The 56,551-nt window shown below is 62.7% G+C and carries 53 protein-coding genes, 1 pseudogene and 1 riboswitch (1 of these 55 cut by a window edge); of the genes and pseudogenes, 14 read left to right on the forward strand and 40 right to left on the reverse strand.

Features of this window, described 5'->3' with window-relative positions:
• Positions 1 to 229 precede the first annotated feature (229 nt).
• On the reverse strand, positions 230 to 385 hold the full coding sequence (locus VNC39_RS12160; RefSeq protein ID WP_325399558.1) for a hypothetical protein: 156 nt from the start codon (positions 383 to 385) through the stop codon (positions 230 to 232).
• A gap of 101 nt (positions 386 to 486) precedes the next feature.
• Positions 487 to 1,794, reverse strand: coding sequence for an NRAMP family divalent metal transporter (locus VNC39_RS12165; RefSeq protein WP_325399560.1), 1,308 nt, complete (start codon positions 1,792 to 1,794; stop codon positions 487 to 489).
• A 249-nt stretch (positions 1,795 to 2,043) separates the two neighbouring features.
• Here VNC39_RS12165 and VNC39_RS12170 point away from each other — a divergent pair, with 249 nt between their 5' ends.
• The gene (locus tag VNC39_RS12170; RefSeq protein WP_325399562.1) at positions 2,044 to 2,922 is read left to right on the forward strand and encodes an ATP-grasp domain-containing protein; all 879 of its coding nucleotides are present in this window, start codon (positions 2,044 to 2,046) and stop codon (positions 2,920 to 2,922) included.
• Positions 2,923 to 2,950: 28 nt separating this feature from the next.
• Here the strand turns inward: VNC39_RS12170 and VNC39_RS12175 are convergent, their stop codons facing one another.
• Both VNC39_RS12175 and VNC39_RS12180 read right to left on the reverse strand, forming a co-directional pair.
• The gene (locus VNC39_RS12175; RefSeq protein ID WP_325399564.1) at positions 2,951 to 3,766 is read right to left on the reverse strand and encodes a universal stress protein; all 816 of its coding nucleotides are present in this window, start codon (positions 3,764 to 3,766) and stop codon (positions 2,951 to 2,953) included.
• Between the two features lie 188 nt (positions 3,767 to 3,954).
• The gene (locus tag VNC39_RS12180; RefSeq protein ID WP_325399566.1) at positions 3,955 to 5,337 is read right to left on the reverse strand and encodes a carbohydrate porin; all 1,383 of its coding nucleotides are present in this window, start codon (positions 5,335 to 5,337) and stop codon (positions 3,955 to 3,957) included.
• A 64-nt stretch (positions 5,338 to 5,401) separates the two neighbouring features.
• Between VNC39_RS12180 and VNC39_RS12185 the strand changes: the two genes are divergently transcribed.
• Entirely contained in the window at positions 5,402 to 5,551 is a 150-nt protein-coding gene (locus VNC39_RS12185) for a hypothetical protein (protein WP_325399568.1), read from the forward strand.
• 531 nt (positions 5,552 to 6,082) lie between these two features.
• Here VNC39_RS12185 and VNC39_RS12190 read toward each other — a convergent pair.
• The 5 genes from VNC39_RS12190 to VNC39_RS12210 all read right to left on the reverse strand — a co-directional run bounded on the left by VNC39_RS12190 (position 6,083) and on the right by VNC39_RS12210 (position 10,529).
• On the reverse strand, positions 6,083 to 6,862 hold the full coding sequence (locus VNC39_RS12190; RefSeq protein ID WP_325399570.1) for an MgtC/SapB family protein: 780 nt from the start codon (positions 6,860 to 6,862) through the stop codon (positions 6,083 to 6,085).
• Between the two features lie 148 nt (positions 6,863 to 7,010).
• Entirely contained in the window at positions 7,011 to 7,823 is an 813-nt protein-coding gene (locus VNC39_RS12195; protein ID WP_325399572.1) for a metal ABC transporter permease, read from the reverse strand.
• A 4-nt stretch (positions 7,824 to 7,827) separates the two neighbouring features.
• Positions 7,828 to 8,700: a metal ABC transporter permease gene (locus VNC39_RS12200; RefSeq protein WP_325399574.1), complete on the reverse strand. Its 873-nt coding sequence runs from the start codon at positions 8,698 to 8,700 to the stop codon at positions 7,828 to 7,830.
• Position 8,701: 1 nt separating this feature from the next.
• Positions 8,702 to 9,514, reverse strand: coding sequence for a metal ABC transporter ATP-binding protein (locus VNC39_RS12205; RefSeq protein WP_325399576.1), 813 nt, complete (start codon positions 9,512 to 9,514; stop codon positions 8,702 to 8,704).
• A 34-nt stretch (positions 9,515 to 9,548) separates the two neighbouring features.
• Positions 9,549 to 10,529, reverse strand: a complete 981-nt coding sequence (locus tag VNC39_RS12210) for a metal ABC transporter solute-binding protein, Zn/Mn family (protein ID WP_325399578.1) — start codon at positions 10,527 to 10,529, stop codon at positions 9,549 to 9,551.
• Between the two features lie 244 nt (positions 10,530 to 10,773).
• Between VNC39_RS12210 and VNC39_RS12215 the strand changes: the two genes are divergently transcribed.
• The gene (locus tag VNC39_RS12215) at positions 10,774 to 10,938 is read left to right on the forward strand and encodes a hypothetical protein (protein ID WP_408840668.1); all 165 of its coding nucleotides are present in this window, start codon (positions 10,774 to 10,776) and stop codon (positions 10,936 to 10,938) included.
• A 58-nt stretch (positions 10,939 to 10,996) separates the two neighbouring features.
• Here the strand turns inward: VNC39_RS12215 and VNC39_RS12220 are convergent.
• From VNC39_RS12220 to VNC39_RS12235, 4 genes and pseudogenes are all read right to left on the reverse strand, one after another.
• Positions 10,997 to 12,450, reverse strand: a pseudogene (locus VNC39_RS12220) (TIGR00366 family protein).
• 90 nt (positions 12,451 to 12,540) lie between these two features.
• A complete protein-coding gene (gene pcaF, locus VNC39_RS12225; protein ID WP_325399580.1) occupies positions 12,541 to 13,743 on the reverse strand; it encodes a 3-oxoadipyl-CoA thiolase in 1,203 nt (400 codons plus the stop codon).
• Between the two features lie 11 nt (positions 13,744 to 13,754).
• Entirely contained in the window at positions 13,755 to 14,399 is a 645-nt protein-coding gene (locus tag VNC39_RS12230) for a 3-oxoacid CoA-transferase subunit B (RefSeq protein WP_325399582.1), read from the reverse strand.
• Positions 14,399 to 15,130 carry a CoA transferase subunit A gene (locus VNC39_RS12235; RefSeq protein ID WP_325399584.1) on the reverse strand — a complete coding sequence of 244 codons (732 nt, stop codon included), beginning with the start codon at positions 15,128 to 15,130 and terminating at the stop codon, positions 14,399 to 14,401. The genes VNC39_RS12230 and VNC39_RS12235 overlap by 1 nt, the downstream gene beginning before the upstream one ends.
• Before the next feature lie 119 nt (positions 15,131 to 15,249).
• Here VNC39_RS12235 and VNC39_RS12240 point away from each other — a divergent pair, with 119 nt between their 5' ends.
• The gene (locus VNC39_RS12240) at positions 15,250 to 15,993 is read left to right on the forward strand and encodes an IclR family transcriptional regulator domain-containing protein (protein WP_325399586.1); all 744 of its coding nucleotides are present in this window, start codon (positions 15,250 to 15,252) and stop codon (positions 15,991 to 15,993) included.
• A gap of 148 nt (positions 15,994 to 16,141) precedes the next feature.
• Here VNC39_RS12240 and VNC39_RS12245 read toward each other — a convergent pair whose 3' ends face one another.
• The 9 genes from VNC39_RS12245 to VNC39_RS12285 form a co-directional block, all read right to left on the reverse strand.
• On the reverse strand, positions 16,142 to 16,843 hold the full coding sequence (locus VNC39_RS12245) for an anti-sigma factor (protein ID WP_325399588.1): 702 nt from the start codon (positions 16,841 to 16,843) through the stop codon (positions 16,142 to 16,144).
• Positions 16,840 to 17,328, reverse strand: a complete 489-nt coding sequence (locus VNC39_RS12250; RefSeq protein ID WP_325399590.1) for an RNA polymerase sigma factor — start codon at positions 17,326 to 17,328, stop codon at positions 16,840 to 16,842. The genes VNC39_RS12245 and VNC39_RS12250 overlap by 4 nt, the downstream gene beginning before the upstream one ends.
• A gap of 70 nt (positions 17,329 to 17,398) precedes the next feature.
• Positions 17,399 to 17,719, reverse strand: a complete 321-nt coding sequence (locus VNC39_RS12255) for a cupredoxin domain-containing protein (RefSeq protein ID WP_325399593.1) — start codon at positions 17,717 to 17,719, stop codon at positions 17,399 to 17,401.
• Positions 17,720 to 17,730: 11 nt separating this feature from the next.
• Complete coding sequence (locus tag VNC39_RS12260) at positions 17,731 to 18,678, reverse strand: metallophosphoesterase family protein (RefSeq protein WP_325399594.1); 948 nt, start codon at positions 18,676 to 18,678, stop codon at positions 17,731 to 17,733.
• A 107-nt stretch (positions 18,679 to 18,785) separates the two neighbouring features.
• Complete coding sequence (locus VNC39_RS12265; RefSeq protein WP_325399596.1) at positions 18,786 to 19,046, reverse strand: hypothetical protein; 261 nt, start codon at positions 19,044 to 19,046, stop codon at positions 18,786 to 18,788.
• 74 nt (positions 19,047 to 19,120) lie between these two features.
• Positions 19,121 to 19,321, reverse strand: a complete 201-nt coding sequence (locus tag VNC39_RS12270; protein WP_325399598.1) for a hypothetical protein — start codon at positions 19,319 to 19,321, stop codon at positions 19,121 to 19,123.
• A 32-nt stretch (positions 19,322 to 19,353) separates the two neighbouring features.
• Positions 19,354 to 20,775 carry an MmgE/PrpD family protein gene (locus tag VNC39_RS12275; RefSeq protein WP_325399600.1) on the reverse strand — a complete coding sequence of 474 codons (1,422 nt, stop codon included), beginning with the start codon at positions 20,773 to 20,775 and terminating at the stop codon, positions 19,354 to 19,356.
• Positions 20,772 to 22,136 carry an MFS transporter gene (locus VNC39_RS12280; protein WP_325399602.1) on the reverse strand — a complete coding sequence of 455 codons (1,365 nt, stop codon included), beginning with the start codon at positions 22,134 to 22,136 and terminating at the stop codon, positions 20,772 to 20,774. Before VNC39_RS12280 ends, VNC39_RS12275 begins: the two co-directional genes overlap by 4 nt.
• Positions 22,137 to 22,233: 97 nt before the next feature.
• Positions 22,234 to 22,899 (reverse strand): FCD domain-containing protein, encoded by a 666-nt coding sequence (locus tag VNC39_RS12285; RefSeq protein ID WP_325399604.1) that lies wholly within the window; start codon positions 22,897 to 22,899, stop codon positions 22,234 to 22,236.
• A gap of 101 nt (positions 22,900 to 23,000) precedes the next feature.
• Here VNC39_RS12285 and VNC39_RS12290 point away from each other — a divergent pair, with 101 nt between their 5' ends.
• Entirely contained in the window at positions 23,001 to 24,068 is a 1,068-nt protein-coding gene (locus tag VNC39_RS12290) for a tartrate dehydrogenase (protein WP_325399606.1), read from the forward strand.
• A gap of 145 nt (positions 24,069 to 24,213) precedes the next feature.
• Here VNC39_RS12290 and VNC39_RS12295 read toward each other — a convergent pair whose 3' ends face one another.
• From VNC39_RS12295 to VNC39_RS12310, 4 genes are all read right to left on the reverse strand, one after another.
• Positions 24,214 to 24,600, reverse strand: a complete 387-nt coding sequence (locus tag VNC39_RS12295) for a DUF2784 domain-containing protein (RefSeq protein ID WP_325399608.1) — start codon at positions 24,598 to 24,600, stop codon at positions 24,214 to 24,216.
• 162 nt (positions 24,601 to 24,762) lie between these two features.
• Positions 24,763 to 25,734 carry a GlxA family transcriptional regulator gene (locus tag VNC39_RS12300; RefSeq protein WP_325399610.1) on the reverse strand — a complete coding sequence of 324 codons (972 nt, stop codon included), beginning with the start codon at positions 25,732 to 25,734 and terminating at the stop codon, positions 24,763 to 24,765.
• 36 nt (positions 25,735 to 25,770) lie between these two features.
• Complete coding sequence (locus VNC39_RS12305; protein WP_325399612.1) at positions 25,771 to 26,748, reverse strand: agmatinase; 978 nt, start codon at positions 26,746 to 26,748, stop codon at positions 25,771 to 25,773.
• 50 nt (positions 26,749 to 26,798) lie between these two features.
• The gene (locus VNC39_RS12310; RefSeq protein ID WP_325399614.1) at positions 26,799 to 27,440 is read right to left on the reverse strand and encodes a glutathione S-transferase family protein; all 642 of its coding nucleotides are present in this window, start codon (positions 27,438 to 27,440) and stop codon (positions 26,799 to 26,801) included.
• A 220-nt stretch (positions 27,441 to 27,660) separates the two neighbouring features.
• On the opposite strand from VNC39_RS12310, the gene VNC39_RS12315 reads away from it, so the two are divergent.
• Positions 27,661 to 28,716, forward strand: coding sequence for a malate/lactate/ureidoglycolate dehydrogenase (locus tag VNC39_RS12315; protein WP_325399617.1), 1,056 nt, complete (start codon positions 27,661 to 27,663; stop codon positions 28,714 to 28,716).
• Positions 28,717 to 28,914: 198 nt separating this feature from the next.
• Here VNC39_RS12315 and VNC39_RS12320 read toward each other — a convergent pair whose 3' ends face one another.
• The 4 genes from VNC39_RS12320 to VNC39_RS12335 all read right to left on the reverse strand — a co-directional run bounded on the left by VNC39_RS12320 (position 28,915) and on the right by VNC39_RS12335 (position 34,331).
• The gene (locus tag VNC39_RS12320) at positions 28,915 to 30,075 is read right to left on the reverse strand and encodes a DUF4331 family protein (RefSeq protein WP_325399618.1); all 1,161 of its coding nucleotides are present in this window, start codon (positions 30,073 to 30,075) and stop codon (positions 28,915 to 28,917) included.
• 220 nt (positions 30,076 to 30,295) lie between these two features.
• The gene (locus VNC39_RS12325; protein ID WP_325399620.1) at positions 30,296 to 31,366 is read right to left on the reverse strand and encodes an isocitrate/isopropylmalate dehydrogenase family protein; all 1,071 of its coding nucleotides are present in this window, start codon (positions 31,364 to 31,366) and stop codon (positions 30,296 to 30,298) included.
• Positions 31,367 to 31,377: 11 nt separating this feature from the next.
• A complete protein-coding gene (locus tag VNC39_RS12330) occupies positions 31,378 to 32,787 on the reverse strand; it encodes an MFS transporter (RefSeq protein WP_325399622.1) in 1,410 nt (469 codons plus the stop codon).
• A gap of 194 nt (positions 32,788 to 32,981) precedes the next feature.
• Complete coding sequence (locus VNC39_RS12335) at positions 32,982 to 34,331, reverse strand: MmgE/PrpD family protein (RefSeq protein WP_325399624.1); 1,350 nt, start codon at positions 34,329 to 34,331, stop codon at positions 32,982 to 32,984.
• Positions 34,332 to 34,430: 99 nt separating this feature from the next.
• Between VNC39_RS12335 and VNC39_RS12340 the strand changes: the two genes are divergently transcribed.
• Positions 34,431 to 35,096: an FCD domain-containing protein gene (locus tag VNC39_RS12340; RefSeq protein ID WP_325399626.1), complete on the forward strand. Its 666-nt coding sequence runs from the start codon at positions 34,431 to 34,433 to the stop codon at positions 35,094 to 35,096.
• A gap of 10 nt (positions 35,097 to 35,106) precedes the next feature.
• On the opposite strand, the gene VNC39_RS12345 is transcribed toward VNC39_RS12340, so the two are convergent.
• The 9 genes from VNC39_RS12345 to VNC39_RS12385 form a co-directional block, all read right to left on the reverse strand.
• The gene (locus VNC39_RS12345; RefSeq protein WP_325399628.1) at positions 35,107 to 36,054 is read right to left on the reverse strand and encodes a 3-hydroxyacyl-CoA dehydrogenase; all 948 of its coding nucleotides are present in this window, start codon (positions 36,052 to 36,054) and stop codon (positions 35,107 to 35,109) included.
• 151 nt (positions 36,055 to 36,205) lie between these two features.
• Entirely contained in the window at positions 36,206 to 37,171 is a 966-nt protein-coding gene (locus VNC39_RS12350) for a 3-keto-5-aminohexanoate cleavage protein (protein WP_325399630.1), read from the reverse strand.
• Positions 37,172 to 37,939 (reverse strand): SDR family oxidoreductase, encoded by a 768-nt coding sequence (locus VNC39_RS12355; RefSeq protein WP_325399632.1) that lies wholly within the window; start codon positions 37,937 to 37,939, stop codon positions 37,172 to 37,174.
• A 173-nt stretch (positions 37,940 to 38,112) separates the two neighbouring features.
• On the reverse strand, positions 38,113 to 38,835 hold the full coding sequence (locus tag VNC39_RS12360) for an ABC transporter ATP-binding protein (protein ID WP_325399634.1): 723 nt from the start codon (positions 38,833 to 38,835) through the stop codon (positions 38,113 to 38,115).
• On the reverse strand, positions 38,828 to 40,660 hold the full coding sequence (locus tag VNC39_RS12365) for a branched-chain amino acid ABC transporter ATP-binding protein/permease (RefSeq protein ID WP_325399636.1): 1,833 nt from the start codon (positions 40,658 to 40,660) through the stop codon (positions 38,828 to 38,830). The genes VNC39_RS12360 and VNC39_RS12365 overlap by 8 nt, the downstream gene beginning before the upstream one ends.
• A gap of 44 nt (positions 40,661 to 40,704) precedes the next feature.
• Positions 40,705 to 41,589 (reverse strand): branched-chain amino acid ABC transporter permease, encoded by an 885-nt coding sequence (locus tag VNC39_RS12370; RefSeq protein ID WP_325399638.1) that lies wholly within the window; start codon positions 41,587 to 41,589, stop codon positions 40,705 to 40,707.
• A gap of 80 nt (positions 41,590 to 41,669) precedes the next feature.
• The gene (locus tag VNC39_RS12375; protein ID WP_325399640.1) at positions 41,670 to 42,803 is read right to left on the reverse strand and encodes an ABC transporter substrate-binding protein; all 1,134 of its coding nucleotides are present in this window, start codon (positions 42,801 to 42,803) and stop codon (positions 41,670 to 41,672) included.
• Between the two features lie 179 nt (positions 42,804 to 42,982).
• Positions 42,983 to 43,969, reverse strand: a complete 987-nt coding sequence (locus VNC39_RS12380) for a glycosyltransferase family 2 protein (protein WP_325399642.1) — start codon at positions 43,967 to 43,969, stop codon at positions 42,983 to 42,985.
• Between the two features lie 461 nt (positions 43,970 to 44,430).
• Positions 44,431 to 46,527 (reverse strand): tetratricopeptide repeat protein, encoded by a 2,097-nt coding sequence (locus VNC39_RS12385; RefSeq protein ID WP_325399644.1) that lies wholly within the window; start codon positions 46,525 to 46,527, stop codon positions 44,431 to 44,433.
• Positions 46,528 to 46,737: 210 nt separating this feature from the next.
• On the opposite strand from VNC39_RS12385, the gene VNC39_RS12390 reads away from it, so the two are divergent.
• The gene (locus VNC39_RS12390; RefSeq protein ID WP_325399646.1) at positions 46,738 to 47,022 is read left to right on the forward strand and encodes a hypothetical protein; all 285 of its coding nucleotides are present in this window, start codon (positions 46,738 to 46,740) and stop codon (positions 47,020 to 47,022) included.
• Positions 47,023 to 47,238: 216 nt separating this feature from the next.
• On the opposite strand, the gene VNC39_RS12395 is transcribed toward VNC39_RS12390, so the two are convergent.
• Positions 47,239 to 47,436 (reverse strand): heavy-metal-associated domain-containing protein, encoded by a 198-nt coding sequence (locus tag VNC39_RS12395; RefSeq protein WP_325399648.1) that lies wholly within the window; start codon positions 47,434 to 47,436, stop codon positions 47,239 to 47,241.
• Positions 47,437 to 47,619: 183 nt separating this feature from the next.
• Here VNC39_RS12395 and VNC39_RS12400 point away from each other — a divergent pair, with 183 nt between their 5' ends.
• From VNC39_RS12400 to cobN, 6 genes are all read left to right on the forward strand, one after another.
• On the forward strand, positions 47,620 to 49,866 hold the full coding sequence (locus tag VNC39_RS12400; protein ID WP_413788791.1) for a heavy metal translocating P-type ATPase: 2,247 nt from the start codon (positions 47,620 to 47,622) through the stop codon (positions 49,864 to 49,866).
• Between the two features lie 20 nt (positions 49,867 to 49,886).
• The gene (locus VNC39_RS12405; RefSeq protein WP_325399650.1) at positions 49,887 to 50,039 is read left to right on the forward strand and encodes a hypothetical protein; all 153 of its coding nucleotides are present in this window, start codon (positions 49,887 to 49,889) and stop codon (positions 50,037 to 50,039) included.
• A gap of 80 nt (positions 50,040 to 50,119) precedes the next feature.
• On the forward strand, positions 50,120 to 51,469 hold the full coding sequence (locus VNC39_RS12410; RefSeq protein ID WP_325399652.1) for an alpha/beta hydrolase: 1,350 nt from the start codon (positions 50,120 to 50,122) through the stop codon (positions 51,467 to 51,469).
• 144 nt (positions 51,470 to 51,613) lie between these two features.
• Positions 51,614 to 51,811: riboswitch (cobalamin riboswitch) on the forward strand.
• A 112-nt stretch (positions 51,812 to 51,923) separates the two neighbouring features.
• Positions 51,924 to 52,322: a DUF1636 domain-containing protein gene (locus VNC39_RS12415; RefSeq protein ID WP_325399654.1), complete on the forward strand. Its 399-nt coding sequence runs from the start codon at positions 51,924 to 51,926 to the stop codon at positions 52,320 to 52,322.
• On the forward strand, positions 52,319 to 53,371 hold the full coding sequence (cobW, locus tag VNC39_RS12420) for a cobalamin biosynthesis protein CobW (RefSeq protein ID WP_325399656.1): 1,053 nt from the start codon (positions 52,319 to 52,321) through the stop codon (positions 53,369 to 53,371). The genes VNC39_RS12415 and cobW overlap by 4 nt, the downstream gene beginning before the upstream one ends.
• 175 nt (positions 53,372 to 53,546) lie before the next feature.
• Positions 53,547 to 56,551, forward strand: the 5' portion of a protein-coding gene (gene cobN / locus VNC39_RS12425; RefSeq protein ID WP_325399658.1) for a cobaltochelatase subunit CobN. Its footprint extends 346 nt past the window's final position; only the first 3,005 of its 3,351 coding nucleotides appear in the window; the start codon lies at positions 53,547 to 53,549; its stop codon lies beyond the right edge, outside the window.

Here is a 56,551-nt window from a genome sequence, read left to right on the forward strand (position 1 = left end):
AAAATCCCCAGCGCCCATGGTACTGTGTCTTAAGGCACGGGAGAGTAGGTCGCCGCCAGGTCCTCCAACCTATCAAAACAACAAACCACACAACGCGGGGTGGAGCAGCCCGGTAGCTCGTCAGGCTCATAACCTGAAGGCGGAACGACGGCGCCCCGCGCCAATATCCACACAGAATCGAAGATTACGAGGCTATACGGCCTGTTGAGGCCGCCGCCTGTCGCGGGCCTTATTCCGGCGCATGTGGAGCGTGGGGCGTGTAATGCAGCCCCTCGCGCTGAGCCTTGTCCTTGGCTTCCTCACGTGCCCGAAACCAGGCAAGTTCCTTATGGATTTCCTTGAGGGCGGCGAGAATCTGGATCTGGTAATAAACCTGGTCGGCCATTTTTTATCTCACGTTGAAAATTATCTCCAGAACACTAGGAGAGGTTGAGAAGGCTGTCACGGCCGAAAAGGATTCGCCGGTCCCGTTATTTTCCTGGCTTCTTATGTCGTGAACATCAAAGCGGCGGCCACGCCCATGATGGCGGTCGCGATCCAGCCAAGGATGAGGATGGGCCGCCGTACCTGATAGGCGCCCATGATCGACTTTTTGGAAACGAGGATGATGATCACGATCATCAGCGGCACGGCCACGATTCCGTTGATGACCGCGCTCCAGAACAAAGCTTTCATCGGGCTGAGCGGGGAATATTGGATGACGAACCCGGCCAGCACACTGATCGCGATGACGCCATAGAAGCCGCGCGCGTCCGTCGCCCGCCGCTCCAGCCCCCAGCGCCACCCCATGGCTTCGCACAACGCATAGGCGGCGGAGCCCGCCAGCACCGGCACGCCGATCAGGCCGACGCCGAGAATGCCCAGCGCAAAGATCGTGAAGGCGAACGCGCCGGCCAAAGGGCGCAGCGCGCTGGCTGCCTGGGCCGCCGTCGTAATATTTGTCACGCCCGTGGCGTTCAGCGTGACGGCGGTCGCGAGAATGATGAAATAAGCGGTGATGTTCGAATAGAACATGCCGCTCCACGTGTCCCATTGGATGCGGCGCAGTTCGGACGGTGCGGCACTTGGATCGGTCGCCAGCGCCCGGGCGCCGTGCCGTTGCATATCCTCGACCTCTTCAGAGGCCTGCCAGAAGAAGAGATAGGGACTGATGGTGGTGCCGAACACACCGACCACCATCGTCGCAGCGCCTCGCGAGAGGGCGAGATGGGGCCAGAATGTGCGCAGCGCCACCTGCCCCCAGGGGACATGGACCGTGAACAATACCGCCGCATAGGCCAGCAGCGAGAGGGTCAGCCATTTCAGGACCACGACATAGCGGTGATAAGGCACGAAGACCTGGAGCATCAGGATGATCACGACGAAGACCAGCGTCATCAAATGGCGGTCCAGGCCGCTGACGAGCTCCGCGACTTCCCCCATGGCGGCAATGTCCGCTGCGATGTTGAAGATATTGGCGATGAGCAGGAGCAGCACCACGCCGCGCAGCACGGCGGGGGGGAAGGCGAGCTTGATGTTGGCGGCGAGTCCTTTGCCGGTGACCCGGCCGAGATCCGCGCACATGGACTGGATCGCGGCCATCAGGGGGAAGGCCACGGGCATTGTCCACAACATCTGCAGGCCGAATTGCGCGCCAGCCTGGGAGTAGGTAGCGATTCCGCTCGGGTCATCGTCGGCCACGCCGGTGATGAGACCCGGGCCGAGCCGAGCCAGCGGGTGTTCCTTCAGGCGGCGCAAAACCCTCACGAAGCGGGCCGGTTTCGGCTCATTCAAAGGCCGCTCGGAGGCGCTCACGGGCAAAGCTCCTGTATGGATCTCAGCAACATATGACGCTCCCCCTCTGTCGTAGCCAGCCGGCGATTTGGGAGTCCTATCTACCAGATTTTGCAGGCCGGGAGTGTTGCGCTGGATCAATTACGGAGAGGAAGCAGCCGCCACCGGCCGTCTGGCGCCACGCGGCGGGTTATAGTCTGGCGTACAAATAATCGTTTGAATTTCGCGTCCCCGGGGTTTAGCGGCCGGGATATTCTGGTATTGATTCTATTGCGCAACAAAAATGCTCGGATTCGTTCGCCTGATAACGCGGTGCGGAGAGAAAATCTGATGGAAACGACGCCCAAGAAAATCGCGTTCGGGAGGAATGGCGCCTGGGAAAGCCTGGTGGCCGGCAGCATCGATGCCGCGTCATATTCTTTCAGCTGCGTCGATTTCGACCGGTTCGATCTTGAGACGGTGGACTACGCCATTCCTTTGCAGGTCCACGACGCCATGGCGCTCCGCCGCCGATATGGCGAGGCGCACGGGAAATACATCATTGCGGATCCCGATATAACGGCGCTTTGCGCCGACAAATTGGATTTCAACAAGGCGATTCTCGCGAGCGATTTCGCGTACATGATCCCGGAAATTTACGAGACAACGAAACGGGATTTTCCCTATGTCCTGAAAAGGCGTGACGGTGGTTCAGGGGAGGAAATCTTCGTCGTCCGCACTGAGGAGGATGAGAGACGCCATGAGACTCATTTAAGCCGGGACAGTTTTTTCTGTCAGGTCTATGTGCCTGGGCAGGTCGAGTACGCGACGCATATGCTGTTAGTAAACGGCGAAGTCCTCTATCATTCTACCAACAAATACGTGATGTCCGATGAGTTTCTGGTCAAGGGCACCGCACGTCAGCCGGAGCGGGAGATGCTCGGCGCGGCGATGGACGGGCATGTCATTTTGGCGTTGACCGAGCTGCTGCGATCGGTCGGCTTCAACGGAACATGCTGTCTTGACTACAAGATCCTGGACGGGCGGATCCAATTGATGGAAGTCAATCCACGCGTTGGATTCAGCCTGTTTCGTGACATCAACCGGTACCTCGAAGCCTATATCGGGGCGCTCGAGGCCAAAGGCGGCGGTGGCCGGAGACCGGCGTGAGCGAAGCCCGCGCCCGATCGGCCGCAGGCTAATGCCGCATCAGCACCGGTATGTCCGCGTGCTCCAGCACATATTTCGTGACGCCGCCAAACAGAAGATGGTGCCAGGCGCTGTGCACGAACGCCCCCATCACCAGGAGATCGGCATGCAAATCGTGCGCCGTGGCGAGAAGCTGCGCCCCGAAAATCTCCTTGCCGATGAGCAGCTCATGGCCGGTGGCGTCGATATCGTGTTCGGTGAGCACATCGGGAATTTTCGGCGGCGCATCGCCGGGCCGGTATCCCATCAGAACATGGACTTGTTTGGCCTGGGACAGACAGCGCAGCGCCGCGAGCAAGGCATGCAGGCTGAATTTGTCATGACGCCAGGCGATGGCGACCGTCTTGCCGAATTCGACCGCGGGCGAAGGCGGCATGATCAAGACGGGCCGCTCGGTGACAAACACCGCGGCGTGCAACGCATCGTACTCGGTGGGGTGGGCATGCGCATTTGGCCGCCCGACCACAATGTAATCGGCACGCTGTCCCCAGCTTTTGACCAGCGTTTCGGTAACGCCCTCTTCATCGATCCAGCGCGGCTGTTTGGCGCCGCCCCGTTTTGCGGCCCAGGATTCGAAAACGCCGCGCAAGGCGGCCGCCCGCTCAGTTTCCTGATCACGGATCCGTTTTTCCTGGTCTTTCGTGAGAACCTCCTCCGTGGCCAGGATCGTCGCCATTGGCGGCATTCTCATGACCAAGGCCTCGATTCGCGCCTCCCCGAGGAGTGCGGCAAGCCGTTCGGCACCCGCGAGCGTGGCAGGCGCCGTTTCAGGTCTGGTGAGCAATGTGAGGATGACATGCGACATGATAATATCCTCCGATTATGGTCATGCCGGCTAGGATGACATCGGTTCTCCCAATGCGACTGCCGGGCGATGTTGGCAAGAGGGGGGCGATGGGCCCGCCATAGGCGCGTGCGCGAACCGGCGATTGGGATCGGAACAATGGCTGCCCGTATGCTTACCTATGGCAGCCTCTGGGCCATTGACGTTCGTCAGAAATTGACGTTCGTCCGCACGCCAATCACCATTTCGTCACGCAGGCGTGCCGTGGGGTCATCCGGGTTCACCACGCCGCCGCCCGGATTGAGGACGAATTGCGCGTCCGGCTGGATCTGCAGCCATGGCGTTACCTGCGCCAGATAGGTCAGCTCGATCAGCGTCTCGGAGCCGCGGACCGGCACGAATGAGCCTGAAGACAGGGCCTCGGCCTGGTCCAGATCGGCTGTCCTACCACTCACCTTGGCGATCCCGATATCGAGTCCCGCGCTGTCATTCGGGCGCCCGGGGAACGGATCGGTCAGCGTCAGCCCGCCATTGGCGCTGAAGTCGATCAAATTCTGATCCGCCGGCGCGCCCATGAGCCGCACGAAGAGATTGAGGCTCCGCGCCGATCCTTTCGGCTGCCAGATCGTCTGGTCGACGACGGCATAGGCGCTGTCATTGCCTTTGTGCATCTCCGGGATGCCGTCGCTGTCCGGGGCGGCCAGCGAGAGGCCCTGATTGTCGACCGCCCGGTCAGGGAAGTAACCCGTGTCGTACCAGACGCCGAGCTTGTAGGTCCCCGGCAGGCCGGCGATCATGTTTGCGGTCAGCTGCGCTTCGGCGATGAACAGCGCGCCGGTGTTCAGATTGAACCGCACGCCGCCGCCATCTGCCGATTGCGGGTCGTCGGCGAAGGAGCCGCCCGGGGGGTTGTCGTCGAATACGCCGGCCAGAACGGTCAGGTTCGACTCCGGCCGCGCCAGGCCGCGTATGCCGAGCGAAGAGAGCGGATAGGCCGGGCCCCCGGCATACAGATCGGCGGTGGGCAGCATCGGCCAGCCCGCCATCGCGTTGACGAACAGTGCCGAATATTTGCTGACGATGAATTCCTGGTCGAGGCTTTGCTGGCCGAGCCTGAGGTCGAACGCGCCGTTGGCGAAACTTTGATCATACCAGAGTTCCCAGAGCCGGGTGGAATCCTCGGCCTCGGTGCCGCTCGCGGTCTGCAGATTGTCGAGATAAAAGGGGCTGAGGCTTTGCCCATGGATCTGCAGCGCGCTCACATTGATCGTGCCGCCCGCCAGCCCGAAAGCTTTCTGCGTATCGAGCTGCAGCGTGGCGGTGGTCAGGCCCTGCATGGTCGCGCCCTGCTTTACCCCGCCGGCGGCATTGCCGAGCAGCGTCTCGGTGTCCTGGAGGGTGAGCGAAACGCCGTAATCCCCGAGCGTTGTCCGCAGACCGCCCATGTCGCCGAGCAGATTGCTGCGCGTCCACAGGCCGGCCGGCACGGTCTGGCTCTGCGGCTGCGCCGCCGCCGGCAGTCCCCACAGGAGAAGCGAAATCATCACAATGGAGGAAGGCGAGATGATCCGGTTTACATAGGTGGTCGACATAATGAGCTGGTTCCTGAGCCGTATCAGAATAACCTGAAGACAGTTGCGGACGCCCGACATCCCAATGACGGCTGAATCTGCCGCCAGGTTCTTCGACCCGATGCATGATGAGGATTGGCCGGTCCGGCCGCAGCCGGAGGCGTTACATCAGATCGAAGTCAAGGCGTGCGATCTGGCTCACTGGAAAAAAATTTTTGTATTGAAACGCAATTGAATGGCCATCTCAGGCCTCCTGATTCTCAAGCGGTTGCTCAAGCCCGGGAGGCACGGCCATTCGAAGGTCAGCGCATCAGCGCGAACCCTCTACCGGAACGATGCTCACCCGGGTGATGGTTGCATCAGTGGAAACGACAGCAGGCACGAAATGCCGACGATCGCTTTCCGCTGATCGCATACTAGACCCCGGTTCCATATGATCCTTTGTTTGGCTGACACGTGAAACGATCAAAGACTTCGCGCCTTTAGCCGATGCGGCGGCTATAATCCCATGAAATATCATGTCAAGGGATAAAATGGCGTAAACTCAAACAGATAAACAGCACTGGCGGACCGGCTGAATCGCCTGCTCGGTCACGTTATATCCACGAGCAAGACGCTTTCGGAAAATTTTAACTGTGCAGCTTTTGGGCGGGCAGACTTTCTGCCGAGACGGTTTGGCATTGGCCGTTTCCTACGGCGTTCGGGTGCTCTGCGGATAAGATCTACATCGCTCCGGAGTGCCGTAGGCGTCGACATGATCGGCAGATTATTCGAACTCCGCTTCGCTGTTTACCCGGCCCACCTCATGGACCCCGGCGATGTTGCTCAACGTCGCAACAAGGTGGGAGACTGGCCTTTTGCCCTTGACGAGCATGGTGAGTGTGATGGTTCTGGCGGGCGGGATCGTCAGATCGGTGCGTTCGCGGTCGGCGCTGTCCAACGCTTCCTCGCGACCGTTCGTCAGACTGTGGTCCTGATCGAGCCTCACGCGGTCAATTGCGAAACGCAGCTCGGTGCATCGTATGAGAATGGTCCGCAACAAGCCCATGCCGTCCTCGTAGGATATGTAAATCTCATTTGTCAGCTTTCGTGATTTTGGCAGGCGTCGCGCCAATGCCGGGAACACCAGCATGATCAGAAAGTAGCCGACCGTTGTGGCAATGGCGAGAATGAATAAGCCCGCGCCGCAGGCCATGCCGAGAGCCGCCGTGAACCAGATCGACGCCGCCGTCGTGAGCCCGCGCACGACGTCGCGGCGCATAAAAATCACCCCGCCGCCGATGAATCCGATCCCGGAAACCACCTGCGCCGCGACACGTGACGGGTCGACGACAACCCGGCCATAGGAGAGAATATTCATGAACCCATATTTGGAGATCAGCATGAAGAGGGCGGCTGATACACCGACAACCGTGTAGGTCCGCAAACCGGCGCTCTTTTGGCGGATCTCCCGCTCGATGCCGATCAGTGCGCACAACAGAAACGCAAGAGCCAACTCCGAGATTTGCAGCCAGCCCTGGCCTGGAAGGTCAGCGAGTTTCCACATTCTGGCACCCCGAAAAAACCTACTGTTGGCGCAGAATCATCGGCAATCAAGCCTCGATAACAAGGCGGCCATTCCCCGCTCTTCCACGGCCCACACCGCCTCTGGGACCGACATCCATTGAAGGCGGCGCGCCCGGTCGGGAACGGGATCAGGCTTTGGCGAGACGGACCCGCGGCGCGACACGGCCCCAGGCGCGGAGCCGCCCCAGGCCGTAGGAGATGGCGCCGAACAGGCCGACAAAAAAACCCACCGGCCAATCCGTGACATAGGCCAGCGCAATCGCTGCCCAGACCGTCGCCAGCGAGATCGCGACCGCGCAGAACAAGGCCGGCAGCGGCCGGTCGACGAAGCTGCGCGCGGCCGAGGCCGGGCCGATCATCAGGCTGAACACCAGCAAGGCGCCAACCACGGGCAGCGCCATGGCGGTGGCGAGTGCGAGGACGGCGAGGAACAGGAATTCGATGCCGCCGGCCCTCACGCCGCGCGCCTCGCCCAGATCCGGCGACAGGGCGTTGAGCAGCAGCGGCCGGAACAGGAGCAGAATGGCGGCGATCGAGACGGCGCCGAGGGCGGCGACCGGCAGGACCGCGCTGGTGCTGATGCCGAGCACCTCGCCGAACAGGAGGCCGAACACCTCCTGGGAATATTCCGTGGTCCGGCTCAGAAGCAAGGTGCCAAGGCCAAGCAACGTGACCAGCGACAAAGCGGTCGCCACCTCGTGACGGCCACGGCGGCTGAGCTGGCTGATGCCAATCACGCCGAGGGCGGCGAACGCGATGAGGCCGAAAATCTGGTTGACGCCGAGCAAGGTCGCCGCCGCGGCGCCGGGAAAGGCGCCGAGCGGCAAGGAATGCGCGGCGAAGGACGAGCCGCGGAGCACGACGAAAAAGCCGACGCAGCCGGCGACGATTGCGACGATCGAGCCGACGATCCAGGCATTCACCATGAAGCTGGAAAACATTCTCTTACAAGCTCCCGCGCTGGCCGAGCCGCCGCCCGCCGGTGGCCAGGAGGTAAGCCGCGAATATCAGGGCGACGACGAAGAAGCTCACCGGCCAGCCATGGCCGGGCGTCCAGTAGAAACTGTTGTAAGCGAGCAGGATGCCCCCCCAGGTGGCGCCGAGCCCGATCAAAGCGGCGAGCGCCATGGCGGCGCCGGGCCGCTTGGCCAGGCGCAAGGCGGTCGCCGCCGGCCCGATCAGCAAGGCGGTGGAAAGGATCGCGCCCACCGTCATGGCCGAGAGCGACGCGGCGAGCGCCAGGGTCAGCAGATGCAGGAAGCCGATGAGGCGCACCGGCACGCCGCGCACGGCCGCCAGGTCCGGATCGAGCGAGCACAGCAGAAGCGGGCGGTACAGGATTCCGGCCGTTGCCAGCGCCAGCAGGCCAACTGCGAGCGCGAGGGGAATCGTCGAAGGGGCGATCGCGAACATCGAGCCGAACATCACCATGTTCGCGGCGCCGGTGGTGCTGCCGAGCGTGACGTCCAGATAGAGAAACAAGGCGGTCAGGCCGAGGCCGGCCCCCAGCACGATGCCGGTCACCAGGTCGCGCTCGCGGGCCTGCCGGACGCCGACCAGTTCCATGCCGCACGCGGCCATCACCGCCATGCCGAGAAACCCGAGCAGCGGGTTGATCCCGAGCAGGAAGGAGGCCGAGCCGCCGGCGCTGGTGACATCGGAGAGCCCATGGCCGGCGAAAGACTGGCCGCGCATCACGGTGAACACGCCGATCACCGCGGACACCAAAGCGGCGCCACCGCCGATGATCAACGCGGTGCGTACCGGATCGCTGGTGAAGAAGCCGGGCTCGACCAGGAGCGTGAACAGCGTGCTCATGCTAGGGAATCTGAGCGACGTGAACGGGGTTCTGCGCGAGGTCGGCGTGGCTATGGTCGGCGGCCTCGGCGGCCACCACCAGCACGCGGCCATGCACGCGGATCACGTCGATATGGTAGCCGTAGAGCCGGCTCAGCACCTCGGTGCGCACGACCTCGTCGGTCCGTCCGGCAGCGGCGCGGCCGTTGGCGAGATAGACGATCCGGTCCATCGCCTTGAGCAACGGATTCATGTCGTGCGCCGAAAGCAGGACCGTGATCCGCTGCTCAGCGGCCAAGCGGCGCAGCACGGCGACGATTTCGGCAATGCTGCGGAGATCGAGATTGGCGAGCGGCTCATCGAGCAGCAGCAAGCGGGGCCGGCGGATCAAAGCATGGGCGATCAGCACGCGCTGCTGCTGGCCGCCCGAGAGAGTGCCGACACGCTGGTCGGCAAAACCGTCGGCACCGACCGCGACGAGCATTTCCTCGACCAAAGCCGCGCGCCGCCGGGACGGCCAGGGCAGGCCGAAACGGTGGCCGTCGAGGCCGAGGGCGACGACATCGCGCGCGCGCAGCGGCATGAACGGATCGAGCAGGATTTTTTGCGGCACATAGCCGACCGAGGCCAAGCTTTTGCGGCCGGCCGTGCCGTCGATCCGAATTTCGCCGGCACTCGGCGCCTGGAGGCCGAGAATCGTGCGCAGCAGGGTCGTCTTGCCCGATCCGTTCGCGCCGATCAGGCCGCAGAATGCCCCGGGCGCCAGCGTGAAGCCGACATTCTCGAGAATCAGGCGTCCCGACAGCGAAACGCTCACCTGGTCAACTGCAAGCATTTCGCGCCGGTCATGCATAAGACTGAGTACCCGATTACTGTGCAGCCGCCATCAGGCTCTGCGTGGAGAGTTTGTCGGTGACGGCCTTCCGCATCGCTGCGACCTCCGCCACCATCCAAGTCTGATAATTGTAGCCCGGCGCCGGCATGGTTTCATAGACGCCGACGATGGGAATGCCGTTCCGTTTGGCAAGGCTCAGGAAGGACTGGGTCAGCGGGTCGGTGACCTGCTGGTTATAGACGAAGACCTTGACCTTATGGCCGGTGAACAAAGCGTTCTCCGCGGTGACGTCCTGCGGCGCGGGGTCGGTGCCGTTCATGATCGCCGCCTGCAGGCTGAAGGGGGTGAGGATATCGGTACCGATGGCCTGGAGCATATAGTCGCCGACCGGTTCGCTCACCGCGACCGGCGTGCCGCCAAAAGCCGCCTTGAACGAGGCGATGGAAGCGAACCAGGGCTTCAGCGAGGCGTCGAACTTTGCCGCATTGGCCCGGAAATAGGCGGCATGGGCCGGTTGCAGGGCCGCGAGATCGGTGGCGACCGCCTCGGCCACGGCCTGCATGGTCTTGGGATCGTACCAGAGATGCGGGTTCGGCGTGTTGTCCGGCAGGTTGAGCAGATGTTGGGCATTGATGAGCTTGCGGCCGGCGTTCGGCGCGGCGGCCATGATCTTGTCGGCCCAGTCATCGTAGCCCAGGCCGTTCTCGACCACCAAACGGGCGGCGGCGATTTGCGCCGCGATCTTCGGGCTCGCTTCGAAGGTGTGTGGGTCGGTGTTGGGGTCGGATTCGATCGATGTCACCCGCACATATTGGCCGCCGACCTGGGCGATGACGTCGGCATATTCATTCTCCACGCCGATCGCCTTGATCACACCCGGCGCGGCGGCCGAGGCGGCGCGCTGGCCGAGCAGCGTCAGGCCCAGCATGGCGAACAGGCCAAGGGCGATTTTTCTCCCGGCCGATGAAGCTGGTTTGAAGGGGGCCGAAACAGAGGCGGAGGCGCGGTGGTTCACGAAGATCTCCCGATGGTGAGCCAGTTGGAAATGGTCAATGTATGAATGATATAGTGTATCGTTTTGGCGACGCGGTCAATGATATGTTATATCATTTTCATCCGCCTAAAAAGCCGCCGGCCGCGTTGGCTTTTATCGCCCTTGCGGGGGTTAGCTATGCCCAGGATAGTCAGGGCCAGTTGGATAGCGGGCTTGCCGCCATGAGCGGCGCACATTCCAGGATGAAGAGCGGCAGCTCCAAATCATGCAGCAACAGATCGAGCTGAAAAAAACGGGCGGGAATCGCGAAAACGACGTAATCAACGCGCACTTGCGGGCCGAAAATGCGGCGGGCGGAGGCGCGCGGGGTGATGTCGATGTCAGTGCCACCGGCCCAGTTTCAAAAAAATTTTTGCGCCGCTTTTTTTAAAAAGCGGCTACTTTCTTAACGTGCGCCGGGCTTCGCACGGAAGCCCGGCGCGCGGACCTTACGGGATCAAAACCAGTGCGGCCGCGTAGATGACGAGTGACACGATGAAGGTGACGGCTGTGTAGCCCATGACGCGCTGCAGCCGGATGCCGGCCATTGCCACCATCGGCACGGCCCAGAAGGGCTGGAGCATGTTCGACACGTTCTCGGCCATGGCCACGCCCATCGCTGTCCGCGCGGTCGAGGCGTGGAGGGCCAGCGCCGCCGGCAACACGAACGCCCTTGGATGGCCCAGTGACCGCCGGCGCTCGGCACCAGCAGCGTGATGATCAGCGAGCTCACGAAGCTCCACAAAGGCAGCGTCGCCGCGGTGGCGATGCCGACGAATCCCTTGGCGATGACCGCGGCGAGGCCGGTGCCGGCCATGATGCCCATGATGCCGCCATAGAGCGGATATTGGAGCAGCATGGAGCCGGTCTGCTTCGCCGCGTCGCGAATGGCATTGGCATAGGCGATGGGGGTGCCTTGCAGCACCAAACCGACCAGCAGGAAGATCAGGATGGTCGTGTTGATGTCGAGCGAGAAGCCCTTCTCGTACCAGGTCATGGCGAGCAGGCCGCCGCCGAAGGCGAACAGCAGCACGACACCCACGAACGACCGCTCCATGCGCGAGGCAAGCGACGACGCGCCGGCCGCACGGGCATGCGGGTCCACGCGGGGCGTTGCGGCCGGTTCCGCGAAGGCCTGGATCGCGCCATCCTTGGGATGCATCTTGATGAAGATGGCGGCCATGATGACGATGACGAGACTCGTCGGCACCAGCACGAAGGGTGCGAAAATCGTGCCGCTCAACGGGATGACATGCCCCGTGGCCTTCTCGACGAAGTTCAGGGCGCTGCCGTGCGAGGCCTGGGAGAGCGCGATGGAGCTGGAGAGCCCGTTATTGCAGATCGACCAGGCGGAATAGCTCCCGGCGACCAGCCAGGCGAAGTCGACGCGCGTCTGCCGGGCGATTTCACGCGACAGGAACGCGGCGACCACAAGGCCCAGCCCCCAGTTCAGCCAGGCGGCGGCCGCGACGACCGGAAACAGCAACAGCACGGCTTGCGCCGGTGTCTGCACATTTTCCGCCAGGCGGCGCAGCCCCCTGCGCACGACCGGCGCATCCGCGACGGCGAAACCCGTTGCAAGGATCAGGATCATTTGCAGCGCGAAGGCGAGGATCTTGAAGGCGCCGCCGTACCACGCGTTCAACACGTCCGGCACCGAGGCGTGCGGTGCGAAGGCAAACGCCAAAATCGCCACCAGCGCCGTCAGCCCGATCGACAAGACAAACGGGTCCGGCATCACCTGCTCGAACACATAGACAAGTTTGGCGATCAGCCCGCTTTGGCCCTGGCCGGGTGGCGCGGCCGCGATGGCGGCGGTGTGATTGTTGGACATATGTTTCATTCCCTTGGTTAGACGATCGAAACGCGCGGGCCGGGAGCATTCATCGAATGCCGGTTTCATTTTTGGTGAGCCATTTCATGCGTCCGGGTGGAAGCTTCCGCTTCCATCCAACGCATATTGCTCTAGCCCGGAGGAAGCGGGGGCATCTGGTCAGACGCGTTCGATGGCCAGAGCGAGACCTTGCCCGACACCGATGCACATGGTCACGAGGGCGCGGCGCGCGCCTGTGACCTTAAGCCCGTGTGCGGCCGTCATCGCCAGCCTTGCGCCGGACATGCCGAGCGGATGGCCGAGCGCGATGGCGCCGCCATGCGGGTTGAGGTGCGGTGCGGCCGGATCGATGCCGAGCGCGCGCATCGATGCGATGACTTGCGCGGCGAAAGCCTCGTTGATCTCGATGAGACCGAAATCCGCGATCGACAGGCCGAGCCGCGCCAGCAATTTGCGGCTGGCCGGCACCGGGCCAATGCCCATGACATCCGGCTCGACCCCCGCGACCGCCATGCCGAGAATGCGCGCGCGCGGCACCAGCCCATGGCGCTTCGCGGCGGATTCGGACGCGATGAACATCGCGGCGGCGCCGTCATTGATGCCCGAGGCATTGCCGGCAGTGACCGTGCCGTCCGGCCGCACCACCGGGCGCAGTCTTTGCAGCGCCGCGAGCGTGGTCTCCGGGCGCGGATGTTCGTCTGCCGCCACCACGATGGTCTGCGTTTTGCCGGGGATCGTGACGGGCTCGATCTCCGCCGCGAAATAGCCTTGGGCCTGGGCCGAGGCGGCGCGCGCCTGGCTCTGCAGCGCGAAGATATCCTGTTCCTCGCGGCTGACATTGTAGCGCTCGGCCACGTTCTCGCCGGTCTCCGGCATTGACGCCGTGCGGTACAGAGCCTGCATGCGCGGGTTGACCAGCCGCCAGCCGATGGCCGTGTCTTCGATCTGCATGGTCCGGCTGAAGGCCTTGTCGGATTTCGCCATCACGTAAGGCGCGCGCGTCATGCTCTCGGCGCCGCCGGCGATGGCGAGGTCGATCTGTCCGGCCATGATGGCGCGCGCCGCGGAGCCCACAGCGTCCGCGCCGCTGGCGCACAGGCGGTTGATGGTGACGCCCGGAACGTTCACGGGCAGGCCGGCGAGCAATGCCGCCATGCGCGCGACATTGCGATTATCTTCGCCGGCCTGGTTGGCGGCGCCGAGATAAACGTCATCGATCGCGCTGGGATCGAGCTGAGGATTGCGGTGCAGCAAGGCGACGATCGGCAAGGCGGCCAGATCATCCGCCCGCACGGTGGAGAGCGCGCCGCCCAGGCGCCCGATCGGGGTCCGTATGGCGTCGCAGATAAAAGCTGCGGTCATGGTCTTGCCCCTTAAGCCAGGCGAGGCGCGAACGATGCGGCGGTTTGCTGCCGCACTTCGTCCAGGCTCACACCGGGTGCCAGCTCCAGCAGCGTCAGCCCGCCTTTGACCTTGTCGCAGGAAAACACGCAAAGATCCGTGACGATAAGGTCCACGACGCCGGCGCCGGTGAGCGGCAAGGTGCAATGTTCGAGGATTTTCGGCGCGCCGTTCTTGGCTGTATGCTCCATCACCACGACCACGCGCTTCACGCCGGCGACGAGGTCCATGGCGCCGCCCATGCCCTTGAGCATTTTTCCGGGAATGGTCCAGTTCGCGATGTCGCCGTTCGCGGCGACTTCCATCGCGCCGAGCACGGTGAGATCGATATGCCCGCCGCGGATCATCGCGAAGCTGGCCGAGGAGGAGAAGAAAGAGGTGGTCGGCAACGCGGTCACCGTCTGCTTGCCGGCATTGATGAGGTCCGGGTCGACCTCATCAGGATAGGGGAATGGCCCCATGCCGAGCATGCCGTTCTCGCTTTGCAGCGTGACATCGATGCCGGCGGGAATATGGTTGGCGACGAGCGTGGGAATCCCGATGCCGAGATTCACGTAGTATCCGTCTTGCAGTTCGCGGGCGGCGCGGGCCGCCATCTGGTCGCGGGTCCAGGGCATTAACGGTCACTCCCCGTTGCGGCGGTACCGGTATCGCGCTCGCGTACCGTCAGTTTCTCGATCCGCTTTTCGTTCACGGTGCTCAGCACGATCCGGTCGACATAAATCCCCGGCGTGTGGATACAGTCGGGATCGAACGTGCCGGCGGGGACGATTTCTTCCACTTCCACGATGGAGGTTTTTGCCGCCGTCACCATGTCCGCGTTGAAATTGCGCGCGGTCTTGCGGAACATGAGATTGCCGGCGGGATCGGCGCGCCAGGCCTTGATGATCGCGAGATCCGCTTTCAGCCAGGTTTCGCGGATATAGCGCACGCCGTCGAATTCTTCTTCCGGCTTGCCTTCGGCGACGACCGTACCCACCCCGGTGCGCGTGTAGAAGGCGGGAATGCCGGCGCCGCCGGCGCGAATCCGCTCGGCCAGCGTGCCTTGCGGGTTCAGCTCCAGCTCCAGCTTGCCGGCCAAATAGAGCTGCTCGAAGGTTTTGTTTTCGCCGACATAAGAGCTGATCATTTTGCGGATCTGCCCGTTGCGGAGCAGGGTCCAGAGGCCGAAGCCTTCGGCGCCGCAATTGTTCGAGATGACCGTGAGGTCTTTCACGCCCGCGTGGCGGAGTTCGAGGATCAGGCTTTCCGGATTGCCGGCCAGGCCGAAGCCGCCGGACATCACGGTCATGCCGTCGAAAAGCACATCTTGCACGGCCTCGGCCGGGCTTGAAAAAAACTTTTGCACGCTCTTCCCTTTTAACCGATAATCGGTCAGTATACTCGTTAATCGGAGTGTTGATCCGCGTCATGCAGGAAGTCAAGAGAGAAAAATCGTCACAGATCGGCGAGGGCGACCCGCGGTTCATGACGTCGCTTTCCCGCGGGCTCGAGGTGTTGTGCGCCTTTGAGGGCCATGCCGCGTTGACGGTGACGCAGGCGGCCAGGCTCACGGGCCTGCCGCGCTCCAGCGTCGCCCGCTGCCTCTTCACCTTGGAGGGCCTGGGTTATGTTGCCGGTGACGGCGCGGCCTATCGCTTGCAGCCGGCATTGTTGCCGCTGGCCCGGGCGTTCTCGTATTCCGATCCGCTCGCCAAGGCGGGCCAGCCGATCGTCAACGCCGTGCGCGACCGGCTGAAGGAATCCTGTTCGCTGGGCATGCTGGACGCCCGCAGCGGCTGCGCAACGATCGTGTATATCTGCCGCGCCGAAACATCGCGAATCATCTCCGTTCCGTTGCTCATCGGCAGCACGCTGCCGAGCTATTGCACCTCCATCGGCCGCGTGCTGCTGGCGGCTTTGTCGGAGGAGGAGCTGGAGACCTATCTTTCAGCCGCATCCTTCCCGGCGCGGACGGCGAAGACGATCACCAGTCCGGCCGAGTTGAAGCGGCAACTTGGCCTGGTTCGTGAACAAGGCTGGGCAATTGCAGATGGCGAGCTGGAACCGGGGCTGCGCTCGATCGCGGTGCCGGTGCGCAAGGCGGATGGCCAGGTTGTGGCTGCGCTCAACCTTGCGACCCAGGCCACGCATCGCAGCCTGGAGTGGCTTACCCAAACCGCACTGCTCGAACTGCAGGCCGCGGCGGCACATTTGTCGCGGGTTTCTTAAAAGAAAGTAGCCGCTTTTTGAAAAAAGCGGCGCAAAAACTTTTGTTATGCTGGGCCTCAGGCTGTGTCAGTGCCAACGCCCATGGCCCAGCATAAAAAAGTTTTTTTGCTACTTTTTGTTCACAAAAAGTAGCGCTTTCTCTTTCCGCTTAAATATTCCTGGCAGACGTTACGAACTCTTCCAGCAGATCGTTCGATCCCGTCGTTGCGGCCCAATATTCCTGCCGGCCGTCATTCCAATAACGGATGGCCATTCCTTTATAAACGGCATGACGAACGCCGTGGGCCGCCTCGCCGTTGGCGGACCAGATGCATAAAACGATAGTCTGGCGGCCTTTGGCGTAGGCCAATACCCGGCTGGGATGGCCCGCGACGATATCGGACCGCGCCGCCGTCAATTGAAACCCGGGAATGACCGGGCCGGGCGTGCTGAGGGCGACAGGCGCCGAAATGCCGCCGCGCAACGCGGCGTCCCGAACGCTCATCAAATCCGGTGTCACGTCCCGGTGCGGCAACAGCGCGATCGCGAGCATGGCCGCGATCGCCGTGCCGGCGGCAAACCAGGCGATGCGGCGGCGAACGGGCCGTGGCTGCAGCGGGATGATTTTGGGCGCATCGGCATGTTGCCGATCGCGGTCCAGCAGCAGGGCAATTTTCGCATAAAACTCCGGGGGGGCCTCGTCTGCCGTGTACTCCTGATGCAGAGCGGCACGCAAAGCGGTCAGTTCGGCCAACTGCCTGGTGCAATCGGGGCAGGCCGTGATGTGCCGTGCCAGCGGGGCGATGTCCGCGGCGCGCAATTCCCCATCCAACATCGCATTCAACTGTTCGGAATAAGATTCGTGATTCATGAAGCTGCCTTATCGTCGTCGGCCAACCAGGCGATGCGGAGATCATCCCGTGCGCGGGAAAGCCTGGACATGACGGTGCCCACGGGGATGCCTAGGGCAACAGAGATCTGCGCGTAGGAAAGCCCGGCGAACTCCCGCAGCACCAGAATCTCGCGTAACGCGTCCGGCAGCGCCGCGATCAGGCCGCGCAGCCGGGTGGAGTTGTCTTTGGCGAGGGCTTGCTGTTCCGGGTCCGGCGCGGAATCCGCGATGCCCTGAATCTGTTGATCGTCTGCGGCGACCGCACAGGCCATGGGCCGGCGCCGGTCTCGGTACGCATTCCGCATGATGGCCGCCATCCATGGTTTGAAGCCGTCGCCTTTGTAGCCGCCGAAATAACGTAGCGCGCGCAGCACGGTTTCCTGCACCAGCTCGTCGGCCTCTGCCCGGCTCCCCGTAAGGGCCAGGCCCACGCGCCGAAGATAGCCGAGCTCCGGTAGGAGCAAAGCCTGGAACCGTCTGGTATGATCTTCACCTGTCGCCGCCAAAAAGCCCCCGGTAAGGATGCGTGAGACATTACTGGACGTTGATCGTGCCGCGCATATCTGGATGGATCGCGCAACGATAGTTGAAATGTCCGCTTTTGGTAAACACGAATTTCCAGCTTGCGCCGGGGTCGATCGCGCCACTGTCGAAGCTCTTTCCATCCAATGCCGTCGCCGTGTGCGGAATGCTGTCATGGTTGGTCCAGATCACGGTATCGCCTTCATGGACGTTCAGGGTTGCCGGCGTGAAGGTGTAATTGTCGATGGTCACGGTCTCCGTGGCGGCCAAGGCGGGGGCGGCGGCCAGCACCGCCGCCACGGTTGCGGCCATGACGCTGTGTGACAAATTCATGAGGTTCCTCCTCAGGATAATGTTGTATCGGTGACGGCGAGCGTGCCGTAACTGTGGGTCATGCTGGCATGGGTGATGCCGAGATAGTCGCCGATTTCGCCGGTTGAAATGGTCATAATTGGCCCTTCGTGCGGCGCCGTACCGGCGGCCGGCTGGGGGAAGGCGGTGGAACGCGCCGTATGGAATTTGATATTGCCTTCCACCTTTTGCACGATCTGGTGGATATGTCCGTTGAGCAGCGTCACAGACCCGTAAGGGCGCAACAATGCCAGGGCAGCGGCGGAATCCCCCGTGCCCCACCCCCATTGGGCATAGATGGTCCATAGCGGGATGTGCGCGAAAATCACGATCGGCGTCGAAGGGCTGACGGAACGCAAATCGTCGGCCAGCCAGGCGGTCTGCTCGGCGCCCAGCAGCCATTGGCCATCCGGGGCGCTGTGGCGAACATTGGACAGGCCGATGAAATGCACGCCGTGATCGTTGAAACTGTACCAGCCGTCGCCTTTTGTACCTTTTCCGTAACGTGACAAATACAGGGTTTTGCCGGGATCGAGCATGTCATGTTCACCCGGAACGTAATGAATCGGCAACCCCGCGGTGGCGTTGATCTGATCGGCGGTATCGAATTCCTCCGCTTTGCTGAGATGGCTGATGTCCCCCGTGTGCAGCATGAAGGCGGGTTTTTTCGGCAGCGCCTGCACCTTGCCGACGGCTTCATGCAAAGTGCCGGCGACGTCTTGATAAGGGCCGGCCTTGAAGCCGATATGATTGTCGCTCATTTGCACGAAACTGAACTCATCGGCCGTGGCGGCCGCGGCATTGCCGATAACGCCAAGAGTCCGCGGCACGCCGGCGACCATGGTCCATACCATGCCGGTGCCCATCCACCCCGCGCAGGCCAGCGCGACGCGGCGGGATGGATTTTCGGGCCCGGCACCATCATTGTGACGATCATTCATTTTGGGCGCTCCTTGCATTGACCGTCACAAGACTGCGGCACCGCCGGTTTATTCCCATGGGGCGCGTGATATTTTCGTCATGTCCTGCGGTGCTGATCGCCTGCCCCTCAGCCGCCGGTTCCGACCGGCCAGATCGGTGCGTCAGAAGCGTCGTTCGATTGCATCATGCCGTCCTGGAGGGCGCTGACCTGGCCTTGTAGCGCTTTCACCTGGGAGCGCAACTGGTTGACCTGATAGGGAAGGTCGTCGGCGGTATCGTGGGAATAAACCGTGCCGGCGGTATTTGCCGGCGCGTGGACAATTGTGGCGGCCCAAGCAGGGCTGCACAGGCCGACGGCGCATGCCGTTACGACGAGGAATTTGTTCATCACAGGTTTCCTGAATATCCTCCGCTCCACCATGAAGCGGCTCGGATGCAGGCAGTACCGAAGGCGCCGGGTGTTTATTCCGGGCCGTTCGCGGCGCGCTCTTCAAACGGGCGTGATGAGCTGTACTGTTGTCGCGGAGTTCGTAGGGAAGATGCATAAAGAAAGCGGCCGCTTTTTGAAAAAAGCGGCGCAAAAACTTTTGGTTGCGCTGGGCCGGGGGCAGCGAAACCAGAACGGCCCAAAGTAATAAAGTTTTTTTGCTGCTTTTTGTTCACAAAAAGTAGCGCTTCCTTAGCTCATTCTCGTTTTAGCTTGCGCAGAGTTTGGTCAGCTCATTGATGTCGGGCAGGGACTCGATGCGGCGTACCGCGGCCACGATGGCTTTTGCCTTCGCTTCAGGCCAGCGTGCGGCTTCGGTGCAGCCGTAGAATTTTTCGCTGACTTCGTCATAGTTCATCGGGTTTGCGGGACTTCCTTTGCCGAAATCGGCGCGGCCGGAAATGGTGCGGCCATCCTTCAGATGGATGTCGATGATCGTCGTCATTTTATCGTATCCGGCGGCCTCGGCCTCAGGGTGAACGTGGAAATTCACGCGCTCGATCATCGCTTTCACGTCGGCGCGGTGGACGGTTTCGTCGGTGAATTGCGGCAGGCCCGCTTTGCCTTCGAGCAGCAGGATCGCCATGCAGAATTCCATGCTGAATTTAGCCTGCAGCTCGTCCTGAGGGCGATGATGGATCAGCGCGTTCGGCATATTGTGGTTGGTACCGACATCAACGCGCTCGACCATTTCGGCCTTGATGCCATGCTGGCGAATCAGCGTCAGCATCTCGGTCATGCCGGGATGGGTGAGCGAGCCCGAAGGGTGCGGTTTGATGGACACGCCGGGGAAGGCGAAGGTCCAGGGGGCGCCGAGGCGCCCGATGATGGCCTTCGCGTCGAAGCCGCCGCCGGCGGCGCGGAAAAAGCCGCGCGGCGCCTCGAGAATCTTGTCCGTCGCGGTCCAGCCGAGTGCCGCGAAATCGGCGGCGACCACCCCATTTTCCGAGGCGCGGCCGGCATGGAAGGGCTTTGTCATGGTGCCGAAATTCTCGCGCAGCCCGGCCGACTGGCTGCCGGCGATGGAGAGCGCGCGGAGCGTTTGGTCGAGGTCGAAGCCGCGCAGCTTCGCGGCGGCGGCGGCGGCGGCGAACGTCCCGCAGGTGCCGGTTGCGTGGAAGCCTTCCTGGTAGTGGCGCGGCGCGATGGCCTCGGCGATCTTGCATTCCACCTCGACGCCGAGATGGTAGGCGAGCATCGTCTCGGCGCCTGAACGGTGTTCCGCCTCGGCCGTCGCGAGGGCTGCGGGCAGCGCGGGCGCGGTCGGGTGCGTGAGCAGGCCATACACGCGGTCTTTGGCGACCGCGAGCTGGGTGTCATCATAATCGTCGGCGTGGATGCCCACGCCGTTCGCGAAAGCGGCAAAGCGTGCGGGGGCGCGCAATGCGGTGCCGATCACCGTCGCCGGCCCGTTGGCAAGCCCCAGCGTGTGCAAATGGGCCCGCACGAACTCGCCGGTCTTGGCCACCGAGCCCGCGAGCGCGAGGCCGATGCCATCCAGGATCGACTTCTTGCCCGCCTCGACGACCTCTGCCGGAAGGTCGTTGATGTTCGTGCGGAGGATGAATTCCGCCACCTCGCGCGTGAGATTTTTTGCGTCCGGAAAAGGGACGGGCGTCTGGTCGTTCATGATGATCTCCTTGAGCTGATCGTTGTGGATCCGGTTGTCCAATCCGCATGACCGGAAGCGGGAAGTTCAGAGGACAGGTTCTCTGTTGCGGCCCGGATCTGGCGTTCCGGCCTGATCTGGGTGGAGAGGAGTGCGCCGAGCAGGAGGAAAACGAACGAGCCGATGAACGGTGCGTTCCAGTTTCCCGTGGCGTCGACGATGATGCCGAAAACCATCGGCGTGAGGATGCTCGCAGCCGCGGAGCCGGTGTTCATCAGCCCCGCGGCGGTCCCGGCATGATCCGGCGCGATATCCATCGGTACGGCCCACATCGGTCCGGTCGCCAGCTCGAGGCAGAACAGCGCGCCGCTGAGGCAGAGTGCGATGAGCGTGACATCGTGCCGCACGAAGATGATCGGCGCGACGAACAAAGCGGTTCCCAGGAAGGCCGTGACAACGATGGATTGTCGGGCGCGCGTCACATTGCCGGTGCGGCGCCAAATCCAGTCGGTGAGCAGGCCACCTAACAGATCGCCGGCGACGCCCGCCAAAAACACGCCCGCGGTGAACAGGGCCGAGCTTTTCAGGTCGATTTTGTATTGCGTGAGCAGGAAGATGGGAATCCAGCTCAGAAACATCCAGAATGTCCAGCCCTGGCAAAACCACACGCCGATGGTGGGGGCCATGCGCCGGATCAGCGATCCCCATGGCGGCGGCTGAGAGGAGGCTTTTGGCACCGCCATATCTGAGGCCATTGCGTCTCGCTTGAGGGAAGGATGCGCCGCCGCGTGATCCCGGTAGAACCAGATCCAGACAGCGACCCAAACCAGCCCAAGGGCACCGAGCAGCCAGAAGGCGCTGCGCCAGGTGCCGCTCCACGTGATGATGGCGGCGATGATGGGGGCGCCGATCGCCGTGCCGAGCCGGGCGCAGCCTTGCATCAGGCCTTGCGCAAAGCCGCGCCGCGACACGGGCAACCACGATGCAAGCGCGCGCGTCGCGGTGGGCAGCGCAGTGCCTTCCGCCATACCGAGCACGATGCGGGCGCCGATCAGCGTGGCCAAACTGTTGACGAAACCGATGGCGACGGCGGTGCCGCCCCAGAGCAGCAGAAAGCCGCCGAGCGTGCGTCGGGCGCCAATTCGGTCGCCGATCGAGCCGCCGAGGATTTGCAGCAGCACATAACCATAGCCAAAGGCCGAAAAGGCGATGCCAAGCTGCGTCGCCGTGAGATGGAACTGGGATTTGATAGCGCCCGCCGCCACCGAGAGGTTTACCCGATCCATATAGAGCAGCAGATAGAGAACACAGAGCAGCGCCAGGATAACGTGACTGACGAAGGCGCGTCGCCGATTTGGCGGTCCGGAACCGTCGGGTGCCATGCTGTTTCCTTCCGTTTTTGTTGTTTTTGTATTTCGCTGTGGTAACTGTCGACAGTTTGTTTTGGGCGTTGTTGGGTGGCGCGGCGTCCGGGGTCTCCTAATCCAGGCTGCGCAGGAATCGTCCTTTGCCGGCCAGGATGTGGCGCTCAGCGAGGCGCTCGGCCAGCGCGTCGTCGCCGGCGCGCAGCGCCGCCAGAAGGGCCAAATGCTCCGCGTTCGAGCTTTCCATTGAGCCGCCTTGCACGAGGCCGCGCCGACGAAACAGGTGCAGCTCCGCTTCCAGCAGGGGCCAAAGCTGGGTGAGCTTGTAATTGTCGGCCGCCTCGACGAGGCGTTGGTGAAATTCCACGTTCAGTGGGTAATAGGTGGCGAGATCATGCGTCGCGATCGCGCGCGCCATGGCCTCGACCTGCGCTGTGAGTTCATCGAGCTGATGGGACGCGATGACGCGGGCGGCAAGTTTTGCCGCCATGCCGAACAGCGTGGCGCGCAGATCGTAAATATCGAGGGCCTTCTTGGTGCTGACCTCGTGCACGAAGAAGCCGCGATTAAGCTCGGCTTGCAGCAAGCCGGTGTTGGCAAGCTCGCGGCACGCCTCGCGGATCGGCCCCCGGCTGATGCCCAGCCGCAACGCCAGCGCGCTCTCATTGATGCGCGCGCCGCCCGCCAGTTCGCCGCAGCCGATCAAGCGCTCGATCTCGAGGCGAACCAGCGGGACGATGGAGGCGGTGCGGGGGACGCGTTCGGCTTGCTTGGGGACCATGATGCCAGGTTGCGAGCGCCCCGATAAACTGTCAACACTTTTTTGCCATATGTCGTCCGAGACTGCTGACGGCGTCGAGAGGGCGTGCTAACCAGTCAGACATGAAGAAACATAACATTGCGGTCATTGCCGGAGACGGCATTGGCAAGGAAGTTGTCCCGGCGGCGATCCATGTTCTCGACCGTGTCGCGGCGCAGTTCGGTTTCGCGCTGTCCTACCGGCATTTCGACTGGTCCTGCGAAACCTATCAGCAGACGGGGCGGATGATGCCGGAAGACGGCATTGCGCGGCTGGCCGAGCATGATGCCATCCTGCTCGGCGCTGTGGGCTTTCCGGGGGTGCCGGATCACGTTTCACTCTGGGGGCTGCTGATCCCGATTCGCCGCGAGTTCGACCAATATGTGAATCTGCGGCCGGTGCGGCTGTTGCCCGGCGTGCCGTGCCCGCTTGCGGGCAAGAAACCCGGCGACATCGATTTCTGGGTGGTACGCGAGAATACCGAGGGCGAATATTCCCAGCTCGGCGGCCGCGCGTTCGCCGGTACCGAACGGGAGATGGTGGAACAGGTGGCGCTGTTCACCCGCTATGGCACCGACCGCATTCTCCGTTACGCCTTCGACCTCGCCCGCAAGCTTGACCGCCAGCATGTGACCTCAGCGACGAAATCCAACGGCATCTTCCATTCGATGCCTTTCTGGGACGAGCGTTTCGCGGCGATCGGCGCCGAGTATCCCGGAATCAGAACCGACCAGTATCATATCGACATTCTCGCCGCGCGCTTCGTGATGTCGCCGGAGCGGTTCGATGTCGTGGTCGGCTCGAATTTGTTCGGTGATATTCTCTCCGATCTCGGGCCCGGCGTGACGGGCACGATCGCGGTGGCGCCTTCGGCCAATCTCAACCCCGAGCGCAAATTCCCCTCTATGTTCGAACCTGTGCACGGCTCCGCGCCGGACATTGCCGGGCAGGGAATCGCCAACCCGATCGGCACCATCTGGTCGGCTTCGATGATGCTGGATCATCTCGGTGAAACGGAAGCCGCCGCGGCAATGATGCGCGCGATCGAGACGGTTCTGGCGCGGCCGGAAGCGCCGCGCACGCCCGATCTCGGCGGCAAGGCCCGCACCGAGGATCTCACGCGGGCAATCGCGGAGGCGCTGCCGAGGTAGGGGAAGTAAAAGAAAGGAAGCGCTACTTTTTGTGAACAAAAAGTAGCAAAAAAACTTTGTTATGCTGGGCCATGGGCTGTGTCGGTGACAACGCCCATGGCCCATCGTAACCAAAAGTTTTTGCGCTGCTTTTTTCAAAAAGCGGCTACTTTCTTTTGCTTGTCCAAAACGGCACGAACACCGTCAGTGCCAGAACATATAAAAACACACCGCTATACATCACGGCAAAACCCCATGGCGGCAAATTCCAATAAACCAGCCGTTCAATCCAACGCATGATCATAGGCTGGGCCGGTTGCCGAAGCCCGGTGAGATCGTTCTGCCAGATCGTGAGAACACAAGCCCGGCCGGCAAGCGCCTGCACGGTCACGATAAGCAGCATGCCCAAATGCAGCAGCCGCAGCCAGGCCATGCGCACAATCGACCAGCCAAGCCAGGCGCCGACGGGAATTACGACCAGCCCGGCGACATTGAAGGCAATGATTGCGAGATGGACGGCGAAAATGGCCTCGGCGAGTCTGCTGTCGGGCATGGCGGCCCCTCGTGACGAAAGAAAGTAGTCGCTTTTCAAAAAAAGCGGCGCAAAAATTTTTATTATGCTGGGCCTGAGGCTGTGTCGCCGACAACGCCCATGACCCGCCATAACAAAGTTTTTTTTGCTACTTTTTGTTCACAAAAAGTAGAGCTTCCTTTCTTACCGCCTGAACCGTTCGCGGTATTCACTCGGCCCCGTGCCGATCCGGCGCAGAAAGGCTTTTCGCATCGTGTCGGGGTTGGCGAAGCCGCAGCGCGACGCGACGCGTTGCAGGGGTATGTCGGTGTCTTCGAGCAGGCGCCGCGCGGAATCGACGCGCGCCATTTCCACGAAATCGCCGGGCGTGAGTCCGGCTTCCTGGAGAAAAACGCGCGTGAAATTGCGTACGCTCATCCCCGCCTGGTTGGCGAGCGCCGCCATGGTGAGGTCGAGGGAAAGATGGTCGAGGATCCAGTGCTGAACGGACTGGATGCGCCCTTCCGTCGCGATTTGCGCGGCGAGGTGGGCGCTGAACTGCGACTGGCCTCCGGGGCGCTTGAGGAAGACCACGAGGCGGCGGGCGACGGCGAGGGCCAGCTCGCGGCCATGGTCGTTTTCGATCAGCTTGAGCGCGAGGTCGATCCCCGCGGTGACGCCGGCCGATGTCCAGAGTGCGCCGTCTTGTACATAGATTCGGTCCGGCTCGATCCGGGCGGCGGGGAAGCGTTCGGCCAGTTCGGCGGCGTGCTGCCAATGGGTGGTCGCGCTCAGCCCATCGAGCAACCCTGCCGCACCGAGGAAGAATGCCCCGGTGCACACCGAGCCGTAGCGCCGCGCCCGCGGCGCGCGGTCCCGTAGCCAGGCCTGTAGGTCGGTATTGGCATAAGCCTGGGCGTAGAAGGGCGTGCCGGCGACCAGGAGCGTGTCGATCGCGCTCGCGTCTTCGTAAATCGAGCTTTCGGCCAGGATGGACATGAAGCCGGCCTTCACCACCCGGTCGCGGCCGGCCGCCAGGAGGCGGACGGCGTAATGGCAGCGTCCGGCCCCCTGGCGGTTGGCTTCAAGGAAAGCGTCAAGCGGTCCGGAGACGTCGAGCGACTGCGCGTTCTCCGGAACGATGATCGCCACGGGCTGCGGCCGGAATTCGTTCATGGTCGCCGCTACGCTTGGCGCTTTCGCCGGCGCGGATCAAGCCCGTTTGGCACGCTCGTGGAAGATCGATCCGATAAAATCCAGGCTGGTGCGCGCCGCGAGCAGCGAGGTGACGCCGGACGGATCGTAAGGCGGCGACACTTCGACGAAGTCGACGCCGACAACATTGAAGCGCCTGGCCACCTCGCGCAGGATGTCCTTGGCCTCGTAATAGGTGAAGCCGCCATGGCTGATGGTCGCCGTGCCGGGCGCGATCGACGGGTCGAAACTGTCGATGTCGATCGAGACATACACACGCTCGCCATCCGGGATATGCGCGAGGGACGCCGCCGCGCCGATGGTGCGGAGTTTACGCAACGGGACGACATGCGTGCCATAGGCCTTCGCCGCCTCGTAGTCTTTTTTGCTCACGGACGCCATGTTGTGGGGCCCGAGCGTGGTGATGCCTTTGACATGGGCCATTTCCGACGCGCGCCGCATCGGGCTGCCATGGCCCCAGCTGATGCCGTTGCGGGCATCGATGAAGTCGAAATGCGCGTCGAGATGGACGATGTGGATCGGCTTTTCGTTGGAATAGGCCGCGATCGTCGCCATGGTGATGGCATGGTCGCCGCCGAGAATGTAGGGCATCGTCTTGGCATCGAGCAAAGCGCGGACTGCCAATTCCGCGTTAGCCAGGCTGCGTTTGGTATCGGCGTAGATGACATCGGAATCACCGGCATCGACGATCTTCACCTCTTCGGCGGTGAGATAGGTGACCTCATCCTCGAAATCGAACACGCCTTCCGGGCCGAAGCTGTGGAACATCGACATTTCGCGAATGGCACGGGGGCCGAAGCGCGTGCCGACACGGTAGCTCGAGGCCGTGTCGATCGGCACGCCGAGAATGGCCACGTCGGCACCGTCGAGCTTGTCCCAGTCGGTGCAGGCGGGCTGGCCGGCGAAGGTCGCCAAGCCCACGAAGGGCAGGTCCATCCGTTCCGGCATATTGCGGCTGATTGTCTCGGTAGTCATAGCGGATCCTTTCACGCGCCGATTCGCGGCGGGTTGGAAATGCGGTGAATTCAGCAGATCTCTTCGGTGACGCCCTGGCGCTCATAGGCGCGGCGGACAGACGGCAGGGCCGTGACCCGGTCGAGCAGCTTGGCGATGTTGGGGCGAGACCGGGGCGGGTTGGTCATCGGGCGGGCCCAGCGGGCGAGCATGACCAGATAGAAGTCCGCGGCACTCAGCCGGTTGCCGAGGAAGAACGGGCCATTCGCGGCGAGATGATTTTCGATGACGTCGAGATAGGCGGCGGCGCGGGCCTCGGCGCCTTGCTTCACCACCGCAGTGGCGGCGGCATCGGTGCCGGTGAGGCGATCCGGGTACTGCCAGATCATCAGCTCTTCCTGCAGTGAGTTCGTCAGGAACGTGAGCCACTGATAGAATTTTGCCCGTTCCGGCGTGCCGATTTTCGGCGCGAGGCCGGCCTCGGGATGGCGGTCGAGCAGATGCAGAACGATCGCCGCCGCTTCGAACAACGCCAATCCATCGTCGACCAGCGTCGGGATGCGGCCGTTCGGATTGATCTTCAGATATTCCGGCGATTTCTGCGCGTTCACGCCGCGCTCGACCAGCACAAGTTCGTAGGCTTGGCCGATCTCTTCCAACACCATTTGCGGCGCGGCGTTGGCGTTGCTGGGAAAATAATGGAGCTGATACATTTTTCGTCTCCGTTGCGGTGATTTGACCTCCTGCAACATAAATTTGCGCGGCATCGGCCACAACGCGAGAGTTCCGTCGATTCCAGCCAAACTCCCGCCGGTTATGGCCGTCTTCGGCCGGCAGGCGCAATGGACAGGCGGCGCTTTCGCCGGCAAATTGGCATCAGGCTTCCGCAAATTCGCGACACAAAAATACAAAATCGTTTGGGGAACATCCGCCATGCCGCTTTTCCAGGAACAACATCTGCGTGCCGTCACCGCGCTCATCGTCCGCCGCATGGGCAGCGATGAGGCGGAAACCGCGCTGGTCGCCGACCATCTGCTGCGCGCCAATCTCGCCGGGCACGACAGCCACGGCGTCGGCATGCTGCCCGCCTATGTGCAGTTGCTGCGCAAGGGCTTGCTGGTGCCGAACCAGACCCTGCAAACGATGCTGGATTTCGGCGCGCTGCTGGTGCTCGAGGCGGGGCTTGGGTTCGGCCAATGCATGGCGGCGCAGGCCGTCGACCAGGCGATCCTGCGCGCGAAGACCCTGGGCGCCTGTGTGCTGGCCTTGCGCAACAGCGCGCATATCGGACGCGTCGGCACCTATGGCGAGCAGGCGGCAGCGGCGGGCATGGGCTTTATCGGCTATGCGAATGTCACCGACCATCGCGACATCTCCGCACCTTATGGCAGCGCGGAGGGCCGGCTCGGCACCAACCCGTTCGTGACCGCCGTGCCCGGGCGCGAAGGGCCGCTGCTGCTGGACATGGCCACCACCACCATCGCCGCCGGCAAAGCGCGCATCGCCCGCAATAAAGGGCTGGATGTGCCGGCCGGCTGCCTGCTGGACGCCGGTGGCCGGCCAACCCAAGACCCGACGCCCTTCATCGATGAGCAGATCGGCGCGCTCACCACGTTCGGCGCGCACAAGGGCTCGGGCCTGGCGGTGATGTGCGAGATCATGGCCGGCGCCATCGGCGGCGGGCAGCGCGCCGGTGAGCCGTGCCGCGGCGGCATCGTCAACAGCATGTTCGCGGTTCTGGTGGATTTGTCCCCGCTCGGCGGGGCGACGCTGCAAGGCGCGGTGCAATCCACGCTCGAGCATATCCGCTCCGCGCGCGTCGCTCCCGGGTTCGCGGAAATCCTGCTGCCCGGCGAGCCGGAGCGCCGGGTGGCGGCAGAGCGCCGGGCGCAGGGGATTCCGGTGGATGAGAGGAGCTGGACACAAATCCGTGACGCGGCGGTGAGCTTGGGCATCACCGACGCCGAGCTGGAGGCTTGTGCGCAGTAAGGGTTCAGCAAGCGGCCGAGTTTTAAAAAAGCGGCGCAAAAATTTTTTAATTTTTGGGCCCGTGGCATTGCGATGTCACGGGCTCCAAGGAGCAAGATTTTCGGTCGTGGATTGGTTTGAAATTCTGCTCCCGACCGATGCAGACCACTTGGTTAGTGCGGCGGGAATGCGTTCGCCAGGGCCGCACTCTGCAACTGGTTACGCGGGAACCACATAGGGGAACGAGTCGGTTCTCTGGGCCTTGGCGACGGACGGCTTCAGCCCGGAGGGTACAGCCGTGCCGGCGACGAGAGACATCATGGCTTCGGGTGCGTTGTCCGCCAGCGGCCGGCCGTTGCGGGTGGCGAAGCCGTATATCGCGGGCGTCCCCACGGTGTAGTGCAAGACATCGGGGAACAACTCCTGGACCACGGTCTGGGCGTAGGCATGCGGGTCGCCCGAGGTACCGCTGGCCGCGACAACGGCGGCAATATGCTCCGCGATGTGTTCGCGCTCCGCCTCAAAGTCCTCGAACGGGCTGCTTTTGTTAGCGGGATTCGTAAAATACGTGTCATCCGGCCAGAAGATCGGCCACATCATGGGATGCCCGCCGCGGTTGATTTGACGCCACCCGCCCGCATCGGTCGCGAGTTTGGTGGCGCACCAGACTCCAATACGGGCGCCGGGTTTGAGTTGGGGGTGCTGGTGAGAGACTTCCAGCACGATCGATTCGACCATCGTGCCGGCAAAGCTGTTCTTCGCGCTCTCCGGGTTCCAAGACGACAGGTCGATTGCCGTGCCGCTATTGACCGGTCCGTTGATTCTCGCGAGCAGCGACAGATCGATGTAGAATGGGTCGGTGATGCGCCCCGCCCATAAACGGACGCCGCTCGCGCTTGCCGGCTCGCCTGTCTGGCCGCTCAGCACGAGTTCGCCGGTTGCGGAATCCTCGCGGGCATCCTGCCCGGTGAGAACGTGTAATTTCATTGCCTGCCGCCCGTCTGCGCCCGGTTCATCGAAGGACACCCGGTATGTCAGGGCTTCGGAAGCCGCGCCCCCGGGATGCATGTTGAACTCATAGCGCGCCTCATGATGGAAACCGGGCTTGACGTGCACTCCGGTAATGTTCGAGTTGACGTCCATGATGAACACTGTGCTGCCGCTGCCCGAGAAGACATACAGGTCGTCGATAAAGAGCTGGCCATTCTGAGCTGCGAGGGGCGTGTCGAGATGGTGAGACATAAAAGCATTCCCTTCTTTACCGTGATAGGGCAGTTCGTCGGCGCGCAATGCCGGTAAATAGAGCGCCGACAAGGCAGCGCCAAGTCCGGTTTCGATTGCGATACGGCGTGTCATGTTCAGCGGAGTTCGCATTGTCATGCTCCCCTCGTTACGCCCAGGAATTCCCTTTGAGGCCTGCGCAAACTTTTGTTCAAAATAGGCTTGCACCTAATGAAATGAACATTACCGGCACGTGGCGACGCTAATACATTGGTTGATTCGAGTCCATCACAATCCGTATGACGCTCGGATGACTAGCCAAGGTTACGCAGGGCCAGAAGCCGTCGAGCATGACGTCCGACGGCTCCGTCCGCTCTCTTTATCCCATCGCCAGGACGATCGCATCGCCCATTTCCGAGGTCTTCGCGGTGCCGCCGAGATCGCCGGTGAGGAATTTCCTCTCTTGCATCACGGTGTCGACCGAATTTTCGATCAGCGCGGCGGCCTGCAATGCTTGTGCTGAATTGTGCTTGCGGCCGAGCCAGTCGAGCAGCATCTGGCCGGACATGATCATCGCGTAGGGGTTGGCGATGTTCTTGCCGGCGATGTCGGGGGCCGAGCCGTGCGTGGCCTGCGCCATCGCGTGGCGCGGGCCGGCGCACAGGCCGGGGGCCAGGCCGAGGCCGCCGACCAGGCCGGCGGCTTCGTCGGTGAGGATGTCGCCGAACATGTTGGTGGTGACCACGACGTCGTATTTCTGCGGCGTCATCACCAGGCGCATCGCAAACGTGTCGACGATGGCCTCCTGCATCTGCACATCGGGATATTCCTGGGCAATACGCTTGCATTCTTCGACGAACATGCCGCAGCCGAGCTTGAAAACGGTGTCTTTATGCACCACGGTCAGTTGCTTTTTGCGAGAGCGCGCCAGCTCGAACGCCTCGCGCGCAACCTTCGAGGAGCCATTGCGCGTGATCACACGCACCGAAATCGTCACGTCATTGGTTGGCCGGAACTCGCCGGAGCCGGCGACGACGTTGCGGTCGGGTTGAAAGCCTTCGTTATTCTCGCGCACGATCACGAGGTCGACATTCTGATGCACCGACGGGATGCCGGGGTAAGAGCGCACCGGGCGAATATTGGCGAACAAATCGAAATGCTTGCGCAGAATCGGGTGCGGGTTCACCGTCTCCTTGACCTTCGGGTAAGCTTGGTGGCCGATCGGGCCGAGCACCCATCCGTCGAGGGCTTCGAGCCGCTCCAGCGTGTCGGGAGGCAAGGTGAAGCCGAGCGTATCGAGCGCCCGTTTGCCGATCGGCACCGGCTCCCAGGCGACCGACAGGCCGGTGATTTCGGCGGCCCGGCGCATCACCTTGATGGTCTCCGGCACTACCTCGTGGCCGATGTCATCGCCTTCAAGAATGCCGATTTTCAGCGTGTCGTTCTGCAATTTCACGTTCCTTAAGGTGAGAGAGTTTCGAGGGCTTGCCCGTTGGTCTTCGGGCCAAAGACGCCGATGCCGACGATAATCGAGAGCATTGCGGCACCAATCATGATGAACACGGCTTTCGCGCCATAGGCCGCCAAAAGGTCGCCGACCCAGTAGCCGACAAAAATCGAACTGACGCGGCTCCACGAGAAAGTGAAGCCCAGGGCGCGTGCCCGGATACGGGTTGGGAACAATTCCGCGGCGTAGGGATGAAAAACGCTGATCATCCAATTGTTTCCCAGCGCGATCAGGCCGCCGGCGCAGACGATGACCGGCACGCTGGTGCCGAGTGCAAAGACCGCGCCGGCACCGCTGATCAGGCAGGCGGTGAAAACCAGCTGCCATTTGCGTTCGATCCGTTCCGAGAAATAGGCGCCGCAAGTCGCCCCCACGGGGGCAAGAAGGACGATCATCAAAGTGTAGTTGAGAGAATGCACGACGCTGATGCCGTGCTTCATCAACAGAACTGGAACGAAGGCGGTGAAGCCGAACACGGCGATAGTCTGGGCGAACTGGAAGACCGAGATGATGAGCGTGCGGGGAAGGTAGAAGGCGCCGAACATTTCCTGCCATCGTGCGGAGTCATGCACCGCTTCCGGCGCATTTTTGCGATCCGGAGGGGGAAGGGGCGCACCGCGTTCGCGCACGACATGGTTTTCAATTTCGGTGACGACCGCGTCGGCCTCGGCGAGACGGCCATGCGCTTCCAGCCAACGCGGCGATTCCGGAAGGCCGCGCTGTAAGAACCAGATGATCAGGCCGCTGGCAGAGCCGAAGAGAACGACATAACGCCAGCCGGCGATTCCAAACGGATCGTGCGGCACCAGCAGGGCGGCGAGCAGGGCCGCACCGGGAATCGCCGAGAGTACAAAAATGAAAGATGTTGTCATATAGCGCCCGCGCGAGGCGCGCGGGGTCAGTTCGGAAATATAGCTGTCGTTATTGATGAGCTGCATGCCGACCGCAAAGCCCGCAATGAGCCGCGCCAGGTCGATCAAGGCCGGGTTACTGAGTACCCCCACCATGAATTGCGCGGCCGAATACACCACCATGGACCAGATGAAGATCGAACGGCGGCCGAAGCTGTCGGAGATGAAGCCGAACAGGCAGGTGCTCAGGAACATGCCCAGGAAAAATGACGCGAGGAAGCTCGCGAAACTGTGCGTGTCCAGCAAGCCTTTATTTGTGAGTGTAAAAATGCCCGCGCGCACCAGGCCGAGCGAGATGAAGCCCGGCATGAACAATTCAAAAAACTCAAACCATCCGCCTGCCGCAATCCGTGCGATCAAGCCCATCAGATAGCGCGAAGAAGCGGGCAGGCGATCGATGCGCGCGAAAACAGTGTAGTCCTGGTCGGGACTTTGTACTTTATGGATTTTCATGCGTTCCCCAATTTTTTTATTTAAGTCTTCGACATCAAGGCGGATTGCGCAGTGCCTTCAGAATTACCAAGCCGCGTCGGGCTCCGGCGTAGTCAGGCAGTGTTTTGGTGTGCGCCGCACACCAAGAACGCCGTCTTCCGGCGTATGGGACTGATTATACGGATGTTCTCCTGTCGATTGTTTTTCCGGTATGGCTACAGCCGAGCGGCCGCGGAAAGCTTTCCGACATCGTTGAACCGTTCCAGGTCCCAGCACTGGGCGAGGAGTTCCTTGACGCGCTGCGGACCGAGGATATCGTCTGCGAGGTCTTGGAATTTCCTCTCCAGGTCGGCATCGGTCATCGGCCGCGCGATGCTGCCGATGGCGTGCGGCACGTGGTGTTCGATCACGGTTCCGTCCATCAAGGTCACTGTGATACGCACTTCATCCGGGGCGATTGCGGGGTCGACCGTCGCCTTGATGCGCTCGCGCAGCGCGATGACATTCGGATTCACGACCGCCTCGTTGGAAAATTGTTTCTCGCCGCCTGTGCCGTCGATGAACGCCATCGCCGCAGCGTGATACACGCTGAATTTGCCCTCGAGGCCGGTTTTCGGCGCGGTCTTGCCGGTGAGCTCGAGCACGAGGTGATGAACGCGCAGATCGACCGAGCGGATCAAGGTGGGATCGAGATGTTCGGCATTGCGCAACTGGATGCAGCCGTCGATGGTCGGGTGAATGACGATGCCGCAGGCGAACGGCTTGTAGCTATTGACGGAAATTTCGTAGCTTTTGCCGAGATTTTCCGTGATCTCATCATAGTTGCGGCTGGTGCTCAGAACATTGGCCCAGCCGCGCTTGGCCTCGATCCCCTGCTCCGAGCTGGTATAGCCTTTTTGCGCCAATAACGCGGCGGTAAAGCCGTTTTGCGCGGCGCGGCCGGGGTGGAAACTCTTCGTCATGGTGCCGAACATGTCGCGCAGCCCGACCGGCTGTGTCGCGGCAAGCCCGAACGCCCAGGCCATGCGTTGCGCATCCAGCCCCAGCAATTTGCCGACCGCAGCCGCTGCGCCGAAAACCCCCGTGGTTCCGGTGATATGCCAGCCGACATCGTAATGTGCCGGGAACACCGCTTTGCCGATGCGGCACTCAACCTCGACGCCGAGGACGAGCGCATTGATGAAATCAGGGCCGGTGACGGGCCGATATTCGGCGTAAGCCAGCAAGGCGCTTGCCACCGGGCCGGCGGGGTGGATCACCGTGCGCAGATGCGTGTCGTCAAAATCGAACACGTGCGAGCTGATGCCGTTGAACAAGGCGGCGTGCAGCGGGTCCGTCCGCTCGGCGCGGCCCAGGATGCTGGACGTGCCGGCGCCGGCAAACGGGCTGAGCGCGGCAATCGCGATATCCAGGGTCTCATGATGGGAGCCGCCAACGGCGCACCCGACCCAGTTCAGAAATGTGCGCTTTGCTTCCTTGCGGACGGCGTCGGGCAAGGCCTCCGGCCGGGCTTCGACAACATAATTAACGGGCCTGTGTCGGGCTACGGGACATTTTCTCTCCAAATCGGCTGTTTTGGGTAGTGTTGTCAGATTGTCGACAATAGGACAAGATGCAAAAAACAGGCGTGACCCCGGTAGAGTTGCGCTGTAAAGGTCAGGCCCATGACGTCAGCGCTCGACAATCTCGACTTTTTGCAGACCAAGACGGTCGCCGACCTGGTGCAGCAGGAAATTTTGCGGATGATCAAAAACGGCGACCTGCTCGCCGGCGCCCGACTCAACGAGTTGAGCCTTTCGCAGATCCTGCGCGTCAGCCGGGCGCCGATCCGCGAGGCGTTCCGCGCCCTTGAAGAGGCGGGGTTGGTCAAACTGGAGAAAAACCGCGGCGCCTTCGTGCGCGAAATCTCCGCCGAAGAGGCGCGGGAATTATATGATTTACGCGCAACGCTCGACGAGATGACCGGAAAATGCCTGGCGACACGTATCACCCGCGGTCAGGTGGACGAACTTTTCGCCTGGCTGGACCGGCTGGAGGATGCCGCCAAAGCCGTCGGTCCGTATTTCACCCTGAACATCGCGTTTCACGATCGCATCGTCGAGATGACGGGCAACACGGTTTTGCTGGAATTCTACCGGCGCGTTATTGACCGCATGCATCTGCTCCGGCGCCAGAGTTTTGCCGCCCCCGATGGCAATACGCCGTCCCGCCTGGAACACCGCAAGATTGTCGAAGCCCTGCGAAGCCAGGACCCCGAGCGCGCCGGCGCCGCGCTGCGGGCCCATGTCGAGAACGGTTTTCAGCGGTTCCTGGATATTTGCGCCACGTAGCCTTCCAATCTTAGCTGTCTTCCGTTTGATCCCGATCCGCCATGGCGCGTTTGTGCCGGGCCAGATTCATCAGGCGGCGATCCCGCCATGCGGAGCGCGTGGCGAGAGACGCTTGGGTGAGTGCTTCCCGGCGTTGCCGTTCGACCTCCGCGATCAACGCATCATCCCAATCGCGAACTTCGCGCCGGGAGTCGTGGATGTCTTTGTACAGCGGGCCGAAGCGCCGCGCGTAGTCGGCCACGCCGCCCGGCGCGTTCAGGTCGATCGTCTCGAACGGGCCCATGAAACTCCACCGCAAGCCAAGCCCCGCGGAAACCGTGCGGTCGATATCCTCAACCGAGGCAATGCCGTCCGCGACAAGCTGCCAGGCTTCGGATAAGAGCGCCCCTTGCAGGCGGTTGATCACGAACCCCTGGATTTCGCGCGTGAGCGCAATCGGCTCCTGGCCCACTTCGGACATCAAGGCGCGCACGCGCGCCATCGTATCGGGTGACGTCCATGGCGCGGGGACCAGCTCCACCACGGGGATGAGATAAGGCGGATTGGCGGGATGGGCGACCAGGCAACGCGCCCGGCACGCGACATGGTCCGTGAAGGCAGAGGCCGGTATGCCCGAGGAGGAACTGCCGATGACGGTGTCGGGGCCGACTACGTTATCGAGCGCGGAAAAAATTGCGCGCTTGTCGGCCACGGTTTCAAAAACGCTTTCCTGGACATAAGCGGCGCCTTCGACCGCCTCGGCAAGCGACGAAGCCTGGCCGATACGCGCCAGGACCGTGGCGCTCTGGTCGATGAGGCCGTTATGCTCGAGATCACGCAGCCGTTCGGCGATCATCGCAACGGCCTTGTCCGCGGCACCGGGCACGCTGTCGAAAAGCGAAACAGCGCAGCCGGCGCGGGCAAAAACGATGGCCCAGGCGGAGCCGACCAGGCCGGTGCCGATGATGGCGATTTTCATGGTGGTTTCCTCTTTGTTCAGTACAATATTATTAACCAAAAGGACGGAAGCGCTACTTTTTGTGAACAAAAAGTAGTTTTTTGTTAGTTTGGGCCCATGCGGTTCCAACGCCCCGGGCCCAGCATAACAAAAGTTTTTGGTGCCGCTTTTTTCAAAAAGCGGCCGCTTCCTTGCCTTTGAGCGCCAGCATGCCCCGCGCTTCCTCCGGTGTCGCAACAGCGAGCCCCAGCCCCTCGATGATTTGGCGCACCTGGCGCACCTGCGCTGCGTTGGTTTCCGCCAGCCGGCCGGCGCCAAGCCACAGGGAATCCTCGAGCCCCACGCGAACATTGCCGCCCATCGCCGCTGCCTGTGCCGCAATCGGCATCTGGTGGCGGCCGGCGCCGAGCACGGACCAGCGATAATCGGCTCCGAACAAACGGTCGGCCGTGCGTTTCATATGCAGCACGTCTTCAGGATGCGTGCCGATGCCGCCGAGAATGCCGAACACGGTCTGGATGAACAAAGGCGGCTTCACCAGGCCGCGGCGATAGACATGGTGCAGATTGTAGAGATGGCCGACATCGTAGCATTCGAACTCGAAGCGCGTGCCGGATTCGCCGAGCGCCTTGAGGACATATTCGATGTCCTGGAAGGTGTTGCGGAAAATCAGGTCGCGCGAGGCTTCGAGCACTTCCGCCTCCCAGGCGTGCTGGAATTCCGTGCCGCGCTCGAGCATGGGGAAGAGGCCGAAATTCATCGATCCCATGTTCAAGGACGCGATCTCAGGCTTGAACAAGGCGGCCGGCCGCACCCGCTCCTGGACCGTCATATAGGGCGCGCCGCCTGTGGTAATGTTCACCACGGCATTGCAGCGCGCTTTGATCCACGAAAGAATCGGCGCAAAAGCTTGCGGCGACTGGTCCGGCTTGCCCGTTTGCGGGTCACGCGCGTGCAGATGCAGGATCGACGCGCCGGCTTGTGCAGCCTCCACCGCCGATGCGGCGATCTGCTCCGGCGTGACCGGAAGATAAGGCGACATGCTCGGCGTGTGGATCGCGCCGGTGATCGCGCATGTGATGATGATTTTGCGTTCCGGGCGTGCCGTGTTGTTCAATTCGATCTCCCGTTGGGTCATTCAGAGCACGGCGGTGATGCCGCCATCGACGTAAATGATCTGGCCGTTCACGTAATCCGACGCGGCCGAGGCGAGAAATATGGCCGCACCGATCAGGTCTTCCGGCCGTCCCCAGCGTTGCGCCGGGGTGCGCGCGTGCAGCCAGGAGGCGAAATTGTGATCTCCGGCCAACACAGAGGTCATGTCGGTCAGCATGAAGCCCGGGCCGATCGCGTTGGCCTGGAGCCCGTGCGGGGCCCATTCGGCGGCCATGGCCTGGGTGAGCAGCTTGACGCCGCCTTTGGCCGCCGCATAGGGCGCGACCGTGGCCCGCGCCAGCCCGCTCATGAGCGAGCCGATATTGATGATCTTGCCATGCCCGCGCGGGATCATCCGCTTCGCCGCTTCGCGCCCGATAACGAAGGCGCTGGTCAGGTTCGTGTCGATGACGCGCTGCCACTCCGCCGTTGCCAGCTCGACCATCGGCTTGCGCAGCTGGATTCCGGCATTGTTGACAAGAATATCGATGCTGGTGCCGGCTTCATCCAACCGGGCGAACGCGGCAATGATCGCGGCTTCGTCGGTCACGTCGAAGCTCAGCTCCTGCACGGAATATCCGGCCTCCCGCATCGACGACGCCGCGGCGCTGAGCCGGGCGGCATCGGTGCCGTTCAGCACGATGGAAGCGCCGGCCGCCGCCAGGCCCGCCGCGATCGCTTGCCCCAGCCCACGTGACGAACCCGTGACGAGAGCGGTGCGGCCGGAGAGGTCGAAGATTGTCTGTGCCATTTTTTAGTTCCCTCGTAAGGAAAGCAAAAGGAAGGACTACTTTTTGTGAACAAAAAGTAGCAAAAAAACTTTATTTACTCTGGGCTACGGGCATTATCGCTGACACAGCCCATGGCCCAGCATAACAAAAGTTTTTGCGCCGCTTTTTTCAAAAAGCGGCTGCTTACTTCACTTCACGCTACGCCATGGCCCGCCCCCAACAAAGCGCTTTTAAATGAATTGTCCTGCAACAGATTCGCGCTGCGATCCGTGCGAATGATCCGACCGGTTTCAAGCAAATACGCGCGATGGGCGATGCGCAGGCTGAGATTCACATTCTGCTCGACCAGCAGGATCGTCATGCCTTCGCGGTTGAGTTCCTCAATGGTGCGGAACATTTGTTTGACGACGACCGGCGCGAGGCCGAGCGACGGTTCGTCGAGCATCAGCAATTGCGGGCGGGCCATCAGGCCGCGCCCGATCGCGAGCATCTGTTGCTGGCCGCCGCTCAACGACCAGCCCATTTGCGTGTAAAGGCGCTTCAGGTCGGGGAAGATGTGGAGGATGCGCTCGATATCCTGCTCCGTTTCGCGGTGCGAGACACGGCGGTTGGAGGTGCCCATGATCAGGTTTTCGCGGACCGTCAGCCCGGGAAACACATGCCGCCCCTCGGGCACATGCGCGATGCCCATGCGTACCACCTGCTCCGGGCTCATGCGGTCGATCGGCTTGTCCTGAAAAATGATGCTGCCGCGCGCGGGATGGATGAGGCCGGAAATCGCTTTCAGCGTTGTCGATTTTCCAGCGCCGTTCATCCCGAGCAGGACGATGATCTCGCCCGGCATCACGTCCAGGCTGATATCGTGCAAAGCGCATACGGCGCCGTAATTCGCTTGGATGTTATGGACTTTAAGCATAGGCGATGTCATCCCCGAGATAGGCCTTCACCACGGCGGGATCCTGCAGCACATGCGCGACCGATCCTTCGCTGATTTTCTGGCCGAAATCCATCACATAGGCGCGGGTTGCGACGCTGGCGACGAACGACATGTCATGCTCGATCAGCAACATCGTCAGGCCCAAGGCGTGGATGCGATACAGGATTTGCGAAAGTGCTGCGGTCTCTTCGTGATTCATGCCGGCCGCGGGTTCGTCGAGCAGCAAGAGCTCCGGCGAGGAGACGATGGCGCGGGCGATCTCGACGATGCGTTGCTGCCCATAAGGGAGATTTTTGGCCTTGATGTCGAGCCGGTCGAAGCCGAGAAATTGCAGGACCTCCCGTGCCTTGACGCGGGCGGCCGCTTCCTCCCGATAGCCCAAAGGGCGCGAGAGCAGGGTGCCGATGAGCCCGACCGTGCCCTTCGAATAATAGCCGACCGCGACATTCTCCAGCGCCGTGAGTTCGGGGAAGAGGCGGATGTTCTGGAAGGTCCGGCAGATGCCGAGGCGATTGACGCGGTTGGGAGGCGTGTTGCCGATCTCCTGCCCGCGATACATGATCGAGCCTGAAGTCGTGTTGTAGATTCCGCTCAGCACATTCAGGACGGTGGTCTTGCCCGAACCGTTAGGCCCGATGAGCACGGCGACATCGCCTTTGCAGATCGTGAGGTCGAGATTCTGTACTGCCTTGATCCCGCCGAAATGTTTGCTGAGGGATTTGATTTCGAGGAGCGGTTCGGTGGTGGCGCAGGGGCGGGCGGTCGGCGCCGATGTGGTGGGGAGTGGTGCGGGCCGTGCCGGCTGTGGGCGCGCCACCGTCAGGAATTTCCGGCTGAGCGCGGCGGTGCCGCGCAGCAACAGGCCGTACAGCCCGTCGGGGAGAAACAGCACGACGACGACGATCAGAAATCCATAGATTGCAATCGTATAAGCGTGCAGGAATCTCAGGACTTCCGGGAGGAAGGTGATGAGCGCGGCGCCCAGGCTGGTGCCGACGATCGATTCGCGGCCGCCGACCAGCGCCATGGCGAAGAACGAGACGGATTGATAGAAGTTGAACACGTCCGGGCTGATATATAGAGAGCCCGATGCGTACAGGACGCCGCCCAGCCCCCCCAAAGCGGCGGAGACGGCGAAGGCCAGAACCTTGGTCCAGAAGACGCTGATGCCGTTCGACGCGGCGGCGATTTCATCTTCCCGGAGCGCGAGCAGGGCCCAGCCCAGCCGCGATTGGCGCAGCCGATAAACGATGTAGGCGGCACCGCAAAAGACGATGAGCGAGAACCAGTAGAAACCAAGGTCCGTCGATATGCCGAGGCCAAGCAGCGTGGGGCGGGGGATGTTGGAAATGCCGTCAGCGCCGCCGGAAAAGCCGCGCCAGTTGTTCAGGACGACTTGCGTGATGATCTGAAAGCCGATCGTGACCAGCGCGAGATAATGACTGGCCAGCCTCAATGAGATGGCGCCGAGGATGAAGCCGAACGCCGATGTCACCGCGAGTGCGGCCAGGAGGCTCAGCCAATAGGGAACATTGTACGTCACGGCGAGAACGGAAAATACATAGGCGCCGATTCCGAAAAACGCGGCCTGGGCCAGGGAGATCTGGCCGGAATAGCCGAGAAGAACGGTCAGGCCGAGCGCGGCGGTGGCATATGATACCGTGAGGATCAGCAGCGTCTGGTAATAGGCGCCGGTACGGCCCTCCGGAAGAAACAGCGGGATGAGCGCAAGAATGATCGGGAACGGCAGAAATTTTAGAATTTTTACGATCATGCGGAATTCCCCGGCGAGCATCAAAATCATGGCGTCCTGGCGACGCCGTAAAGCCGTCATCTCGTGGACGGAAGTCAGACCTTTTGCGAGACTTTTTCGCCAAAGAGGCCCAGCGGCCGGAAGATCAGAAACAGGATCAGGAAGACGAATGGAAACGCATCATGGTAGGCGCTGGAGATATAGGTGGCGCCGAAGGTTTCGACCAAGCCGATGGCCAGGCCGCCGATGATCGCGCCTTTCATGCTGCCGAAACCACCGACGATGGCGGCCGCGAAAGCTTTTAACGCGATGGTCGCGCCCATCGTGGATGTCACCAGATAGACAGGCGCGATCAGCAGGCCGGCAAGCCCCGTGAGACCGGTGCTGATCGCAAAGGTGAGGGCCGCCATCCGTGTGACCCTGATGCCCATGAGGCGCGCGGTGTCGGGATCCTGCGCCGTCGCCTGCAATTGCTTGCCGAGCTTGGTGTGTTCGAGGAACCAGTGCAGCAGTGCCACCATGGCAGCGGTGACGACGATGATGACGAGATATTGCGGGTACAGCGAGACGCCCGCGACGTGCACGGATTGCGCGCGGAAAATGCTCGGCAGCTGATAAGGGAGCGGGCCGTAAATGATCAGGAACAGCTGCTCGATGAAGGTGGAGGCGCCGACCGTCGCGATCATCACCGGCAGGAAATTGCGTGCGCGACGGCGAACAGGCTGGTAGATCAGTAACTGAAACAGGGCACCGCAACAGGCGGCGAGAAAAATGCTCAGAATGATGGCCAGCCATAAAGGCAGCCGGGCGCCCAATTGCAGGCTCACCATGAAATAGGCGCCGATCATCGCAAAATCGCCCTGTGCGAAATTCACGACATTGACGGACGAATAGATCAGGCTGAAGCCGAGGGCGACGAGACCGTAAATGCTGCCGACGGCGATGCCGGTGACGGCAAGCTGGAGGATTTCAGATAACAAACGCGTTCTCCTGCGGTGCACGGCTGAAATTATGGCGGCATGCGGCGTTCAAGAACGCCGTATGCCGCGAGCCATCGGAGCTACGATGAACTGAAATCGACGAACTTGATCGGCGCGGCGGTTTTATTCTTCATCTGCACCACCCAGTACCCGTGCAACCCGTCGCCGTTCCGGTCGAAGCTGTAAGTTCCCTCGACGCCGGGGTAATTCTGTACCGCGTGAAGCCCTTTCTGAATGGCGCCGGGCGATGTTCCGTCAGCGGCGATCACCTGGGAAACGACGTTCACGGCATCATACACCCAGGCGCCGAACAGATCCGGCGCGCTATGATATTTGGCCTCGTAGGCGCTCGTAAATTCTTTCGAGACCGGCGTTCCCGAGGCGACGAAATCCGACACGCCATACGTGCCGTTCACGGCATCTCCGGCAAGCTGGATGTCGACGGCGGTGGCAATCGACGGCGAGCCCATGATGGCGATGTTCAAGCCAAGTTGACGCAGCTGCTTCAACATCTGCGCTTCGTCTTCGGCGTTGGTCATATAGGTTTCCAGCGTATCCGCGCCGGATCCTTTGATGGTCTCGAGATATGACGTGTAGTCCTGCGCGGCCGTGGTATAGCCCTGGTCGCTGACGATCGGGACGCCGTCTTTTTTGAACGCAGCGATCAGCAGATTGTTACCTGCGGACCCGAAGGCATCCGTATCATAGAGGATCGCGACCTTCTTGCTGCCCATGACCCCGGTCGAGTAAGACGCCATCGCCTGCGAGGCATATGTGTCATTGGGACGGAAGCGAAAGACCCAGGGATTGCCGACATGCGTCAATTTCGGGTCGGTGCCGCCGATGAGTGTGGGGATCTGGTCGCGCAGAGCGTAAGGGAGTGTCGCTTGAACAATCGTGCTGCGGACGGAGTCGATGATCGCCACGACATTCGGGTCTGCGGCCAATTTTTCATAGGCGGAGACGCCGGCTTGGTTTTGTCCACGATCGTCTTCGACGATTAATTTCACCATCTGTCCATGGATGCCGCCATGCGCATTGATTTGATCGACAGCCAATTGGGCGCCATTGACCTTGTGACTCCCGCTCAATGCGGCGGGACCGGATGTGTCGGCCAGCATGCCGATTTCAATGGTTCCGCCGGCTGCATAAGCATTGTGCGACAGAACCAGGAAAGTGGCCAAACCAATTCCCAAAAGCGGGCTATTGGACATTTATTCCCCCGTTATTCTTATTTGTATGTGAGACGGGTATGCGGTGCCTAACCCAAAGTCAAGGGAAAAGGCAGGGCAATTTCTGAAGCGCCACGAGGGGCGGCTTATCCATGGGGGTGCCGTGCTCGGGCGGTCTCACCGAAAGTTGATGCGCCAGTGCGGCGCGGACGCATGCCGCTTCAGCGTTGCGCAAACCGCAGCGAGATCAGGCGGACGGCGAGCGGCTTCGGCACCACAAGGGTCAGGGCGGCCCAGGTGCCGACGATGAGCCGCCGCTTCATCGGCATAGCCGGAAACGACCAGACGGCCTGCCACGCATCGCGCATGGCGCGTTGGCGGCTATCGTCGACGAGCGGGTGCGTGGCCGGTGCCAGCCGCAGGGAGGCCACACGCAGTTGCAGCAAATGCAAACTCTTGAAGATGTTGTTCTCGCTGAGCGCGATCCCCGCAGCCTCGGCGGTCTTTCGCGCGAATTTCCATCGCGCGTCGGCGCGTGCAACCTCGCGTCCGAAGCGTGCATAATTCGACAGGAGGTTGCTGTCATTCTGTCCATGCACGCGGTATTGCACCAGCGGCTTGGAGATGGTGACGACGTCACCCAGAAACGGCGCGGCCGCAAGGCAGGCGGAATCGGAAAAGGTCCCGCAGAAATCGTCCAGCGGGAAAATCCTCTCGAGAAATTTTCGTGAATAGACATTGCCCGATCCTGGCGGTGTCGGATAGGCCGATGTCTCAGTCGCCCAGGAGCGGATCAGCGCCGGCGTCGGCATCGGGTCGTAAATCGGGAAGACGCCGCCGGTGGGATTTCCCTCGCGGTCGATGCGCATCATCTGGACCTGCACCTTGCTCACCCGATCGGACCAGATGGCGGCAACCTCGGCGGCGATGTCAGGCATTAAAATATCGTCGGAGTCAAGAAAGATGACGGCATCGCCGGTGGCGCGCGCAAAGCCGGTGTTGCAGGCGACCCGCTGCGTGCGGTTGGGCTGAAAGATGGCGATGATCCTGTTGCCGTAACGTTCTATGACGTCGCGGGAATTGTCCGTGGATCCGTCATCGACGACGATCACCTCGAGGTCGGGCCAGGCCACGGCAAGCGCGCTCTCGATGGCGCGGCCAACGAAACGTCCATAATTATAATTCGGAATGATGACGCTGAATTTCATTTTCGAATTCATATAAAGGAGGTCATGACACACTATATAGGAAAATGGAAAGTTGTTTAATATAGGAATACGCGAGATGGTGTCGTCAGCCATATAAAAAGATGTCGAGAGTCACGAAGTTGAACCGCAGGCTTCGCGCATGGGCCGTACGAGGCCGGACCAGGGACGAGGCCAAATCAGAAATTAGAGGCGTGACCGCGTAAAGCAAATAAAATTTGCGTTCATACGATTTGTGGTTGTATGTCGCGGCAACAAGGCCAGGTAATGCCGTCTACTCTACCGGTGGTATAATGACGCCGGATATTTCAGATGGTTTTGCAAAACGAGTGTGCAGCTTAACGTATTGTTTGTTACGCCAAGCGGTAGAGTTCCGCGCTCGTTTAACGCCGTGAGCCGCGCTTTTAGAAATGACAGAGAGGTGGACTGTTTTCGCCGCCGCGGCGCGCCATGTGAACATGCTGTTAACGGCTTGGCGGCGGCTCCGCGCTCAAGGAAGCTTCGACATCGCGGATGACGCTGCCCCATGCGCCCCGTTGGTTCTGGCGGAATAATCTCACCGAGCGATACCACGGGCTATCCCGGCGCTCCATCAACCAGCGCCAATCGGGCGCGAAGGGCAGCATCACCCAGGTCGGGCGGCCGATGGCGCCCGCCAGATGCGCAGCCGCCGTGTCGACGGTGAGCACGAGGTCGAGCTGGGACATGGCGGCGGCGGTGTCGGCGAAATCCCCGAGCGACGGTGACAGATCCTCGATCGCGCCCGCCGGGGCGGCGTCGAGATCGGCGCGCCGTTCCCCCACTTGAAGACTGTACCAATGAATACCGGGAATGTTCCACAATGGCGCCAGGGCCGCGAAGGGGAGAGACCGGTTGCGGTCATTCCCATGGCGTGGATTTCCCGCCCAGACGATTCCGACCCGTCGCCCCGCCGTGGGTGCAAGACGCTGCCGCCACTGCAAGCGTTTCGTTTCATCGATTGGGATATAGGAAAACGGGGCAGGAATCGTGGCCAGGCTGGTGGCGAAGATCCGCGGCAAGCTCAGCAGTGGGCAATGGACATCGAACGCGGGGAAGGGGTCATCAAGGGCGGTCACGCCGTCCACCCCTTTCACGCCGGAGAGACTTTTCAGCAGAGAGCGGGGCGCCTGCACGAGGATTCGCGCGCCGCTTGCGGCGACCAGTGTTGCATAGCGGCAGAACTGGATGGTGTCGCCCAGCCCCTGTTCGGCATGCAGCAGGATTGTTCGCCCGCTTAAATCCTCGCCTTGCCATTGCGGTTGGGAAAAGCGGCGCAGACGTGCCGCGTTTTCGGGCTTTCGCCAGCGCCACTCATATTCCGTCCACCCGTTCGGGAGGTCGCCGGCCACCAGCAGCCCGATCCCCAGGTTGAAATGCCCCTGGGCGTGGTTCGGCTGCTGGTTGATCGCGGTCTTGTAAGCGGCGAGCGCCTCGTCGAGGCGGCCCGCATTTTTCAGGGCGTTGCCGAGGCCGGAATGGGCATCGGCGAGATCAGGCTTGATGCCGAGGGCCCGATGGTAAACGGCCATCGCCTCGTCGAGGCGTCCGAGATCCTGCAAGGCGTGACCGAGATTGGCATGGGCTTCAGCGAAACCCGGCTGCAGGCGGATGGCGTCGTGATAGGCGGCGACAGCCTCATCGAGGCGTCCGAGATCCTTCAGCACGTTGCCGAGATTGGAATAAGCCGCGGCGAAATCCGGGTTGCAGTCTATGGCGTCACGGTAGGCAACCACGGCGGCGTCGAGGCGGCCTGAGTTCGTCAAGGCGTTGCCGAGGTTGGAGTGGGCCTCGGCGAAATCCGGCTTGAGGCGGATGGCCTCACGGTAGGCGGCGACGGCGTTGTCGAACTGGCCCAGATGACTGCAGGCGATGCCCAGGTTGAACTGGGCTTCGGCGAAATCGGGCTTGGCGCGGATGGCCTGGCTATAGGCGGCAATGGCCTCGCCCAGCCGCCCGGACGCTTTGAGGGCGTTGCCGAGGTTGGAATAAGCATGCGCATCGCCTGGCTTGAGGCGAATGGCCTGGTGGTAGGCGGCGATGGCGTCGTTAAAGCGCCCGAGGGTCTGCAGGGCATTGCCGAGGCCGGTATAAGCTTCGGCAAAATCCGGTTGGTAGCGAATGGCGTTGTCGTAAGCGGTTACGGCCTCGCCCGGGCGCCCTGCCTGCTTCAGGGCATTGCCGAGTTTGGCGTGGATCTCGGCGAAATCCGGTTTGCAGCGGATCGCCTCATGGTAGGCGGCAATCGTTTCGTCGAGGCGTCCGAGCGCCTTCAAAGCGGTGCCCAGATTGGCATGATAGGCGGCGATGTCCGGCCTCAGCGCGATCGCCCTGCCGATGGTTTCGACGGCGACGCCATGCTGTCCGGCCTGATGAGCGATTGCCCCGAGCAGATGCAGGGCGTCGGCATGGCCTGCATCCATGGCCAGAACCTGGCGATAAGCAAGCTCGGCCTCGGCCAGGCGGCCGGCGCGGTGGTGCTGTAGGCCGGCATCCAGCAGCGCCGGAAGCTCGGATAACGACGGCGGGTCTGATGCTGACAAAGTCCGGTCCGGATCCATAGTCCCTCTGAGGCTTTCGGCCTGTCAGGTTTCCCTTACCTGAATGGCGGCCTCCTAACCTAGCGTGAAGCGCTTTCACAGGGCGCGGGGCCGCCCGCGTGCCCGGGCTGCCGGAAAAATGGCGGCACGCTCTTATATGTCTCACGGATTTCGATTAAGCTCTGAACATATTCATTTAGATCCGACCCATTCATGAGCGACTCCAGTTCGTCCGAGCCCCCCGAAAACCGCCGCAACCGGCCGCGTCCGCGGACGATCAAAAGTGGAAAACTGTTCTTCGGAGGCTTTCATAAGACCGTCTTTGACTGCCTGGTGCTGGACCTCTCGGAAACCGGCGTGCGGATTGAGACCGCGGTGATGATTGATGCCCCCGAGACGGCCTTCCTGCAGATCCAGGATGAAATGATCGGCCCAATGACGAAGCGCTGGACGGCGGGCAACCAGATCGGTTTCGAGTTCGCGCCGCGGGGCGGTTAAGAAAGGAAGGCTACTTTTTGTGAACAAAAAGTAGCAAAAAAACTTTTTTATGCCGGGCCATGGGCGATGTCGGCACCAACGCCCATGGCCCAGCATAAAAAAATTTTTGCGGCGCTTTTTTTAAAAAGCGCCTGCTTTCTTTCTTACTTGCATTTGCGTCGATTGGCAGGGAGGCGGCCGTCGTGCCTTCAAAGGCGGCGCCTCGGACCCCGGCTGTCAGTTGACCTTGTAGCCTTCTTCCTCGATCGCCTTGATCACGGCGTCGGCGGGGATGGGCGTACCGCCGGTGATCTTCACCAGTCCTTGCTGCCGGTCGACGGCAACAACCAATTGCGGGGCGACGGAATGAACCGCCTCCGTGACCGCTTTGACGCAATGCCCGCAGGTCATCCCCTCAACTTTCAACTCCAGCATATGCATCTCCATCACATGAGTCCGGACGGAGCTTGTCTCCGTCCATCGGACCGATGCTCGACAAATGGAGATTCCTACAATGGGAAGGTCAAGCGGCCTACGGGACAAAATTTCGATTTGACATTCCAACCGTAGGAAGGTGCAGCTTGTGCGCCGAAGACCTACGGAACATTGGAGACCGGCATGAGCGAAACTGGTTTGGTCGAGCGGCGAGAGGCCAAGGACGCCGCGCTGCACCACGGCGCGACCATGGATTTCGGCGTCGAAGGCATGACCTGCGCCTCCTGCGTCGGCCGGGTGGAGCGCGCGATCCGGAAGGTGCCCGGCGTGGCCGATGTGGCGGTCAACCTCGCCAGCGGCCAGGCGCGCGTGACCTTCATGACCGACGCCCCCGAGACGGAGCTGGTCACGGCGGCCGTGACCAAGGCGGGCTATGGCGTGAGCATCAAGCCAGCGGAACAAGCGGATGAGGGCCAGGCCGAGGAATCGCGGCGCGCGCTCCGTCATGCCGGGATCGCTGCCTTGCTCACCTTGCCGCTGTTTGCCGGAATGGTCCTGAGTCTCGCCGGTTCGCCCGCGATGCTGCCCGGCTGGGTACAGCTGGCCCTCGCCACGCCGGTTCAGTTCTGGCTGGGGTTCAGATTCTATCGCACCGGCTGGAAGGCGGTGCTCGCCGGCGCCGGCAACATGGAATTGCTGGTGGCGCTGGGCACGTCGGCTGCTTATGGCCTCAGCCTGTATCTGCTGATCCGGGCCTGGGTCGTGGGCGGCATGCCGGACCTTTATTTCGACGCCTCGGCGATGGTCATCACGCTCGTCCTGTTCGGCAAATGGCTGGAAGCCCGGGCCACGCGCCAGACCGGCGCGGCTCTGCGCGCTTTGATGGCGCTGCGCCCCGAAACGGCGCGCCGGCGCGAGGCCGACGGCACCGAACGCGAAGTTCCCGTGGCCGCTGTCGCCGTCGGCGATCTGGTCGTGGTTCGGCCGGGCGAACGCATCCCGGTCGACGGAATCGTCGTCGAGGGCAGCAGCGCCACGGACGATTCGATGCTGACGGGTGAGAGCCTGCCGGTGCCGAAATTTTTGGGCGACCGGGTGATCGGCGGGGCGATCAACGGCGAGGGCGTGCTGGTCGTCGAAACACGGGCGGTCGGGGCGGAATCGACCCTCGCCCGGGTTGTGCGGCTGGTCGAAAATGCCCAGGCGGCGAAGGCGCCGATCCAGAAAACGGTGGATCGCGTGGCTTCGGTGTTTGTCCCCGTCGTGCTTGGCATCGCCGCACTCACCTTCCTTGGCTGGTGGCTCGCCGGCTTCCATGGCGCGCCGGCGGTGCTGGCGGCGGTCGCGGTGCTGGTCATCGCCTGCCCCTGCGCGCTCGGGCTCGCCACCCCCACCGGGGTGATGGCCGGAACCGGGGTGGCGGCAAGGCACGGCATCCTGATCAAAGATGCGGAAACGCTGGAGATGGCGCGCCGGATCGACACGGTCATGTTCGACAAGACCGGCACGCTCACCGCAGGCAACCCCTCGATCGTCGCCATCGAAGCCGTGGACGGCATCGCTAGCTCTGAAATTCTACGCCTCGCCGCCGGCCTGCAGCAGGCCAGCGAACACCCGCTGGCCAAGGCGGTGCGGACCCGGGCGGAGGCCGAAAATGTTCAGGTCCCTCCTGCGCGGGACGCGAAAGCCCTGCCGGGCCGCGGCATGGCGGCCAATATCGAGGGCCGTTCCCTGGTCCTGGGGTCGCGGCGGATGCTGGACGATCATGGCCTCGACCCCGCGCCACTCGCCGCTTCCGCCGCGCGGCTACAGGCAGAAGGGCGGACCGTCTCCTGGCTTGCCGATATCGGCACCGAACCCGCGCGTATCCTCGGCCTGATCGCCTTTGGCGACGCGGTCAAACCCACCGCTCGGGCGGCGGTTGCGGCACTGCGGGCGCAGGGGCTGCATGTGGCGATGCTGACCGGCGATAACGCAGGCAGCGCCAAGGCGGCGGCCGCGGCGCTCGGCATCGACGATGTGCGGGCGGAGATCCTGCCCGAGGACAAGGCCGAGGCCGTCGCGGCGCTGCGCCGGGCCGGCGGCGTCGTTGCCATGGTGGGCGACGGCATCAACGATGCGCCGGCCCTGGCCGCGGCGGATCTCGGCATCGCCATGGCGACCGGTTCCGACGTCGCCATGCATACCGCCGGCGTCACGCTGATGCGCGGCGACCCCGCCCTGGTGGCCGACGCGCTCGATATCTCCCGCCGCACCTTCAACAAAATCCGCCAGGGCCTGTTCTGGGCGTTCATCTACAATGTCATCGGCATCCCGCTGGCGGCTTCCGGCCATTTAAGTCCGGTCCTCGCCGGCGCGGCGATGGCGTTCTCCAGCGTCAGCGTGGTTTCCAACGCGCTTCTGCTCCGGCGCTGGCGGCCGCGCAGGTAAGTAAGGAAGGAGCCGCTTTTTTGAAAAAAAGCGGCGCAAAAAACTTTTACGATGCTGGGTTATGGGCAATGCCGCTGACAACGCCCATGCCCCAGCATAAAAAAAAGTTTTTGCGCCGCTTTTTTCAAAAAGCGGCTTCTTTCTTCACTTTAACTAACCATGTTCCAAGTTGAATTGACGCTGTCCTGCCCGCATACCATCGCGGCCAAAGCGCAGATTCAAGCGCGCAATAAGAATTAAGAATGGAGGAAACATGGACCGGATTCATACGCTCTTCGTGGCGGCCCTCATGTCGGGCGCCGCCATACCCGCGACAGCGCTGGCGCAAGGCGCCTGTCCGGCGCCTAACGCGTCGCTGCCGTCCGGCGCCAACAGCACCAACCCATCGGCGCCGTTTTACATCGACACGACGGGGCTCGATCTCAAAACAGCACCGCCCACGCGCAATCCGTTCAGCCCGAACGACCCTCACGCGACAGCGCTGGCTGCAGGCAAGCTTCCGTCGCCGAGCGCGATCGGCAATTTCGTCATCGGCCCGGTGCATCGGCCCGCGCCGGAAACCAGAGCACGGCCCGGCGTGCCAAAAGGCACAATCTACGCCCTCACAATGTCTTCGGCCGACAGCACCATCTACAAGCCCGGCATTGTCCGCGACGATCCGAATGACTGCCTTAACGCCGCGCTCGAACAGGGCCACACCGCGCCCGGCGATCCTTCAAACATATTGGTGCCGACCAGCCATGCCGGCATCTGGACGCGCCCGGTCGATGTCTATGTTCCGGCCGGTTACGTCCCGGGCACGGACGCGCCCTTGATGGTCGTCGGCGATGGCGGCCCGCATGGCTTCTTCAACGAACGGCAGCTCTTCACCGTGCTCGACAACCTCATCTACGAGCATCGGCTGCCGGCTATGGTCGTCGTCAGCATCGGCGCGGGGGGCCAGGATGCCCAGGGCAGCGAACGCGGCCTGGAGTATGATACCGTCTCCGGCACCTACGCCGAATGGGTGGAAACCGAGGTTCTTCCCTTCGTGGAGCAGCAAACGCATGTGAATCTCACCAAGGACCCGGACGGGCGCGCCACGCTCGGCATCAGCTCAAGCGGCGCCGCCGCCTTCACCATGGCCTGGTTCCACCCTGAGCTATATCACCGCGTGCTCGCTTATTCGCCGACCATGGTGAATCAGCAATGGCCGCATAATCCGGCGCTGCCCGGCGGCGCCTGGGAATATCACGATGCCTGGGCCGGCCCGGCTGTTGCCCCGCGCGCCGTCGACGGACTCAAAGTCACGGCAACCAACGCCGCGGTGGGCGTGCCGCTCATTCCCAACAGCCCGACCAAACCCATCCGCTACTGGTTCGAGACCGGCGACCGCGACCTTTTTTATCCGCTCGCGACCATGCCCGACGGCATGCATGACTGGACGCTCGCCAACGAAGACATGGCCCGCGTCCTGGCCGCCAAGGGCTATCAGTATCAGTTCGTCTTCTCCCGCAACGCGACTCATGTCGACAAGGCGACCGTCGCCCAGACCCTGCCCGAAGCCCTGGAATTCGTCTGGCGCGGCTATCCGGTCGTCCAGGAGGCAAATTCGGTGAAGTAAAAAAGGGAAACTTCTTCAAACCGGGCCCGTGCTGCTTTCGCTGTCTCCGGCCCAGTTTCAAAAAAAGTTTTTACGCCGCTTTTTTCAAATTGCGGCTTCTTTCTTCCGACGGCTCGGCTTCGTTGACACTAAGCCGAGCCGTCGACTAGTTTCCGCCGCGATGGTCCTTCTTCGTGAAGGTGAATAGGGAATTCGGTTCGGGCTTTTGGGCCTCATGCCGAAGCTGCCCCCGCAACTGTAAGCGGAAAGCCCCCGTCTCTCGGCCACTGGACCCGTTCCGGGAAGGCTGACGGGAGCGTCTGATCCGCGAGCCAGGAGACCTGCCATCGCATTTGCCAAGGCTGGCCAGGCGGGGCGCCCGGTTAAGTTCCGCGTGCCGGGTTTGTTGCCCGGCATGTCTCGTGACAGGTCCGCGCCCCGGCCATACGCATTCATGCGTGCCATTGGGGAAGCCGTGTCGAAATCCTTGTCCACCACGCTGCATGTCTGTGTCACCTGCAAATCCGGCGGTGAAGCGGAGCCTTTGGGGCAACGCCTTTATGAGGCCTTGGCGGAAGGCCTGGCCGGCACCGCGGATGAGCTGGAATTGCGCCCTGTCGCCTGCCTGGCCGCGTGCGAGCGTGGCTGCACGGCGGCGATCTTCAAGCCGGGCAAGCTGTTTGGTTATCTGCTCGGGTATCTGCAGCCGCTTCACGCCGCGGACATTCTCGATTACGCGCGCCGTTACGACGCCTCGCCGACCGGGTCCGTGATGCCCTCGCGCCGCGCGCCCTCGCTTAGCCATTCCATCCTCAGCCGTTTCCCTGCCTATGGGCTGGATGTGGCGGCCCAACACCCGAAAGAGAGACAATGAACCTCCACGCCGCGAAAATCCCCACCACCATCATCACCGGCTTTCTCGGCGCGGGGAAAACCACGTTGGTGCGCCATATTCTGGAGACGGCCGGCGGTCGGCGGTTCGCGGTGATCGTGAACGAGTTCGGTTCCCGCGGCGTCGATGGCGAGGTCTTGCAGACATGCGGGTTTGAGGGCTGCGATGAGACGAACATCATCGAACTCGCCAATGGCTGTCTGTGCTGCACGGTCGCGGATGATTTCGTGCCGACCATCGAGGCGCTGCTGGGGCGGCCGAACCCGCCGGACTATATCATCATCGAAACCTCCGGCCTGGCGCTGCCCAAGCCGCTGATCAAGGCGTTCAATTGGCCGAGCATCCGCTCGCGCCTGACCGTGGACGGGGTGATTGCCGTGGTGGACGGGCCGGCGGTGGCGGCCGGACGCTTCGCCGACGATCCGGAGGAGGTGGCGCGCCAGCGGGCGGCGGACCCTTCGCTCGACCATGACAACCCGCTGGCGGAAGTCTACGAAGACCAGATCAGGGCCGCCGATCTCGTGGTGGTGAACAAGTCCGATCTGCTCAGCGCGGACGAGCTGGCGCAGGTGAAACAGATGATCGACGAAACCCTGCCGCGCGCGGTCAAGCAGGTGGCGGCGACGAACGGAAAACTCAGCCTGGATGTCCTGCTCGGCCTGGCAGCGGCAGCGGAAGACGATCTGGCGGCGCGCCCTTCGCATCACGATGCCGAAGATGGCGCGCACGAGCATGACGATTTCGACAGTTTCATCGTGCCGGTCGCGGAAATCTCCGCCCCGGCGGCATTCCAGGCCCGCCTCGAAGCGGCGGCCGCCGCCCATGACGTGCTGCGGATCAAAGGCTTCCTCGCCGTTCAGGACAAGCCGTTGCGGCTGGAAATCCAGGGCGTTGGCACGCGCTTCCGGCAGGATTTCACCCGCCCCTGGGCGCCAGGCGAGGCGCGGGAAGGGCATCTCGTGGTGATCGGCCGCACCGGCATGGACCGCGCCGGCATCGAAGCGCTCATTGCCGGGGCGAATCGTGCCTGAGAGAAAAGAAAGAGGAAGCACTACTTTTTGTGAACAAAAAGTAGCAAAAAAACTTTGTTATGCTGGGTCATGGGCAATGTCGCCGACAACGCCCATGGCCCGGCATAAACAAAAGTTTTTGCGGCGCTTTTTTCAAAAAGCGCCTACTTCCTTTTCTGTCTGGCTCTAACCTAGCATGCACATCCTCTTCCGCGAGCAGCGCACCCTTGATGAAGCGGCGGCCGCCGTGGAGCTGGGGCACAGCCCGGCGGATCTCGTGCTGCTGTCTTTCTCCGATGCGGATCTCGGCGCGGCCGCCATGGCCTGGCGTCATCTGGGCGATGCGCGGCCGGGATTGCGGCTGGCCAATCTGGCGCAGCTGCGCCATCCGCTCTCGGTCGATCTTTATGCGGAACAGGTTCTGGCCCACGCGAAGACGGTGATCGTGCGGCTGCTCGGCGGCCTCGATTACTGGCGCTATGGCTGCGAGGAGCTGCTCGCTTTGGCTCAAGCGCGGGGCATTGCGCTTGCGGTGATCGCCGGGGATGGGCAAGGCGATTCGCGGCTGCAGGATTTCTGCACGGTGGGCGGCGATGTTGCCGCGCGGTTCGACGGTTATTTTCGCGAAGGCGGACCGGCCAATCTTGCCAATGCCTTGCGCCTGGGCGCATCGCTGGCCGGGCTTGGCGCGCCACCCGAACAGGGGCCGGTGCCGGTGCCGCGGTTTGGCCTGCATGATTTGCCAATGCCGGGCGCGGCGGATGCGCCGCTGGCCGCGCTCGTGTTCTACCGCTCGCATCTGCTTTCGGGCGACATCGCGCCGGTCGAGAGTCTGGCCGAGGAACTGGCAAAACGCGGGATCGGCGCCCAAGCGCTTTATGTCGACAGTCTGAAATCGCCTGACGCCGCCGCCTTCGTCGCCGCGCGGCTGCGCGCATGGCAGCCGCGCGTGGTGCTGAACGCGACGGGATTTTCCGCCCGAGGCGAGCACGGTTCGCCGCTCGACGCAGCCGGCTGCCCGGTGTTGCAATTGATTTTGGCGGGGTCGACGCAGGAAGCGTGGCGCAATTCGACACGTGGCCTGTCGCCGGCGGACATGGCGATGCAGATCGTGCTGCCCGAATGCGACGGGCGGCTCTCCACAACCGCCATTTCCTTCAAGATGCCCGGCGCGCCGATCGAGGCGCTGGAATTCGCGCAGACGATCCACCGGCCGGACGCAGGGCAGATCGCTCTGGTGGCGGACCGCGCCGAAGGCTGGATCCGGCTCGCCGAGAGCCCGGCGGCGGCACGGCGCATCGCCCTGGTGCTGTCGGATTATCCGGGTGCGGCCGGCGCGCAGGGGCAGATCGGCCATGCGGTGGGGCTCGACAGTTTCGCCAGCCTGGGGTCGATCGCCGGGCTGTTGCACGCGGCAGGTTACAGTGTGCCGGCCGGCGGGGTTTCGGCGCGGCTCCGCAATCTGGCCCCCGCGCCCTTTCTGTCCGTGGCGGAATACAAATCCCTGTTCGCCGGGCTGGCGCCTTCCATGCAGGCTGAAATCCACGCCGCCTGGGGCGCGCCGGAAGAGGATGATTCGGTTCGCGACTTCTGGTTCGTGCTGCCGCATCTGCGGGCAGGCAATCTCATCGTCGCGGTGCAGCCGGACCGCGGGGCGGCGCGCGACAGAAAAGCCTCCTATCACGACCCGGACCTGCCGCCGCGCCACGCTTATGTCGCGTTTTATCTGTGGCTGCGGCTTCAAGAGCGCATTCACGCGATGGTGCATCTGGGCGCGCACGGCACGCTGGAATGGCTGCCGGGCAAGGCGTTGGCGCCGGACCATGAAACCTGTTTCCCCACGGCGCTTTGCCGCGGTCTGCCGGTGATCTACCCGTTCATCGTCAACAATCCCGGCGAGGCCGCGGTGGCGCGGCGGCGGCTGGGCGCGGTGGTGCTCGGCCATCTCACGCCGCCGCTTAAAGTTGCCGGCGCCCATGGCGCGGCTTCGTCGCTGGAACGGTTGATCGACGATTACGCGGCGGCGGACGGGTTGGACCGCCGCCGCACGGAAATGCTGCGCGACGAGATTCTGACCCAGGCCGCGGCGGCGGGGCTGCTCGAGGAAAGCGGCTGTAAGCGCGAAATGCCGGCGGATGACCAGCTGGCGCGGCTGGATGCGTATTTGTGCGACGTGAAGGAACTGCAGATCCGCGACGGGCTGCATGTGTTCGGACGTCCCCCGGCGCCGGAGCGGCGGGCGGCGCTGCTCGCCTCGCTCCGGGCGGCGGCGCCCCAGGCCGATCCCGCGCGGCTGGAAGCCGCGCTCGACGCTTCGGCCGAAGCCGAGGGCGCGGGCTTGCTCGCCGCCCTCGAGGGGAGGTTCGTCGCACCCGGCCCGGCGGGCGCGCCCAGCCGGGGCCGGGCGGATGTGCTGCCCACCGGCCGCAATCTCTATAGCCTCGACCCGCGCGCCGTGCCGACCCGTGCGGCAATGGCGCTGGCGGGCAAGACCGCCGAGGCGATTTTGCGCCGCCATTTGCAGGAGCAGGGCGACTGGCCGCGCCGCCTGGTGATCGATTTGTGGGGGAGTGCCGCCTTGCGCACCGGCGGCGAGGATCTGGCGCTTGCTTTCATTTTGATGGGCGCGGCGCCCGTGTGGGATGACGAGTCCAACCGCATCAACGGCGTGGAAATCCTGCCTTTGGCGGTGCTGGACCGGCCGCGGGTGGACGTGACGTTGCGCATCTCCGGCCTGTTCCGCGATGCGTTCGAAACGCAATTGCTGATGTTCGACATGGCGGTGCAGAGCATTGCCGCGCGCGATGAGCCGGCGGACTTCAACAGCCTGGCCGGCGCCGCGCGCGGCTTGGAGGGTGCTGCATGGCGCGCCGCGACGACGCGGATTTTTGGTCCGGCACCGGGGGCTTACGGCACCGGCCTGGCTGAGTTTTTGGCTGACAAAACGGCCTTGGGCGAAACCTATCTCGCCGCCGGCGCCTATGCCTATGGCCAGGGACTCGATGGGGGGCGTGATGCGCAGAATTTCGCCGCGCGGGTGGCCGGCGCCGATGGGTTCATCCACCAGCAGGACCATGCCGAGATCGATGTGCTGGACGGGCTGGATTTCGCCGCCTTCGAGGGCGGCTTCGCCGCGGCGGCTGCATCTTTGGGTGCGGCGCCTGCTTTGTACCATGTGGACAGTTCGCGCCCGGACGCGCC

The organism is Acidocella sp. (genome assembly GCF_035535915.1).
In the GTDB taxonomy this organism is placed as follows: Bacteria; Pseudomonadota; Alphaproteobacteria; order Acetobacterales; family Acetobacteraceae; genus Acidocella.

What these genes read in the sequence shown, in the direction of transcription:
- VNC39_RS12375 (WP_325399640.1), bottom strand. Translation starts at nt 42,803, where the DNA reads ATGTCCAATAGCCCGCTTTTGGGAATTGGTTTGGCCACTTTCCTGGTT.
- VNC39_RS12185 (WP_325399568.1), top strand. Translation starts at nt 5,402, where the DNA reads ATGACGGCTGAATCTGCCGCCAGGTTCTTCGACCCGATGCATGATGAG.
- VNC39_RS12400 (WP_413788791.1), top strand. Translation starts at nt 47,620, where the DNA reads ATGAGCGAAACTGGTTTGGTCGAGCGGCGAGAGGCCAAGGACGCCGCG.
- VNC39_RS12205 (WP_325399576.1), bottom strand. Translation starts at nt 9,514, where the DNA reads ATGCTTGCAGTTGACCAGGTGAGCGTTTCGCTGTCGGGACGCCTGATT.
- VNC39_RS12360 (WP_325399634.1), bottom strand. Translation starts at nt 38,835, where the DNA reads ATGCTTAAAGTCCATAACATCCAAGCGAATTACGGCGCCGTATGCGCT.
- VNC39_RS12180 (WP_325399566.1), bottom strand. Translation starts at nt 5,337, where the DNA reads ATGTCGACCACCTATGTAAACCGGATCATCTCGCCTTCCTCCATTGTG.
- VNC39_RS12240 (WP_325399586.1), top strand. Translation starts at nt 15,250, where the DNA reads ATGACGTCGCTTTCCCGCGGGCTCGAGGTGTTGTGCGCCTTTGAGGGC.
- VNC39_RS12355 (WP_325399632.1), bottom strand. Translation starts at nt 37,939, where the DNA reads ATGGCACAGACAATCTTCGACCTCTCCGGCCGCACCGCTCTCGTCACG.
- pcaF (WP_325399580.1), bottom strand. Translation starts at nt 13,743, where the DNA reads ATGACCGCAGCTTTTATCTGCGACGCCATACGGACCCCGATCGGGCGC.
- VNC39_RS12260 (WP_325399594.1), bottom strand. Translation starts at nt 18,678, where the DNA reads ATGAATGATCGTCACAATGATGGTGCCGGGCCCGAAAATCCATCCCGC.
- VNC39_RS12390 (WP_325399646.1), top strand. Translation starts at nt 46,738, where the DNA reads ATGAGCGACTCCAGTTCGTCCGAGCCCCCCGAAAACCGCCGCAACCGG.
- cobW (WP_325399656.1), top strand. Translation starts at nt 52,319, where the DNA reads ATGAACCTCCACGCCGCGAAAATCCCCACCACCATCATCACCGGCTTT.
- VNC39_RS12330 (WP_325399622.1), bottom strand. Translation starts at nt 32,787, where the DNA reads ATGAAAATCCATAAAGTACAAAGTCCCGACCAGGACTACACTGTTTTC.
- VNC39_RS12255 (WP_325399593.1), bottom strand. Translation starts at nt 17,719, where the DNA reads ATGAATTTGTCACACAGCGTCATGGCCGCAACCGTGGCGGCGGTGCTG.
- VNC39_RS12350 (WP_325399630.1), bottom strand. Translation starts at nt 37,171, where the DNA reads ATGACCCAACGGGAGATCGAATTGAACAACACGGCACGCCCGGAACGC.
- VNC39_RS12395 (WP_325399648.1), bottom strand. Translation starts at nt 47,436, where the DNA reads ATGCTGGAGTTGAAAGTTGAGGGGATGACCTGCGGGCATTGCGTCAAA.
- VNC39_RS12280 (WP_325399602.1), bottom strand. Translation starts at nt 22,136, where the DNA reads ATGGCACCCGACGGTTCCGGACCGCCAAATCGGCGACGCGCCTTCGTC.
- VNC39_RS12175 (WP_325399564.1), bottom strand. Translation starts at nt 3,766, where the DNA reads ATGTCGCATGTCATCCTCACATTGCTCACCAGACCTGAAACGGCGCCT.
- VNC39_RS12295 (WP_325399608.1), bottom strand. Translation starts at nt 24,600, where the DNA reads ATGCCCGACAGCAGACTCGCCGAGGCCATTTTCGCCGTCCATCTCGCA.
- VNC39_RS12190 (WP_325399570.1), bottom strand. Translation starts at nt 6,862, where the DNA reads ATGTGGAAACTCGCTGACCTTCCAGGCCAGGGCTGGCTGCAAATCTCG.
- VNC39_RS12215 (WP_408840668.1), top strand. Translation starts at nt 10,774, where the DNA reads ATGCAGCAACAGATCGAGCTGAAAAAAACGGGCGGGAATCGCGAAAAC.
- VNC39_RS12320 (WP_325399618.1), bottom strand. Translation starts at nt 30,075, where the DNA reads ATGACAATGCGAACTCCGCTGAACATGACACGCCGTATCGCAATCGAA.
- VNC39_RS12380 (WP_325399642.1), bottom strand. Translation starts at nt 43,969, where the DNA reads ATGAAATTCAGCGTCATCATTCCGAATTATAATTATGGACGTTTCGTT.
- VNC39_RS12160 (WP_325399558.1), bottom strand. Translation starts at nt 385, where the DNA reads ATGGCCGACCAGGTTTATTACCAGATCCAGATTCTCGCCGCCCTCAAG.
- VNC39_RS12195 (WP_325399572.1), bottom strand. Translation starts at nt 7,823, where the DNA reads ATGTTTTCCAGCTTCATGGTGAATGCCTGGATCGTCGGCTCGATCGTC.
- VNC39_RS12315 (WP_325399617.1), top strand. Translation starts at nt 27,661, where the DNA reads ATGCCGCTTTTCCAGGAACAACATCTGCGTGCCGTCACCGCGCTCATC.
- VNC39_RS12410 (WP_325399652.1), top strand. Translation starts at nt 50,120, where the DNA reads ATGGACCGGATTCATACGCTCTTCGTGGCGGCCCTCATGTCGGGCGCC.
- VNC39_RS12305 (WP_325399612.1), bottom strand. Translation starts at nt 26,748, where the DNA reads ATGACTACCGAGACAATCAGCCGCAATATGCCGGAACGGATGGACCTG.
- VNC39_RS12310 (WP_325399614.1), bottom strand. Translation starts at nt 27,440, where the DNA reads ATGTATCAGCTCCATTATTTTCCCAGCAACGCCAACGCCGCGCCGCAA.
- VNC39_RS12200 (WP_325399574.1), bottom strand. Translation starts at nt 8,700, where the DNA reads ATGAGCACGCTGTTCACGCTCCTGGTCGAGCCCGGCTTCTTCACCAGC.
- VNC39_RS12275 (WP_325399600.1), bottom strand. Translation starts at nt 20,775, where the DNA reads ATGAACGACCAGACGCCCGTCCCTTTTCCGGACGCAAAAAATCTCACG.
- VNC39_RS12300 (WP_325399610.1), bottom strand. Translation starts at nt 25,734, where the DNA reads ATGAACGAATTCCGGCCGCAGCCCGTGGCGATCATCGTTCCGGAGAAC.
- VNC39_RS12245 (WP_325399588.1), bottom strand. Translation starts at nt 16,843, where the DNA reads ATGAATCACGAATCTTATTCCGAACAGTTGAATGCGATGTTGGATGGG.
- VNC39_RS12290 (WP_325399606.1), top strand. Translation starts at nt 23,001, where the DNA reads ATGAAGAAACATAACATTGCGGTCATTGCCGGAGACGGCATTGGCAAG.
- VNC39_RS12340 (WP_325399626.1), top strand. Translation starts at nt 34,431, where the DNA reads ATGACGTCAGCGCTCGACAATCTCGACTTTTTGCAGACCAAGACGGTC.
- VNC39_RS12230 (WP_325399582.1), bottom strand. Translation starts at nt 14,399, where the DNA reads ATGCCCTGGACCCGCGACCAGATGGCGGCCCGCGCCGCCCGCGAACTG.
- VNC39_RS12285 (WP_325399604.1), bottom strand. Translation starts at nt 22,899, where the DNA reads ATGGTCCCCAAGCAAGCCGAACGCGTCCCCCGCACCGCCTCCATCGTC.
- VNC39_RS12265 (WP_325399596.1), bottom strand. Translation starts at nt 19,046, where the DNA reads ATGAACAAATTCCTCGTCGTAACGGCATGCGCCGTCGGCCTGTGCAGC.
- VNC39_RS12345 (WP_325399628.1), bottom strand. Translation starts at nt 36,054, where the DNA reads ATGAAAATCGCCATCATCGGCACCGGCCTGGTCGGCTCCGCCTGGGCC.
- VNC39_RS12365 (WP_325399636.1), bottom strand. Translation starts at nt 40,660, where the DNA reads ATGATTTTGATGCTCGCCGGGGAATTCCGCATGATCGTAAAAATTCTA.